Source organism: Ignatzschineria sp. F8392, assembly GCF_002252045.1.
Classification (GTDB): Bacteria; Pseudomonadota; Gammaproteobacteria; order Cardiobacteriales; family Wohlfahrtiimonadaceae; genus Ignatzschineria.
On record NZ_NEFF01000001.1, the window covers coordinates 862,020 to 919,690 of the forward strand.

The 57,671-nt window shown below is 40.6% G+C and carries 48 protein-coding genes, 1 tRNA gene and 1 riboswitch (2 of these 50 cut by a window edge); of the genes, 34 read left to right on the forward strand and 15 right to left on the reverse strand.

Annotation, left to right across the window (positions count from 1 at the left end; genetic code table 11):
- Both B9T19_RS03790 and B9T19_RS03795 read left to right on the forward strand, forming a co-directional pair.
- On the forward strand, positions 1–4,476 hold the 3' portion of the coding sequence (locus tag B9T19_RS03790) for a phage tail protein (protein ID WP_094567239.1). 465 nt of this gene lie to the left of the window's left edge; only the last 4,476 of its 4,941 coding nucleotides appear in the window; its start codon lies off the left edge, out of view; its stop codon occupies positions 4,474–4,476.
- Positions 4,477–4,526: 50 nt separating this feature from the next.
- Positions 4,527–5,732: a carboxypeptidase-like regulatory domain-containing protein gene (locus B9T19_RS03795; RefSeq protein ID WP_094567240.1), complete on the forward strand. Its 1,206-nt coding sequence runs from the start codon at positions 4,527–4,529 to the stop codon at positions 5,730–5,732.
- A 68-nt stretch (positions 5,733–5,800) separates the two neighbouring features.
- On the opposite strand, the gene B9T19_RS03800 is transcribed toward B9T19_RS03795, so the two are convergent.
- The gene (locus tag B9T19_RS03800; RefSeq protein ID WP_094567241.1) at positions 5,801–6,616 is read right to left on the reverse strand and encodes an LPO_1073/Vpar_1526 family protein; all 816 of its coding nucleotides are present in this window, start codon (positions 6,614–6,616) and stop codon (positions 5,801–5,803) included.
- A 236-nt stretch (positions 6,617–6,852) separates the two neighbouring features.
- Positions 6,853–8,103, reverse strand: coding sequence for a site-specific integrase (locus tag B9T19_RS03810; protein WP_094567243.1), 1,251 nt, complete (start codon positions 8,101–8,103; stop codon positions 6,853–6,855).
- Positions 8,104–8,324: 221 nt separating this feature from the next.
- On the opposite strand from B9T19_RS03810, the gene B9T19_RS03815 reads away from it, so the two are divergent.
- The 7 genes from B9T19_RS03815 (at position 8,325) to B9T19_RS03845 (ending at position 14,141) form a co-directional block, all read left to right on the forward strand.
- Positions 8,325–8,401: transfer RNA gene (locus B9T19_RS03815), tRNA-Met, on the forward strand.
- 427 nt (positions 8,402–8,828) lie between these two features.
- Positions 8,829–9,017, forward strand: coding sequence for a hypothetical protein (locus B9T19_RS03820; RefSeq protein ID WP_094567244.1), 189 nt, complete (start codon positions 8,829–8,831; stop codon positions 9,015–9,017).
- 43 nt (positions 9,018–9,060) lie between these two features.
- Positions 9,061–9,555, forward strand: a complete 495-nt coding sequence (locus tag B9T19_RS03825) for a DUF2335 domain-containing protein (RefSeq protein WP_094567245.1) — start codon at positions 9,061–9,063, stop codon at positions 9,553–9,555.
- A gap of 329 nt (positions 9,556–9,884) precedes the next feature.
- Complete coding sequence (locus B9T19_RS03830; protein ID WP_094567246.1) at positions 9,885–10,433, forward strand: lipocalin family protein; 549 nt, start codon at positions 9,885–9,887, stop codon at positions 10,431–10,433.
- A 28-nt stretch (positions 10,434–10,461) separates the two neighbouring features.
- Positions 10,462–11,079 (forward strand): metallophosphoesterase, encoded by a 618-nt coding sequence (locus B9T19_RS03835; RefSeq protein WP_094567247.1) that lies wholly within the window; start codon positions 10,462–10,464, stop codon positions 11,077–11,079.
- Positions 11,080–11,326: 247 nt separating this feature from the next.
- Complete coding sequence (locus B9T19_RS03840; protein WP_158214344.1) at positions 11,327–12,256, forward strand: MetQ/NlpA family ABC transporter substrate-binding protein; 930 nt, start codon at positions 11,327–11,329, stop codon at positions 12,254–12,256.
- A 466-nt stretch (positions 12,257–12,722) separates the two neighbouring features.
- On the forward strand, positions 12,723–14,141 hold the full coding sequence (locus B9T19_RS03845; RefSeq protein WP_094567249.1) for an FAD-dependent oxidoreductase: 1,419 nt from the start codon (positions 12,723–12,725) through the stop codon (positions 14,139–14,141).
- A 239-nt stretch (positions 14,142–14,380) separates the two neighbouring features.
- Here the strand turns inward: B9T19_RS03845 and B9T19_RS03850 are convergent, their stop codons facing one another.
- Together B9T19_RS03850 and B9T19_RS03855 are read right to left on the reverse strand one after the other, a co-directional pair.
- A complete protein-coding gene (locus tag B9T19_RS03850; protein ID WP_094567250.1) occupies positions 14,381–15,565 on the reverse strand; it encodes a hypothetical protein in 1,185 nt (394 codons plus the stop codon).
- Positions 15,566–15,577: 12 nt separating this feature from the next.
- Complete coding sequence (locus tag B9T19_RS03855) at positions 15,578–16,183, reverse strand: class I SAM-dependent methyltransferase (protein ID WP_233146781.1); 606 nt, start codon at positions 16,181–16,183, stop codon at positions 15,578–15,580.
- A 229-nt stretch (positions 16,184–16,412) separates the two neighbouring features.
- Between B9T19_RS03855 and panB the strand changes: the two genes are divergently transcribed.
- The 9 genes from panB (at position 16,413) to B9T19_RS03900 (ending at position 25,283) form a co-directional block, all read left to right on the forward strand.
- The gene (gene panB / locus B9T19_RS03860; protein ID WP_094567251.1) at positions 16,413–17,222 is read left to right on the forward strand and encodes a 3-methyl-2-oxobutanoate hydroxymethyltransferase; all 810 of its coding nucleotides are present in this window, start codon (positions 16,413–16,415) and stop codon (positions 17,220–17,222) included.
- A 55-nt stretch (positions 17,223–17,277) separates the two neighbouring features.
- Positions 17,278–18,126 (forward strand): pantoate--beta-alanine ligase, encoded by an 849-nt coding sequence (gene panC, locus B9T19_RS03865; protein ID WP_094567252.1) that lies wholly within the window; start codon positions 17,278–17,280, stop codon positions 18,124–18,126.
- 184 nt (positions 18,127–18,310) lie between these two features.
- Entirely contained in the window at positions 18,311–19,351 is a 1,041-nt protein-coding gene (pstS, locus tag B9T19_RS03870) for a phosphate ABC transporter substrate-binding protein PstS (RefSeq protein ID WP_094567253.1), read from the forward strand.
- A gap of 237 nt (positions 19,352–19,588) precedes the next feature.
- Positions 19,589–20,524 carry a phosphate ABC transporter permease PstC gene (gene pstC / locus B9T19_RS03875; protein ID WP_094567254.1) on the forward strand — a complete coding sequence of 312 codons (936 nt, stop codon included), beginning with the start codon at positions 19,589–19,591 and terminating at the stop codon, positions 20,522–20,524.
- A gap of 31 nt (positions 20,525–20,555) precedes the next feature.
- The gene (gene pstA / locus B9T19_RS03880; protein ID WP_094567381.1) at positions 20,556–21,449 is read left to right on the forward strand and encodes a phosphate ABC transporter permease PstA; all 894 of its coding nucleotides are present in this window, start codon (positions 20,556–20,558) and stop codon (positions 21,447–21,449) included.
- 408 nt (positions 21,450–21,857) lie between these two features.
- On the forward strand, positions 21,858–22,694 hold the full coding sequence (pstB, locus tag B9T19_RS03885; RefSeq protein WP_094567255.1) for a phosphate ABC transporter ATP-binding protein PstB: 837 nt from the start codon (positions 21,858–21,860) through the stop codon (positions 22,692–22,694).
- Positions 22,695–22,820: 126 nt separating this feature from the next.
- Positions 22,821–23,552, forward strand: a complete 732-nt coding sequence (phoU, locus tag B9T19_RS03890) for a phosphate signaling complex protein PhoU (protein ID WP_094567256.1) — start codon at positions 22,821–22,823, stop codon at positions 23,550–23,552.
- Between the two features lie 548 nt (positions 23,553–24,100).
- Positions 24,101–24,424 carry a hypothetical protein gene (locus B9T19_RS03895; protein ID WP_094567257.1) on the forward strand — a complete coding sequence of 108 codons (324 nt, stop codon included), beginning with the start codon at positions 24,101–24,103 and terminating at the stop codon, positions 24,422–24,424.
- A 155-nt stretch (positions 24,425–24,579) separates the two neighbouring features.
- Positions 24,580–24,624: riboswitch (PreQ1 riboswitch) on the forward strand.
- A 5-nt stretch (positions 24,625–24,629) separates the two neighbouring features.
- Positions 24,630–25,283, forward strand: a complete 654-nt coding sequence (locus B9T19_RS03900; protein WP_094567258.1) for a 7-cyano-7-deazaguanine/7-aminomethyl-7-deazaguanine transporter — start codon at positions 24,630–24,632, stop codon at positions 25,281–25,283.
- Between the two features lie 775 nt (positions 25,284–26,058).
- On the opposite strand, the gene phoR is transcribed toward B9T19_RS03900, so the two are convergent.
- The 4 genes from phoR to glmM all read right to left on the reverse strand — a co-directional run bounded on the left by phoR (position 26,059) and on the right by glmM (position 30,648).
- Positions 26,059–27,375: a phosphate regulon sensor histidine kinase PhoR gene (gene phoR / locus B9T19_RS03905; protein WP_094567259.1), complete on the reverse strand. Its 1,317-nt coding sequence runs from the start codon at positions 27,373–27,375 to the stop codon at positions 26,059–26,061.
- Between the two features lie 239 nt (positions 27,376–27,614).
- Positions 27,615–28,310 (reverse strand): response regulator, encoded by a 696-nt coding sequence (locus tag B9T19_RS03910; RefSeq protein ID WP_094567260.1) that lies wholly within the window; start codon positions 28,308–28,310, stop codon positions 27,615–27,617.
- A gap of 742 nt (positions 28,311–29,052) precedes the next feature.
- Positions 29,053–29,232 (reverse strand): hypothetical protein, encoded by a 180-nt coding sequence (locus tag B9T19_RS10470; protein WP_143436852.1) that lies wholly within the window; start codon positions 29,230–29,232, stop codon positions 29,053–29,055.
- A gap of 102 nt (positions 29,233–29,334) precedes the next feature.
- Entirely contained in the window at positions 29,335–30,648 is a 1,314-nt protein-coding gene (gene glmM, locus B9T19_RS03915) for a phosphoglucosamine mutase (RefSeq protein WP_094567261.1), read from the reverse strand.
- A gap of 255 nt (positions 30,649–30,903) precedes the next feature.
- Here glmM and B9T19_RS03920 point away from each other — a divergent pair, with 255 nt between their 5' ends.
- The 8 genes from B9T19_RS03920 (at position 30,904) to B9T19_RS03955 (ending at position 40,169) form a co-directional block, all read left to right on the forward strand.
- Positions 30,904–31,863 carry an NAD-dependent epimerase/dehydratase family protein gene (locus B9T19_RS03920; RefSeq protein ID WP_094567262.1) on the forward strand — a complete coding sequence of 320 codons (960 nt, stop codon included), beginning with the start codon at positions 30,904–30,906 and terminating at the stop codon, positions 31,861–31,863.
- Positions 31,864–32,111: 248 nt separating this feature from the next.
- Positions 32,112–32,567 (forward strand): dUTP diphosphatase, encoded by a 456-nt coding sequence (gene dut / locus B9T19_RS03925; RefSeq protein WP_094567263.1) that lies wholly within the window; start codon positions 32,112–32,114, stop codon positions 32,565–32,567.
- A 3-nt stretch (positions 32,568–32,570) separates the two neighbouring features.
- Positions 32,571–33,767 (forward strand): CynX/NimT family MFS transporter, encoded by a 1,197-nt coding sequence (locus tag B9T19_RS03930; RefSeq protein ID WP_094567264.1) that lies wholly within the window; start codon positions 32,571–32,573, stop codon positions 33,765–33,767.
- Between the two features lie 307 nt (positions 33,768–34,074).
- Positions 34,075–35,145, forward strand: coding sequence for a 3-isopropylmalate dehydrogenase (gene leuB / locus B9T19_RS03935; protein WP_094567265.1), 1,071 nt, complete (start codon positions 34,075–34,077; stop codon positions 35,143–35,145).
- A 161-nt stretch (positions 35,146–35,306) separates the two neighbouring features.
- The gene (gene asd / locus B9T19_RS03940) at positions 35,307–36,434 is read left to right on the forward strand and encodes an aspartate-semialdehyde dehydrogenase (protein WP_094567266.1); all 1,128 of its coding nucleotides are present in this window, start codon (positions 35,307–35,309) and stop codon (positions 36,432–36,434) included.
- A 210-nt stretch (positions 36,435–36,644) separates the two neighbouring features.
- Positions 36,645–38,384, forward strand: a complete 1,740-nt coding sequence (locus B9T19_RS03945) for a MotA/TolQ/ExbB proton channel family protein (RefSeq protein WP_094567267.1) — start codon at positions 36,645–36,647, stop codon at positions 38,382–38,384.
- A gap of 19 nt (positions 38,385–38,403) precedes the next feature.
- Positions 38,404–39,117 (forward strand): OmpA family protein, encoded by a 714-nt coding sequence (locus B9T19_RS03950; RefSeq protein ID WP_094567268.1) that lies wholly within the window; start codon positions 38,404–38,406, stop codon positions 39,115–39,117.
- Entirely contained in the window at positions 39,117–40,169 is a 1,053-nt protein-coding gene (locus tag B9T19_RS03955) for an HNH endonuclease (RefSeq protein WP_094567269.1), read from the forward strand. The genes B9T19_RS03950 and B9T19_RS03955 overlap by 1 nt, the downstream gene beginning before the upstream one ends.
- An 86-nt stretch (positions 40,170–40,255) precedes the next feature.
- Here the strand turns inward: B9T19_RS03955 and B9T19_RS03960 are convergent, their stop codons facing one another.
- Positions 40,256–42,391 carry a YgiQ family radical SAM protein gene (locus B9T19_RS03960; protein ID WP_094567270.1) on the reverse strand — a complete coding sequence of 712 codons (2,136 nt, stop codon included), beginning with the start codon at positions 42,389–42,391 and terminating at the stop codon, positions 40,256–40,258.
- A 461-nt stretch (positions 42,392–42,852) separates the two neighbouring features.
- Between B9T19_RS03960 and bfr (B9T19_RS03965) the strand changes: the two genes are divergently transcribed.
- Together bfr (B9T19_RS03965) and bfr (B9T19_RS03970) are read left to right on the forward strand one after the other, a co-directional pair.
- A complete protein-coding gene (bfr, locus tag B9T19_RS03965; protein ID WP_094567271.1) occupies positions 42,853–43,320 on the forward strand; it encodes a bacterioferritin in 468 nt (155 codons plus the stop codon).
- A gap of 139 nt (positions 43,321–43,459) precedes the next feature.
- Entirely contained in the window at positions 43,460–43,933 is a 474-nt protein-coding gene (bfr, locus tag B9T19_RS03970; protein ID WP_094567272.1) for a bacterioferritin, read from the forward strand.
- A 525-nt stretch (positions 43,934–44,458) separates the two neighbouring features.
- Here the strand turns inward: bfr (B9T19_RS03970) and B9T19_RS03975 are convergent.
- A complete protein-coding gene (locus B9T19_RS03975; protein WP_275665404.1) occupies positions 44,459–44,671 on the reverse strand; it encodes a bacterioferritin-associated ferredoxin in 213 nt (70 codons plus the stop codon).
- Between the two features lie 485 nt (positions 44,672–45,156).
- Here B9T19_RS03975 and epmA point away from each other — a divergent pair, with 485 nt between their 5' ends.
- On the forward strand, positions 45,157–46,125 hold the full coding sequence (gene epmA / locus B9T19_RS03980; protein ID WP_233146782.1) for an EF-P lysine aminoacylase EpmA: 969 nt from the start codon (positions 45,157–45,159) through the stop codon (positions 46,123–46,125).
- Between the two features lie 386 nt (positions 46,126–46,511).
- Positions 46,512–47,483, forward strand: a complete 972-nt coding sequence (locus tag B9T19_RS03985; RefSeq protein WP_094567274.1) for a hypothetical protein — start codon at positions 46,512–46,514, stop codon at positions 47,481–47,483.
- A gap of 157 nt (positions 47,484–47,640) precedes the next feature.
- On the opposite strand, the gene B9T19_RS03990 is transcribed toward B9T19_RS03985, so the two are convergent.
- Positions 47,641–48,132: an acyl-CoA thioesterase gene (locus tag B9T19_RS03990; protein ID WP_094567275.1), complete on the reverse strand. Its 492-nt coding sequence runs from the start codon at positions 48,130–48,132 to the stop codon at positions 47,641–47,643.
- A 389-nt stretch (positions 48,133–48,521) separates the two neighbouring features.
- Here B9T19_RS03990 and uvrD point away from each other — a divergent pair, with 389 nt between their 5' ends.
- Together uvrD and B9T19_RS04000 are read left to right on the forward strand one after the other, a co-directional pair.
- Positions 48,522–50,723 carry a DNA helicase II gene (gene uvrD, locus B9T19_RS03995; protein WP_094567276.1) on the forward strand — a complete coding sequence of 734 codons (2,202 nt, stop codon included), beginning with the start codon at positions 48,522–48,524 and terminating at the stop codon, positions 50,721–50,723.
- A gap of 545 nt (positions 50,724–51,268) precedes the next feature.
- Complete coding sequence (locus tag B9T19_RS04000; RefSeq protein ID WP_094567277.1) at positions 51,269–52,249, forward strand: MDR family oxidoreductase; 981 nt, start codon at positions 51,269–51,271, stop codon at positions 52,247–52,249.
- Between the two features lie 47 nt (positions 52,250–52,296).
- Here B9T19_RS04000 and B9T19_RS04005 read toward each other — a convergent pair whose 3' ends face one another.
- From B9T19_RS04005 to dfrI, 4 genes are all read right to left on the reverse strand, one after another.
- Positions 52,297–52,812, reverse strand: coding sequence for a flavin reductase (locus tag B9T19_RS04005; RefSeq protein ID WP_094567278.1), 516 nt, complete (start codon positions 52,810–52,812; stop codon positions 52,297–52,299).
- Positions 52,813–52,891: 79 nt separating this feature from the next.
- Positions 52,892–54,139 carry a DUF726 domain-containing protein gene (locus tag B9T19_RS04010; RefSeq protein WP_094567279.1) on the reverse strand — a complete coding sequence of 416 codons (1,248 nt, stop codon included), beginning with the start codon at positions 54,137–54,139 and terminating at the stop codon, positions 52,892–52,894.
- Between the two features lie 43 nt (positions 54,140–54,182).
- Positions 54,183–54,950, reverse strand: a complete 768-nt coding sequence (gene cysZ, locus B9T19_RS04015; RefSeq protein ID WP_094567280.1) for a sulfate transporter CysZ — start codon at positions 54,948–54,950, stop codon at positions 54,183–54,185.
- Between the two features lie 50 nt (positions 54,951–55,000).
- The gene (dfrI, locus tag B9T19_RS04020) at positions 55,001–55,576 is read right to left on the reverse strand and encodes a trimethoprim-resistant dihydrofolate reductase DfrI (RefSeq protein WP_094567281.1); all 576 of its coding nucleotides are present in this window, start codon (positions 55,574–55,576) and stop codon (positions 55,001–55,003) included.
- Between the two features lie 375 nt (positions 55,577–55,951).
- On the opposite strand from dfrI, the gene pssA reads away from it, so the two are divergent.
- Both pssA and B9T19_RS04030 read left to right on the forward strand, forming a co-directional pair.
- A complete protein-coding gene (gene pssA, locus B9T19_RS04025; protein WP_094567282.1) occupies positions 55,952–56,788 on the forward strand; it encodes a CDP-diacylglycerol--serine O-phosphatidyltransferase in 837 nt (278 codons plus the stop codon).
- Positions 56,789–57,010: 222 nt separating this feature from the next.
- On the forward strand, positions 57,011–57,671 hold the 5' portion of the coding sequence (locus B9T19_RS04030) for a uracil-DNA glycosylase (protein WP_094567283.1). The gene runs 449 nt beyond the window's last position; 661 of the gene's 1,110 nt are visible here — the first part of the coding sequence; the start codon lies at positions 57,011–57,013; its stop codon lies off the right edge, out of view.

The following is a 57,671-nucleotide window of genomic DNA, read 5'->3' on the forward strand; positions in this document are numbered from 1 at the left end:
AAAGTCTTTTCGCTTCATGAAAAGGGATCTCATCCCTATTACCAAGACTTTGTCTTTAATGATCTACCGCCGGCACCCTTTTCGATTCATTGTGTGCGTAATACTCCCGATTCAAATAGTGATCTGCTTCGCAATAAAACTTTTTTCTACAGCTATGTTGAGTCTGTTGATGCTAAGTTTCGTTATCCAAAGCTTGCTATTTGCGGTTTAGAGATCGACTCAGAACAATTTGGGAATAATGTGCCGACGCGGACATACGGATTAAAAGGCGCTATCGTTCAGATTCCCTCTAACTATAATCCCGTTACACGTGAATATGATGGTTTATGGGATCGACTCTTTAAACCAGGATACACCAACAATCCTGCTTGGATTCTTTACGACCTATTAACGAATGAAACGGATGGCTTTGGTGATCGTTTGAAAGGCTATCGCATCGATATAGATAAGCTCTATCAGCTTGCAAAATATTGCGACGTTTTGGTCGATGATGGTAATGGCGGAAAAGAACCGCGATTTGTTTGTAATGCCGTAATCCAGGGCAATGATGCATATAAGGTTCTATATGATGTCTGCTCCACGTTTCGAGGGATTCCAGTATTTCATAATGATCGTTTTACCGTCTACTACGATCATAAAGCGGATGTGAGTGCGGTCTATAACAATTCAAACGTGATCGATGGTCTCTTTGACTATTCATTCACATCAAGACAAGATCAGCACAATCAAATTCAAGTGCAATATATCGATAAAGAGGATGGCTATCGCACAAAGATTGACGAAGTTTCCGATGAAGCGCACATTGCGAAATATGGTTTAAACACACTCTCTATTACCGCTTTTGGTGCGACCAGTCGAAGCTATGCATTACGGATGGCCAAGTGGAATCTTGTCACGAATTTGACCGAGAATGAATTTGTCTCATTTAAGGTCGGGCTCGAAGGGATTCGCCATGCGATCTACGACATCATTCAAATTGCCGATAATGACTATGCCGGTACAAGCGTGGGTGGGCGCGTTATCGATATTGATGGCGATACGATTACTCTCGATCGTGATGTGAGTGATGTTGAATCATTTTTCATTATGAATCGAGAAGCGAAATCTGTCTCTTATCGTGTAAAACGGAGGTTAGCGGGTGATTGTTATCAGCTCGATAAAGTTGTTGATGCCGAGGAGTATAGCGCCTTTAATGCAGTCTTAAAGCATGTTGAGCCACGACTATTCCGCTGTATCTCAATTAGTGAAGATGCTGAGGAAGGGGTCTATACGATCGTCGCTGTCAAACATAATCCGCAAAAAGAAGCGATTGTGGATGAAGCTGCAGAGTATATCGAGCCGAACCATTCAATAATCAACACACTACCACAATTGGTGAATGGACATACCTCAAACAATGGCCGAGAGATCATCTTAAAGTGGGATAGCCTAGAAGTTGCCGGCAAGCAGAATGAGTATCGTATCGAGTTGCTTAAAGACCAGGCGCTCTATAAAACCTATCGTACCAAAGAGAATCAGCTTGTATTAACCAATCTCCCTCAAGGCGAATATGTTGCCAAAGTTAGAGCGATCAATAGTGCTGGCCAGTTTTCTGAAGAGCTGATTATTGCTTTTAGCACGACCTATAGGATCGATGGTTTACGTGCGCGTCCGATCGTATTCGGGATTGAACTTCACTGGCAGTTGCCGGCATTGATTACGACAGAAGCCTATACTGAAATCTGGTATTCAGATGTTGATGATCGTACCAAAGCCAGTAAATTGGCTGTCCTTCCATATCCGCAGAGCAATCATACAGTAAGCGGATTAAGCGTTGGTGATGAATTGTTCTTCTGGTTTAGGTTAGTCGATGCTGATGGTAACCAAGGCGAGTTTTCTTACACATTAAAAGGCAGAGCAAGCGATAGCGCAGATGGTATTCTCGGCTATTTCCAAAATCAGATTACAACAAAAGAGATTAGCTCTGAAGCAGTTGATGAGATCATTGAGCAAGCGAAAAAAGAGATCGATTTTGATGATGTTGTTGATCCTGGTGATATTGATAAGATCATTGAGAGAGCGAAAGAAGAGATTAGCTTTAATGATATTGCGACATCTGTAGATATCGATAAGATCATCGATCAATCGCTAACGAATGCGAAAGAGAGTGCCGATGAAATTGTCAAAGAATCAGGTATTGTCAGCAATATCAATCAAAAAGTCGGGAGTGCAGAGCTTGATGCAAAGCTGTTAGAGCTTTCAAAGGTGACGGCAGATCGTGCTATTCATGCAGAAACGCAAACAAATCGTGTCAGTATTGGTGATCATTATGCTGAGATGATTTTACAAAAAATTTCAGAGGTAACTAATAGTAAGCAGTTAGCCAGCCAATATCTGTCGTTAGTTGCGCAAAATGAGATAGCTAAAGCTGAATTCCTGCTTTCTCAAATCGCTCAAGCGACAACAGATAATGCTTTTGCGCGTGAAATTCATTCATTAACAGCTTCTTTTTTAGAGAATGAGGCTAGTATTAAATCACTCAAAGAGACTGTTACGAATGAGTTTGAAGCGACAGCAAAGACGATTGACCAACTGAAAGCAAATGTTGATGAGACCATTCAATCAGAGATCAATAACGTCAATGAGGTGATCGCTGAGAAGGAGGAGGCAACAGTAAAGAGTGTTGAGAAATTACAGACAGATATCAATGATCTTGATCATAACCTTAGTGCTGAAATTGTCTTATCGAAATTATCTCAGGTCACTGGTGATTCGCAATTATCGCAGCAAGTGTTTGCATTAATTGCAGAAAATGAGCGAGCAAAAGCGGAGTTACTACTCTCTCAGTTAGCTCAAACAACAGATACTAAGGCATTGGTTCAAGAAGTATTATCGCTAACGGCAGAATATCTAGAAAATAGAGCAGAGGTTGAAGAATTCAGAAAGGCCACTGCCACTGAGTTTGAGTCAACAGCAAGATCTATTGATAAAATGCATAGTGAATTTTCTAGTGAAGCCAACAAGCTTAATGCAGATCTGATTCTTTCAAAAATGTCACAAGCAACAGGAGATGCTCAACTTGCTCAACAATATCTTTCGCTTCTTGTTCAAAATGAGAAAGCGCAGGCAGAGTTTGTTTTATCTCAATTAGCACAAACTACGAAGACAGAAGCATTAGTGCAGGAGATCTCGGCATTGAGCGCTTCATTTTTAGAAAATAGAGCAAAGATTGAAGAGTTCAGAAAAGCAACTGCCACTGAGTTTGAGTCAACAGCAAGATCTATTGAGAAAATGCATAGTGAATTCTCTAGTGAAGCCAATAAGCTTAATGCAGATCTGATTCTTTCAAAAATGTCACAAGCGACGGGGGATGCCCAGCTTGCTCAACAATATCTTTCGCTTCTTGTTCAAAATGAGAAAGCGCAGGCTGAACTTATTTTATCTCAACTTGCTCAAACGACAGATACTAAGGCGTTAGTACAGGAGATCCGCTCTTTAACTGCTTCATTCCTTGATAGTAGAGCCAGTATCGATAATTTACAGAAAATCATGGTTGAAGAAAATCAATCTCTTGCAAGTGACATTACTAATGTGAAAGCAAGCATAAAAGAGCAAGAATCAAGAATTACTCAAAATGCAGAGGCTATAGTTAATACAGATGGCACTGTTAAATCTCAATACACATTAACAACTGAAGCCATTAAAAATGGTAAGAAAGTTGTGAGCGGGTTTACTAGCGTCAATGACGGTGAGACATCAGAGTTTTTAATCCAAGCCGATAAATTTGCCATCGTAAACTTAAAAAATGGCCAAATCGCTATGCCGTTTATTATTGCGAATGGGAAGCTTGTAATGGACGGCGATATGATCGGCACAGGGACAATTTCCGGCGATAAATTAGTCGTCGGGACATCAATGAAAGCTCCAATTATTAAAGGTGGGCGTATTGAGTCAGGTCATTTTGCCGGGGGATCTATCAATATAGGAAATGGCAATTTTAATGTTGATAGTAAAGGAAATCTCTATGCTAAATCAGGTCGATTTGAGGGTGAAGTATTTGCAAAAAAAATAAAAGGAGGAATTGTAGATCTAGTTCAATTTAATGATATTCGTATCGATAGAGCCCATATAGATGTTAATAGAGGGGCAAGATATTACTTAAAAGCTGAAGATATGGATTATATTTATACCCTCAAACCTTTTTTAGTTCGAGTTTCAAATGGTAACGTATCAGTTTCTGTTATTAGAGATGATGGTAAATTGATCGGAAGGGGGGTTACGACATCAGGTTATTGGACAGCAAGTGAATATTTAATCGATGATTTATCAGAAGTAGATATATATGTAAAAAAAGGAACAACAAGATATGTCGATATAAATTTACGTTATCACGGAGCAAGAGGAAGTTATGCTCATATTAAATCAGTTAACTTTCAGAGAATAATGAGAACAGAGGCTCCGATTAGAGTAGCTCCTATAAGGAACTATGGAATGTAAAAGTTATGCCCCAAAAGGGGTTTTTTTATTGCTTGTAATAAGGGGAAATCATGTTACAAACAGGAACACTTTATAGCCCTTTTAAGGGAGAAAATTCAGTAGAGAAAGAACCAATTGCGAATGTATATATTTACTTTTCTAAAAGTGGGAAGCCTATACTAACAGTAAAAACGAATAATGCCGGTAAGTTTAGCTTTAACTTACCTGTAGGAAGTTATCAGGTCTCTATTTCTCAGGGGGTAGGGTTTCGAGTATTTGATTTGGCCGGTGGCGCGCCTTTCGAATTAACTAAAGACTCAAAACAGAATGCTTTTGAAAGTTGGGTGTTGAATCCTGTCTATCTTCGACCAGAAGAGAACCCATTAGTTGTTTTGATGCGCAATATCGCTCAGAAGGCAAATGAGTCTGCTGAAAAAGCAAAAGATAGCGCAAATGAAGCAAATACAACAGTAAAAAAATTCAAAGGGGATACTGTTGGTAGAGGTAAATTAGTTAGAGAAAGTAACGTTAAATATCAATATTTATCTGCGATTGGAAAATATTTAAATGGAAAATCAGAGCCTATTAAGTTAGAGTCGGGAAGTTTTGGCTTGGGGATAGGTGAGAAGATGCTGAACATAGAGAGCCCAAGTAAAGCTTTAAAAGAAGCATTTGTTAATTATGAGGTTTATGAGAATTATAGTGGTTCAGGTAGCCATCTATTTGCAATTTTTAAAGGGTATAGGTCTCCTGAATTTGGTTGGGCTCAATCGAATGATGGTGGAGAATCTTGGTCAAAAGTTGCAAGAGGGTGGAGCTCATATAACACAACAATAGATAGTAATGGTCATTTAAAAGCAGCATCTCCGATTGTCCGTTTATTCGATGACCGTATAGAGCATAATGATCAATTTAAAGAGGAACCTCAGTTTAGAAAAATCGATACGGGTATTTATCAAATCTTTAATACACTAGGACTGGCCAAAGAAGGGTGGACAGTAGAAATACCTAAAGATAAACATGGGAAGCCGTACTTTCACGTTATTGTTCAAAAAACATATGATGGCGTAATCATCAGTGTCCACGATGAATATGATGTTCGTAGAAAGAAAAAGATCAAAGATATCTTCGGGGAAGAACAAGAGGTGGAAGTTGTTGGAAAAATCCTCGGAGAGGCAAGAGATATCAAACCACATGAGCGGTGGATTGATTTGAGGTTTCATGAGGAGGTTGAAGACCTTGAAGAGCAAGTTGAGCTCGAAAAGCATTTAGAATAATGCTGTATTATTGTAGGGTATAGATAGAAAGACCCCCTCGTTAGAGGGGTATATTCTTTTTGTTTTTTTTATTTAGGCAATGGAATAGAGCCGAAATATGGCTCCAGTAGCTTACTTGCTATAAGAATACCTGGAAATGTTAGTGTTATTTTATGCAAATCCAAATTGTCATATTGATTTAATACATATCTAAGGTTAGGGACATTTTTTCTTAAGTTTACATTAGATAATATTGAAGCATACTTTTCATCTACATATTCTTTTAAGGTATTTCCCCTCATCATATTAATGTGGTTTACAGCTCCAATAGATTCTAGAGTCATTAATCTAGTATCGGTTATATTTTTGCAGTGAATGAGGAAATTTTTTCTTAGCCAAGTAAACGCTTCTTCTAATTCTTTTAACGTTGGATCTTTCAGCGTAAGATTTTTAATAAAATAGTTTAATGCTAGCGCTGAGAGTAAGTCTTTACTTATTTTAGGAATGATTTTAATAGACTCTTCCAATGAGTTATAGAAAAAATCATCATGGCCATCATTCATTCTATCAACGACTAAAGATGCCAATACAGATAGGTCTATTTTTTCACCTTTTTTTGCAGCACCTAGAACAGCATCATTAATAGCTGATTGGACATCGGGCTCAGTTAGAAGTTGAAGATTGATAGAGTCTATTTTTTGAGTAAATTCTTGACGTACCTCTTCTATAAGTAGATTGATATTATCTTGCGCCTTTTCGAATGCTTTCTCTTGAAGATGAGGCATATTTTCATTAAAAAGGAGCTGAAATAATCGTTCAACCTCTGTCATGCTAAGTCCATAGTTTACATCTCTTCCAGCTTGTATAATTTTTGAGTCACTTTTTGCAATTGCTTTTTGATTCATTGAGTTTTCCTATTTTGATATTGCCCCCAGCTTGTACGCTTATGCCATTTTTAACATTTGATTTTTGTATTGTTTTTTTATTGATTATTTTTTTTATCGTAAAAAGACCAATTACTGTAAATATAAAACCGACATAAGTTACTATTTCAATAAGGCTTAGATTTTTAAGAAAGTCCATCTGTTCCCCAATATTGCAATTTATTTATTATCCCTAATGTAATGAAAGTATATTATTTTTACAAATTTTTAGAATTTAATAGGATAATATTATTATCCTTGATCCATTGTAGATTGTCTTCCTTAGTTTTACAGCTGTCTAGGTGATCTGAATACTCTTGAAAAGCCTCTCTCATAGGCATCACTAATTGAGCTTTGTTATAGTTAACCCGAGATGTTTTTCTAGGAGTGTGAGATAAACAAGACTCAATAAGGTTTGCATCTACCGTCATTACTTCATTAAGTAGGGTAGAGAAGAGGTGGCGTAAACCGTGGGCAGTTGTCGGCACTTTATAGTTTTTTAATGAGTTTCTAGGAGCTTCTAAATGCAGGTGACCTGTTTTGGATGTAGGATCAAAAAAAAGATATTCAGTTTTGTCTGTGCCCAATTCTCGTAACTTTTTGATAATTTCAGAACTTTGCCAAGAAAGAGGAACGAGATGTTCTTTTCTATTTTTCATTCGTCCTTTATAAATTGATAGAACTTGATGTTCTTCATCAAATTCCTCCCACAGAGCTTGGCAGGCTTCATTTGCGCGTAGGCCTGTGCGAGCAATAAACTCAACAGCTAAACGAATTAATAGGCTTGCATTTTCATTCTGTAAGTATTGGTGAAGTAGATAGATTTGATCAAGCCTCAAGTGTCTTTGAGCGATGGGCTCTTTTGTTTCAAATGCTGATCGAGGAATCTGTTGGGCAGTATTTTCATGGATATATCCACGAACTACCCAGTCTCGGAACATAAGGTTTAAATTTGATTTTACCTTCCCAAGAGTGGCTAACAACCCTTCTTTTTCTAGATCCCTAAGCGCATCGGCAATCATGAAAGGTTTTATTTCCTCAATGGGAATCTTTCCTAAATGAGGTAGAATATATCTTGTAGTTGCAGAATGCATTGCGTCAACATGTTTTTTATTGAGGTTTTCTTTTTCTCTTTTTAGTCGCCATTCTTCATAAAGGGTTGAGAAAAGCGTATCAGTTTGGACAATATTGGGATCATTTCCTAATTGAATTTCAGTATAAAGCTCTTCTGCTTTTTTGCGAGCATCGGCAATGGAGATAGTAATAGGGCTAGATGGAAGTTGTTTATATAATCCTATTACATACCAGGCTCTTTTTTGGGTGATTGGACTTAAATATCTAAGCTCCCAATACATTGATCCAGAGGGCATAATTCTTATGTACAGTCCTCTAATATAATCACTAATTCTGTAGATACGTTCTTTAGGTTGAATGCGAGAAAGATAAGTATTTGTTAATTTTACTGCCATAATTTCTGATTATATCTTCAATTAAGTTTATACCTTTTTTTATACCTTTAATCGTCGGCTTTCACTAAATGTCATTGTATGTAGTTTAGGTAAATTTGCGAAGTTTCGGGATTATTACAGGCCTGTTAAACACTATTACATTTCTCTCTCAGTAGCCCGATAGAACCTATGTCCACCAAACCAGTGGTTTTAAATAGTAATTTTAAGGCCACAAAAAATTAGGACATGTAGCTCAGTTGGTTAGAGCACAGCACTCATAATGCTGGGGTCAGTGGTTCAACTCCACTCATGTCCACCAACATAAAAAGCCCACTTTTTAGTGGGTTTTTTTATTGTCTAAAATTGTGTTTGACGGGAATTTTGACGGGAATACGGTTAAGTTAGACATAAAATTAATAAATATTCTGTTCTAAATTGATTGGGAAGGATATTACCTAATAATTCGTGGGCTCTTTCTTCATTATAACTTAAGACCGAAATCATTGATAAGGGTTATATGTGACGGATGGTAAGTGGTAGAATTAAGGTGATTGGTGGTAATATTATTATGTTTGGATGGGTAACAAACCATGTAAACTTGGTCAGTAATTCTAAAAGGGATATTTTCTAAATTTGATTATTTGAAGGTTTTCGCTATTTTCATAGAGCTATACTACAATAGATTAAATAATCAAATTTCTTCATTGATTGGAGAGTATTATTAATATTTGCCGGAGAAAATAAGTATGCTATATGAAAAAAAAGGATTTTTACGATCTGTAGCAAGTATATTTATACAAGGCTCTAGCTATTATGACTATAAAAAAATTACTCAGAAATCCTTTAAAGATGCTTCTGCTGAGGATATTTTAGAAATATCTAAAGATTTTGAAAGAGTCACAAAAAAATATATATCTGATAAAAATATAGAGTGATACGTTTTTGATAAATAAACTGTAGTATTACTATAGATTTAGCATGAGAAAAGAAAATCATCAGGAAGCTGAAAATAATAAGGACTCTCAGGCGAATGATTTAATACAAAAGCTTCAAAAGCAAGGTATTTTAGATGATGCTGCGCTGAAAGTCATATATGAAAATCCTGAAGCTGCAAAGGTTATTACTCAGATAGCTGTTCAACATAAACAGGAAAGTTACGATAGCCCATTTCCACACCCTGATCATCTGGAAAGATTTAACGAGCTCTATCCTGATGCTGCTGAAACTGTTTTTAAGGAATTTGAGCGGCAGGGAAAAGATCGTAGAGATATGGAGTCTATTATTGTAGATAGAGGAACAAAGTTTGATCTTAATGCTCAAAAATATGGATTTTTTACATCTATAATTTTAGTGATAGCAGCTTTGTTTGGAATGTATATGGGATGGGATGTTTTATCTTATGGAATTCTCGGCTTTGGTGTAGCTCCTATCGTATCTAGTTACTTTGGTAAATTTTCTAAAAAAGAAAAATAAAATTTAAACTTCGCTCTTAAAATCATTCCCAAGGCATTGTTATGAGGATAAACAGCTACTGTTCTGATTTATAACGTTAGATCAATCCACCAACACGAAAGCCCACTTTTTAGTAGGCTTTTTTATTGTCCAAATCTAAGCTCTTTTTTAGATCGTCAATAGCTGGAAGTGTGAGCTATATATCAGTATTCTTTGCTTCTCATTTATCCCTCCAACTCTTATTGTTTATACCATTAGTTATTTTTGTCATTATTTCTGGCAACAAGGTAAGATACTTTAATCTGGCCATATAGAAAACGTGATCTAATTAAAGAGAGAAGAGGGCTAACATGAGAAAATTATTATTGAGTCTTGTATTGGGGGGATTTGTCACTTTGGGGCAGATGGCATCTGCAAGTGATGTGAAAGCAGTCACTGATTTTGATAGTCAGCGTTATCTTGGGCAGTGGTATGAGATTGCGCGTCTACCTAACTTTTTTCAAGAGAAGTGTGTGGGCGATATTGCAGCTAAATATCATCGTGAAGGGGAGGGGATTGCTGTTGTGAATCGTTGCCGAGTCGCTGATGGCAAGATGGATGTTGCAACGGGTTTTGCGACCTTAGAAAATAGCAGTGGCAGTGAATTGAAAGTCACATTTCTTCCTCGTTATCTTCGCTGGGTTCCTTTTACAAAAGGGGATTATTGGGTGTTAAGAATTGATCCCGATTATCAGATCTCTTTAGTGGGAGATCCTGATCGAAAATATCTCTGGCTCCTCTCGCGTACACCTACTTTGCCGGCAGAGGTTATTAAGGATTATCTCAATAGTGCAAAGGAGATGGGATATCAGTTAGATAATATTATCTATACCCAAAATAGTGTGGGCGACCAGCAATAGATAATAGATGATAGATGGAAAATAATGCATGGGAAAAAAGTTAGAGATATTACACGTGACTGATTTGCACTATCAGAAGAAGCTCTATCGTTGGATTGCTAAAGTAGAGGATCAATTTGATCTAATCTGCTTAACAGGGGATCTTCTCGATGAACGTGCTAATGATTCTGGTAAAAAACAGATTCGATATCTTAAACGATGGCTTGCAGAGCGAAAAACGCCAGTTATTATCTGTAGTGGTAATCATGATTATGTTAAAGGATCGATCGATTGGATGAGAGATCTACCTTATGGAGATGGTGATATTCACGCTATTTTAGGGCTAAAAATAGCCTCAATCCCTGAAGATTGCCGTGATTTTAGCCCATATTATGATTGTGATATCGTTTTGCATCACTATCCGCCTAAAGGAACGTCGACAGCATTTCATCGAAAGAAAGGAAAAGATGTTGGAAGTAAACGATTAGCGCGAGAGCTCCCTCAATTTAGATGTCAGCTACTACTATGTGGGCATGCACATCGTCCGCTTCTACCGATTTTTGTTCGTCATGGCATTAAGATCTATAACTCCGGTGGTGATCATGCGCCTAAACGTCCTCAATATAGTCGTATTACCTACTATCGCTCTAAGAAGAGTTCCGATTAGGTTATGCAGATCCTAAAATCAATTGTTAAGCAATTGATAAGCAAATAGAGCAAGAAGGTAATAAGGTAAGAAGGCAATAGAGTGATAGAGCAATCTAAAAGTTTTAGATTGCTTTTTCTTTATCCGCTTCTCTTTTGGTAAAAAGCATGATACTTTTATTTTGTATATAAATCTTATATGTTTAGTTTTACATATGATCTTTTATTAGTTATGCAAAATTTTAGTGATGCAGAGAAAGGAGAGCAGAATGGAGCGAGAGAGTATAACAAGTGGCACTGGGATAGTGGCTGCCGGCAATATGAGGGGAAAGAGCGCTAATCATCCCTTTGAATCAAGGAGGGGGAAAAACTCTTTTCGCCAAAAATTGGAAAAGAGCGTAAAAGTAGCTGGACTCTTTCTTTTAGGGGGTATTCTAGCCGCCTGTGGTGATTCATCAGATGCAGATCATAAGGTATTGCGAGTTGGAATGCCGCCGAGTGCGCACAATATTTTAGTGGAAAAGGTTGTAAAGCCGGAGTTAGAAGCGAAAGGATATGAGATTGTTTTTCGTAATTTTGGTGCATTACGGGATGCAAATAGCGCTTTAGTTGAAGGGGGAATCGATTTCCATACCGCTCAACATCAGGCTTATCTCGATGTCTATAATCGAGAAACAGGGGCAGATCTTGTCTCTGTTGTGCATACGCCTTCAATCCCTGCATTTATCTATTCTACTCGGCAGAAATCATTAGATACGGTAGAAGAGGGCGCTTCTATTTTAGTGCCGAATGATCCCTCGAATGCGGCACGCTCTTATGCCTTATTGCAGAAGATCGGTTGGATTGAGTTAGATCCTCAAGTTGATTTGGCGATTGTGACGGCTAGAGATATCACCAAAAATAGTAAAAATTTACAATTTACAGAGGTGGATTCTGCCTTAATTCCTCGTCTTCTTGAGGAGATCGATTATGGTGTGATGCCGGGTGGGGTTGCATTATTAGGGGGAATAGGGCCTGAATATGCATTAGCTCATGAGACCTTTCTTCCTGATCTTGAACTGATGGTTACAGTGAGGAAGGAGGATCAAAATGCATCTTGGATTGATGATCTAAAAGCGGCATTTAAATCGGATAAGATGCGCCACTTTATTGAAACTGATCCTGAAATTGCCGGCTGGTTTATCTGGCCTGAAGGTTAGAGGTTCATTTTTTCTTAAATGATCGCGATAAATTAAGCTTAAAATGAGTCATTTTTTAACTAAGTGTGAATATTTGTTGATCAATCTCCCCTTTTATCTTTAAGAAAAAAAGGGGGGTTCTTTTTTATGGGTTTCAGTAGGTAATAGTACTTAATTAAAATGATAGTCACTCTTAAATGTCTCTTTTTTTAAAAAGGTAACATTCAGATTAACTCTTTAGTTGTTTGATAATAGCGACCTTTTTAGAGCTGTTTTTTGTGAAATGTCTAATCTTATAAAAAATATTCTGTTTTTTTGTGAAATATTTTTGGGGATCTAAAAATAGATCTCGCTTCATTGAAAAAAATTATCACTTTAGAATAGTTGCTAAAAATTGATCATGATCAATAAAATTTTCTCATGATAAGATACGCGCTTATTAAACTTTTAGGCGTTTTAACATAATTATTTGAAGTGGAGTTTTTATATGAGTATTTCACGTAGAAAATTTCTTCTAGGTGCTGGTGCTGTCGGCGTTTTAGGGGCGGGTGCAGCTGTAACCCCAATGATTCGTAGAGAAGGGACCTTAATTTCAACAACTTCTCGCGCACCATATGTTGCGGGAACTGAAGGTCCTTTACCGAAAGAGTCGGATGTGGTGATCATCGGTGCGGGTATTCAAGGAATTATGAGTGCGATCAACATGCGTGAGCGTGGTATGAGCGTGACAATTGTTGAGAAGGGTGAAGTTGCAGGGGAACAATCAGGACGTGCTTATAGCCAAATTATTAGCTATAAAACAGCACCAGAGATCTTCCCACTTCATCACTATGGTAAAAAGTTATGGCGTGAGATGAATGAGCGTGTCGGTGCTGATACCTCTTACCGTACTCAAGGTCGTGTAGAAGCCATTATCACACCTGAAGAGTTAGCGACCGTTCAAGAGTGGATTGCCGTTAACTCACAAAATCCAGGATTTGATACACCTTTAAAGACCCGTATCATTCAAGGTAAAGAGTTAGCAGATCGTCTTCCTAATGCACAAACAGCTTGGGAAATTGCAGGTTTTGAAGAAGATGCCGGAAGTGTTGATCCAGAACGCGGTACGACAGTTTTAGCAGAATATGCGAAACGTATCGGCGTGAAGATCTTTACCAACTGTGCAGCGCGCGGTATTGAGACTGAAGGTGGTAAAATTGCGGAAGTTGTGACGGAGAAAGGGGCAATTAAGACCAATCTTGTTGTATTAGCAAATGGTTTCTGGGCGCGTCTCTTTATGGGTAATATGGGTGTTGATCTTCCTACGCTCAATGTCTATCTCTCACAGCAGGTAGTTGAAGGGGCAGAAGGCGCTCCAAGAGGAAACGTCCATCTTCCGAATGGTATCCATTTCCGTGAACAATCAGATGGTACTTATGCTGTCGCTCCTCGTATCTTTACCAGCTCTATTACAAAGGATAGCTTCCTCTTAGGTCCTAAGTTTATGCATCTTTTAGGCGGAGAAGATCTTCCATTAGAGTTTAAATTAGGAAGCGATCTCTACAACTCATTCACTATGAAGACTTCATGGAGCATGGATGAAGTAACACCATTTGAAGAGTATCGTGTTGCATCCGCAACGCCTAATAATGAGCATCTTGATGGCGTATTTGATCGTATGAAGGCAGAGTTCCCACAATTTGCAGACTCTAAAGTGATCGAGCGTTGGGGCGCATGTATTGCACCGACAGCAGATGGCGCTCCGATTATCTCAGAAGTTGAGAAATATCCTGGTCTTGTGATCAATACAGCAACAGGTTGGGGCATGAGTGAAAGCCCAGCGGCAGGTGAGATTACTGCAGACTTGATTATGGGTAGAACACCGATTATCGATCCAACGCCATACAGCATTAAGCGTTTCTCATAATTATTGGTATAGATCTATCGGTATAGATCTGTTCTATCTGCTATAACTTCATCTATTGATCTCTATACATCTATACATCTCAATTAATTGAAATCAGTTGAGGTGAGTTGAGATTGATAGATATTGGCAGAATAATGCAGTTCTATTGAGTTTGCTAAAAATAGTAAACCCAACGGTTTCTCTATCGTTAAGATAGTAAGCCGTTGGGTTTTTTGTCGAAAATCCTCGCTAACGTTCCGCTAGAAACTTGCATTGAGTAGATAAGCATCCCCTCTCCTTGGCGCATGTTTACGAATACGCTCCATCTCTGCTGGGATCTGGATAAATTGATTGGTCATCTCTACAATGCAACGATCGAGCTGATCATTACCGCTACTCTTATAGACGCCGGTTCGTAACGGGTTTTCATAGATAATGAGTGCGACACGATATTGTCGATTCTGCCCCTTAATATAACGATCATAACATTGGGTTGATTTGAGCGAGACATTATACTCAAGTCTCCGAATTTGGCTCTCGGCAGCATTATAGATATTGCGATAAGCCTTAATTTCTGCTCTCTCTGGATTCTCTTCCTCAACTAAGATCTCCTCTTCAAGTGGAATTGGCTCGCTATCGGGAGAGTCGAGATAGTGAACGATCAGAGGTGTCGATTCCGTTTTTTGTATCTCTTCGGTGATCTCTTCAATCTCTACAATTTCATCACTGCCCTCATCATCGCTCTTATCATGAATCTCATCGAGCGCATCATCAATAGCTGCCTCATTCTCCTTAAAGTTTTGCGGATTATATTGCTTTAATAGATCGATAAATTGGGGAGAATAGTAATTAGGCTGATCGCTATCATCTTCAGCCTCATTCCAGTTTTTATCGAGAAATGGTGTATCTTCTAAAAGTGCAATCGCATCATCGACCAGTTTTTGGTAGGGATTCTCTTCTGTTGTGATGATTCGGCGATAATCTCCCTCTTCTCTTGGGGGAAGAATATTGTCGCGCAGATACTCACCATCTTGAGAGATATTGCGTTGATAGGGTAGTGGTTCATCTTCTTCGCCCTCTTTTGTCTCCTCAGCAGAGATCTCAGTTGCTTCGTCATCAGATGAGTCATCTATCTCAGCGCTCTTTTCGTTATTTTCTGGATTTTCTAGATTCTCTTCATCTTTTTGACTCTCTTCCTCTGTTTCCGTGGTCGTCGTTACCTCATCTTCGTTCTCTTCGCTCTCTTCGGTCATCTCAAACATCTCATTTTGAGCCTCCTCAGCTGATGAATCGGGCGTATTAGAGAGAAGAGTGACGGCGATAAGATCCTCTTGCTGATAGAGCTCAATACGACTTTGCTCATCATGGAGCATCAAGTAACCGATGCCGGCATGTAGAATCAGCGCAATCAGTAGGGCGATGATAAAGAGGGTACGATCATTCATAGGTTATTTATTCTACTCTATCGGGTCAGCGGGATTATAGGCTCTCTCTATGAGATAGAGGAAGGGAGGATGATTCTTTTGGTTGATAAATTGTTGCCGAAAGACATGATAGTGTTGCTGATCTAAAGTTGAAAGATATTGAGCTAACTGATCTCGTTCCTCTTTTCCCGCCTCATGTCCATGATAGACAGCGATGACCATCACGCCGTAAGGTTTTAGGAGTGAAAGTCCTATCTCTACACTCTTTAGTGTGGATTTAGCAACCGTTGTGATCGATTTATCCCCGCGTGGAAGATAGCCGAGATTATAGATAATAAAGTCGATCTTCTCCTCGGGAGCGAGATAATTTTTAAAATGGATATGGCTATCGTGAATTAAACTGACTTGAGAGGGATCGATCTTCGCCTCTTTGAGCAGCTCTCGGCTTCGCTCAATTGCTTCTGCTTGAATATCAAAGCTATAGAGATGACCCTTTGCCTCTAGTCGTTGAGCGATCTTAAGGCTATCTTGCCCATTGCCTAAAGTTGCATCAATCACTCTGCTCTCCGGCATTACAAAGCGCTCAATATAGCGATCGATAATGGGATGAATGGAGGTTAAGAATTGGTAACGTTTCATAGAGATAATTATCTACCTGTCACTCTTTGATGAGAGTCTCACTATACTAATTAAAATCGATAACAAATAGGGGTATCATATCATGTTTATGGGTGCTTATTGAGCAGATAAAGCGAGCTAAAAAGATTACCCTTATAAAGGTTTTAAAAATTAGGTTTAAAAACCTGAGTTTATATCTGAGTTGATTGGTGAACGCTTAAACAATTACAAAAGAGAGGAGCGATAAGTGATGGCAAAGAGAAGAATTACAGACCTATTGCAGATGAAAGCTGCATCGGAGAAAATCGCGATGTTAACCTGTTATGAGGCAGGTTTTGCTAAAGAGATGACAAAAGCTGGCGTTGATGCCATCTTAGTGGGCGATTCGTTGGGAATGGTGGTGCAAGGGCATCACTCTACATTGCCGGTGACATTAGAAGAGATGATCTACCATACGGAGAATATTGTTCGTAGCAACCCCACTGCATTTATTGTTGTCGATCTTCCGTTTGGAACTTATGAAGGAAGTTGTGAAGATGCCTTTCGCGCCGCTTCTGCCTTAATGAAAGCAGGTGCAGAGATGGTCAAACTAGAAGGTGGTGCCGGCATGGCTGAGATGACAGCCTTCTTAACAGCAAGAGGAATTCCTGTTTGTGGTCATGTTGGGCTTTTGCCACAATCGGTGCATCTAACGGGCGGTTATCGTGTGCAAGGGCGTGATCTTCAGGTTGCAGCACAATTGATTGAAGATGCTAGAGCTCATCAGAGTGCCGGCGCACAGTTAATGGTGGTAGAGTGTGTTCCAGAAGAGGTTGGAGAGGCGTTAGCGATCGCGCTCGATATTCCTGTCATCGGTATTGGTGCCGGTGCTTTAACCGATGGGCAGGTATTAGTAATGCATGATATGCTCGGTTTAGAAGGGGATGTTACTCCTCGTTTTGTAAAGAACTTTTTAGCGAGTAGTGCTGAAAAGGGAGATTGCTCTATTGTCGGCGCATTTAGAGATTATGTTGCTGAGGTAAAAGCAGGAGAATTCCCAGGGAAAGAGCATCTTTTCTAACGGTTTGAATTTTTTATTATGATAAAAGTCTTCAATAAATTGGGGAGATAAGATAGTGAAAGTTTTAAAAAGTGTGGCAGAAGTACGTCAATGGCGAAAAGCGTATGATGAAGTGGCATTTGTTCCAACAATGGGGAATCTTCATGCTGGACATCTCTCTTTAGTGGCTGAGGCGAAGCGTCACTCAGAGAATGTTATTGTTTCGATCTTTGTGAATCCCTTACAATTTGGTGAGGGCGAAGATCTCGATAGTTATCCGCGAACGATAGAAGCGGATATGGAAAAGTTGGAATCTGCTGGCGTTTCGGCGCTCTTTCTTCCAACAGAAGAGATCTTGTATGGTGAAGATGCGCCCTTTTTAGTAGTACCGCCTAAATCTCTTATCGGCGAACTATGTGGTCGAGATCGTCCTGGTCATTTTGAGGGCGTTGCGACTGTTGTTACTAAGTTTTTTAATATTGTTGCGCCAACTTATGCCTGTTTTGGTAAAAAAGATTATCAGCAATTGAAGGTGATCGAAGCGCTTGTGGCGGCACTGAATTTCGATATTAAGATTATTCCAGTAGCTATTGAGCGAGAAGAGAGCGGCTTAGCGCTCTCAAGTCGAAATGGTTATCTCAGTGATGATGAGCGTGCGCAAGCAGTAAAGATCTCTGAAGTCTTAAAGGTATTAAGAGAGAATCTATTAGCACTTGATCCATCGGCGCGTCCTGAAAATTATCATGCCTATGAGAACGAAGCGCGTACGCTCTTAGAGAGAGAGGGTTTTGTTGTTGATTATCTCTCTATTCGTGAGCAAAAGAGTCTACAATTAGCTAAGCAGGCAGATCAGCATCTTGTTGTTTTAGTTGCGGCGAAATGTGGTAAGACAAGGCTTTTAGATAATATTGAGATTAACTATTAAACTCGACATCATATTGAAATGAAGGAAAGGAGATGAATTACATCTCCTTTTTTCTTTTGTTACATTGTTGTCACATACGCTTTGTATACTGTTTTCAGTCGCGGGAGGAACGTAGTTATGAAACCGACCCCCGTCTCCTTAAATCATAAACTTTTAATTTTGTACACTTAGGAGAGTTTTTATAATGAAAACAGTAAAGAGCAGTATCGCTAAATTGACCGCAGCAGTTGCATTGGGTGTCGCTATCACTACTACAGGTGCTATGGCAAAAGATCCCATCACTGTAACAGGCGCAGGCGCTTCTTTCCCGGCACCTGTCTATGCGAAATGGGCCGCTGAGTATGCGAAAGAGACGGGTAATCGAATTAACTATCAATCGATCGGTTCTTCCGCTGGTGTTAAACAGATCGATGCAGGTACAGTAGATTTTGGGGCAACGGATGCACCTCTATCAGAAGAGCAGTTAGCAGAGAAAGGTTTAATCCAATTCCCAACAGTGATCGGTGGTGTTGTTCTTGCAATCAATGTTGATGGAATCAAAACGAATGAACTCGTATTAGATGGTGAGACATTAGGGGATATCTATCTTGGTAAAATCACGAAGTGGAATGATGAAGCAATTGCAAAATTGAATCCTAATTTACAACTTCCTAATCAAGATATCTCTGTTGTTCGTCGTGCTGATGGTTCAGGAACCTCCTTTATCTTCACCGGTTATCTCGCAAAAGTGAATGAAGCGTGGAAAGATCAGGTAGGAAGTGGTTCAACAGTGAACTGGCCTGTTGGTATCGGCGGTAAGGGGAATGATGGCGTCACTGCCTTTGTTCAACGAATCGAAGGTTCAATCGGTTATGTTGAGTATGCATATGCGAAACAGAATAACTTAAGCTATACAAAATTGATCTCTAAAGATGGTGAGATCGTCAGCCCAGGAATCGATTCCTTCAGCGCCGCTGCAAAAGAGGTGAAGTGGAGTGAGTCATTTGTCCAAGATCTAACGGATAAACCTGGTAAAAATGCATGGCCTTTAGCAGCAACGACCTTTATCCTTCTCCATAAAGAGCAGAATAAGCCAGAAGTTGCAAAAGAGATTGTTAATTTCTTTAACTGGGGTTATGGCAAGCAAGGTCAAGAGATCGTAATCGGTCTAGATTATGCACCCCTTCCTGAAAATGTCGTGAAAATCATCGATACAACCTTAAAAAATGAGCTTATCATCAAGTAGATAGATGAGTAAAAATCAGTATATGCTCTATATATAGATGATAAAGATGGTGAAAATATTAAAAAGTATTCATCTTAAGCGATAATAGAAGACCCAATCGATGAGAAGACGCTTCGGTTGGGTTTTCCATATCCAAAAAATTCAAAAGCTTAAAAGCTTAAAAGTTTAAAAGTTTAAAAGTTTAAAAGCTTAAAAATCTAATAATCGAGTCATCGAGATAGTGAAAGAAGAGATTGAATGAAAAGTATTAAAAAACCACAATCGGCTCTGCCAGATCAGCTTTTTGCTTTCAGCGTTCGTGCTGCGGCGATCTTTGTGCTGATTCTTTTAACCGGGATTATGCTCTCCCTAATTATTGCTTCTATGCCAAGTATTAAGGAGTTTGGACTCAAATTTCTCTGGACAAAGGAGTGGGATGCGCCGATGGATCAATTTGGTGCCTTAGTTCCGATCTACGGCACGATTATTACCTCCATTATTGCATTAGTGATTGCGGTGCCGGTCAGTTTTGGGATCGCTATATTTTTAACAGAGCTAGCACCCCCTTGGTTACGCCGACCGATCGGGGTTGCGGTGGAACTTCTCGCGGCCATTCCCAGTATTGTCTATGGTATGTGGGGACTCTTTGTCTTTGCACCACTCTTTGCAAAATATTTCCAAAAGCCGCTCGAATCTTTTAGTAAGGGGATTCCTTTTCTCGATGAGATCTTTAAAGGCCCCGCTTTTGGTATCGGTATTTTAACAGCCGGCATTATCCTCGCCATTATGATCATTCCCTATATCGCTTCAGTGATGCGCGATGTCTTTGAGCGAACACCTCGTATTATGAAAGAATCAGCTTATGGGTTAGGCGCTACTACTTGGGAAGTGATCTGGAAAGTAATTCTTCCCTATACGAAAAAAGGGGTTTTTGGCGGTGTGATGCTTGGATTAGGACGCGCACTGGGAGAGACAATGGCGGTGACCTTTGTGATCGGTAATACCTATCAATTTGATAGCTTCTCCCTCTTTGCGCCCGGCAATAGTATCACCTCATCATTAGCAAATGAGTTTGCCGAAGCATCGAGCGAGCTTCATACGGCAGCGTTGATGGAGTTAGGTTTACTCCTCTTTATTATTACCTTTATCGTATTAGCGATCTCAAAAATATTTATGAAGCAGGAGCGTGCATAAGATGAATGTAGTCAAGAGCACAGAGAAAAGTATGGGGCAGAATGAGCAGCATCATGAACGACAAGCGGTGCATCTCTCCCGAGTGAAAAAGCAGCAACGACGAAAAGCGGTGAACCAATTTGCGATTGGTCTCTCTCTGGTTGCAATGGCTTTTGGTCTCTTCTGGTTGATCTGGATCTTATGGACCACTGCCACTAAAGGGATGGGGGGAATCTCCTTACAATTTTTTACCGAGATGACGCCACCCCCTAATAGTGAAGGGGGCGGATTGCTCAATGCGATTGTCGGAAGTGGAATCCTAATTTTATGGGCAACAGTGATCGGGACACCATTAGGAATCTTAGCAGGGGTCTATCTTGCCGAATATAATAGTAATGGCAAGCTCGCTTCGGTGATTCGCTTTATTAACGATATTCTACTTTCAGCGCCTTCCATTGTTATTGGACTCTTTGTCTATACCGTTGTTGTCGTGCGGATGGGGCATTACTCTGCTATAGCCGGGATCATTGCATTAGCCTTGATTCAGATTCCGATCGTCATTCGGACAACGGAGAATATGTTACTGCTTGTTCCCCATACATTGCGAGAAGCAGCCTATGCCTTAGGAACCCCTAAGTGGAAGATTATCGTACGAATTACCTTAAAATCCTCTCTTTCAGGCATTATGACAGGGATTCTTTTGGCGGTTGCGCGAATTTCCGGGGAGACAGCACCGCTTCTCTTTACGACCTTATCTAATCAATTCTGGAGTACCGATTTGATGGAGCCGATGGCGAGCTTGCCGGTGACAATCTATAACTTTGCAATGACGCCGGATAGTAATCTCCAAGCATTAGCCTGGGCAGGGGTCTTCTTTATCACGATGGCGATCTTAGCGCTCAATATTATTGTGCGGATCTTCTTTAAATCTAATAATCGTGATTAGTAGACTTAGCGTGTTAATGAATTAACGCATTGACGAGTTAACAGGTAAATAGGTTGAAAGCAGATAGCACGTTGATACCATTTGAAGTTGTTGCCATTTTGAATGCTTATCAGCTACTGATCTGCCGGACACCGCTCCATATCGCGCTTCTTATAGAACCACCTATAAAACCACTTATAAGAAGTGCGGTAGAGGCATCATAAAAGAGTAATAAAGTGAATTTGTTACACTCCTGTTACATAGCAAACTTATAATAGCTCGACCTTTAGCAGATAGGCTGCAATAAAGTGTCTAAAATAGACAACAGCTGGCAACAGAAAGATAGGTAGATAGCGCTTAGAGCGTTGCCCAAGTGCCGAAATTGATGTGAAAGGTCAGTGAATCTCTTAATAGATGTAGGAAGATAGAATGAATTTAGAAGCTAAACAGAATATCGAATCTCACGATGCGTTTGTAGCAGCGGCGGTCAAGCCTGCTGTAAAAGAGGAGCATCCCGCAAAAATTAGCGTTAGAAATTTAAACTTTTATTACCATAAATTTCACGCACTTCACGATATTACACTCGATATTCCCGAAAATCAGGTAACGGCTTTTATCGGCCCATCTGGTTGTGGTAAATCAACACTGCTTCGAACCTTTAATAAGATGTTTGAACTCTATCCCGAGCAGCGCGCTGAAGGGGAGATCTTGATCAATGGGGAGAATATCTTAACCTCCAAGCAGGATGTTGCGCTTTTACGTGCGAATGTGGGCATGGTGTTTCAAAAACCCACTCCTTTTCCAATGTCGATCTATGACAATATCGCCTTTGGCGTCAAACTCTTTGAGAATCTCTCAAGAGCCGATATGGATGCGCGGGTAGAGTGGGCCTTAACAAAAGCGGCACTCTGGTCGGAGACTAAGGATAAGCTGCATGAACATGGCACTAATCTCTCCGGCGGGCAGCAGCAACGCTTGAGTATTGCCCGTGCGATTGCCATTCGTCCTGAAATTCTTCTGATGGATGAGCCCTGTTCTGCGCTTGACCCCATCTCAACAGGGAAGATTGAAGAGTTGATCTTTGAGCTAAAAGAGGATTACACCATCGTGATGGTGACCCACAATATGCAGCAGGCGGCGCGCTGTTCGGATAAGACGGCATTTATGTATCTCGGCGATCTGATCGAATTTGATGATACGGATACGATCTTTACAAAACCGAATCATAAACAGACAGAAGATTATATTACGGGTCGCTACGGTTAATGGTAAAGCATGAATATCAGCATCAATCGTAGAGCGCTAATGATGAGCGTTGAGAACGAGATTTATGTATGGGATTTATATACAGGATTTGAGTAGGAACCTAATATTGAGAAGGGAAGGGGACGCATGAAAAAGTTAGATTTTACGAGCCATATCTCAGCACAATTTAATGCTGAGTTAGAGCGTTCAATGAGTAAAGTTCTGGAGATGGGTGGCCTAACAGAGCGCCAAATTCGAGATTCCATCAAGGCGATGACTCATCGTGATGAGGCATTAGCACGCGCAATTATAGAGCGTGATGAAGTGATCAATGAGTTAGAGGTTGAGATCAATGAGCTCTGTATTATGATTATCGCAAAACGGCAACCAACAGCGAGTGATCTTCGTCTTCTAATTGTAATTATTAAGACAATCGCCGAGCTTGAGCGTATCGCTGATACTGCTCGAAATATTGCTAAAATGGCCTATATTACGCCGGCGCCGGAGCATCTTGATGCGATTACCGTCTCTTTAGAGTCTCTAGCGATTCGGAGCCTTAATTTCTTTGAAAAAGTATTAGATGCCTTTGCCCGTATGGATCTTGAAGCCGTCTTATCGATCTATCCAGAGGATGATAAGATCGATAGTGAATATGAGAATATTATTCGTCAGTTGATGACCTATATGATGGAAGATCCTCGCTCTATCCCTTCTATCTTAAAGGCGATGAATTGTGCGCGTTCTTTAGAGCGAATAGGGGATCGATGCCAAAATATCTGCGAATTTATTATCTACTTTGTCAAAGGAGTAGATATTCGTGTACAGAAGAATGAGCGATTACAGGAGCTTCTCGATCAGCGAGATCGCAAAGCACTTTAACCCTTGCTATAAGGGCTTTGTGATTAAGAACTCGATGGAGGATCAGTTTAAAATATGAACTGATCCTTTTTTATTGTTCGCTTTTACCGCCCTCTTTTACCGTTCACCTATATCGTTATAGGATCTCTGTTTGAATATTGTTCGATCACTATCGAGATCATTTTTATGTCACTATTTCAGTGACAAAGGGAAGCGGTTAGCAAATAATAGGGCATTGATATCTATTATTAATCTACTATTCAAACCTTTATATTTATCCTTATATTTTTCTTATATTTATCTTTTATATTCTTGCTATCTCTTGTCAATTGATCATATCGCTTCAGCTTTGATCATGAGATCTGATGCCGGCAAATCATTTAGGAGTATCGATGTCTCTCTCTTTTCAAACTATTACATCATTTAAAAAATCTCTTTTCCGTACAGGTGCTTTACTCTTAGTAGCAGGGCTTTAACTCTTTTCTCCGATCGCTTCTGCTCAATCAGTCCCCATTGATAACTTTAAAAATTGCCTTATAGAGCGTACTTCTGATGTTGATCGGGTAGAGTTGGCTCAATGGGTCTATTCGGCGATCTCTTCCCATCCTTATTTAGTGGCCTATTCGGCGATTACTCCGGCAGATCGACGCTTGATGAATCAGCGCGTTGCACGTCTTTATGAGCGTCTTGTTACTCAAGATTGTAAAATTGCTTTAGCAATGTTAGTGGTGACAGATCAAGTTGAAGAGGGGATGGAAGTCGGTTTTAGTGCATTAGGAGAGATCGCAATGCTCTCTCTATTAGAGGATGAGAGTGTGCTTGAGAGTATTGAAGAGTATGCTAAATATCTCGATGTTGAGAAATTTGCCGATCTTTTTGAGATCGATAATTGATTGGCTGATCGACTCAGTCTTCATTAAGTCTTCATTAAAGCGCTATGGCGTTGTTAGAAGATACTATTAATGGTGGGTGATTAGAGATTAGATCTCTCCCCACTCTTGCAATTAATAGTTGCTGTTCGGCGTAAATCCGTTAGAATGATCGCCTTTCATTCGTGGTTCGCAATCCTCCCACATAAAAAAACTAAGGAATTAATCGATGATTCAATACAACTTTACGCCAGAGCAGCGGCAGCGTGCGCTCTATATACTCTCCTTTTTTCATATTCTGATTATTGCCTCAAGTAACTACCTCGTGCAGTTACCTTTTACGATTTTCGGCTTTCATACCACTTGGGGAGCATTTACATTTCCCTTTATCTTTTTAACCACCGATTTGACGATACGGATTTTTGGGGCATCATTAGCGCGGAGGATTATCTTTGTTGTGATGATTCCGGCATTGATGATCTCTTATCTTCTCTCTGTTCTCTTCTTTAAAGGTTTATGGGTCGGTTGGGAATCGTTAGCGACCTTCAACCTCTTTGTTGCGCGTATTGCACTTGCGAGTTTCTCAGCATATCTCGTTGGGCAGTTGATCGATATCACTGTTTTTAACTATCTTCGTCAAAATCAGCGTTGGTGGGTTGCACCGAGTGCTGCGGCTGTCGTGGGGAATTTAATCGATACTCTAGTCTTCTTTAGTATTGCGTTTTATCAGAGTGATGATGATTTCATGGCAGAAAATTGGCCAGAAATCGCTATGGTGGATTACTTTTTTAAGATCGTTATCTCAGCAATCTTCTTCCTCCCGCTCTATGGAATATTACTCAACTATCTTTTAAGAAAATTAGCTTCTCTTAAGAGTCAATAGAGAGAGCGTAGAGTAATAGCGTGCCGGCGATGAGAGTCGATCAGATTAACAATCTGCCGGCGCGAGATTCTTGGAAGTATGCAGGAGTGATCTCCGGCAACTCAACAGCTCTCTTTGCCTCAATTAATTTTAATTAATTTCGATTGAACTAGATTAATCATTCTTAAGATGATTCGTTGAAGGGCGGGAGCCGACCATTTCGCTCTTATAACTCCTGCATGCCCGCGGTCAGGCATCTTCGGTGCCCCGTGCCGGCGCGTAATTTCTGGAAGCACGCAATAGTAAGGACCGGCAGCGTTCAGCCTTTTTCATTTCAAGCAATCAATGATTCTTAAGATGATTCGTTGACGGACGGGAGCCGACCATTTCGCTCTTATAACTCCTGCATGCCCGCGGTCAGGCATCTTCGATGCCCGATGCCGGCGTGTAATCTCTGGAAGAACGTGATAGTAAGGACCGGCAGCGTTCAGCCTTTTTCATTTCAAGCAATCAATGATTCTTAAGATGATTCGTTGAAGGGCGGGAGCCGACCATTTCGCTCTTATAACTCCTGCATGCCCGCGGTCAGGCATCTTCGATGCCCCATGCCGGCGCGTAATTTCTGGAAGAAAGCGATAGTAAGGACCGCACCGTTCAGCCTTTTTCATTTCAAAAAATAGCTGATGATAGAAGATCATTATTTGCCGGCGTGCGATTTCTGGAAGTATGCAAGAGTGAAATCCGGCATCTCATCAGCCTTTATTGTTGTAAGACTAACATTGCTGAGAATCGCCTCTTACATTTCTGATACGTGAGCTTTAAGACGAAAAGAGAAGCAGCTTCCTTTCCCAACTTCACTGCTAATCTCTAGCTGACTCTCATGATTATTGAGAGCATGTTTAACAATGGCTAAACCTAAACCACTTCCCCCCGATTGCTCGCGGTTGCGAGAGGAATCGACCCGATAGAAGCGCTCTGTTAATTTGTGAAGATGCATTGGAGGAATTCCTTTTCCTCTATCTGAGAGCTGAAAGAGAATTTCGCCTTGCTCACTACCATTATCTACCTTTGTTAGTAGAAGATGGATCGGCGTTTGGGGAGGATTGTGCTCAATAGCATTATAGAAGAGATTGAGAATCACCTGTTTGAGCTGATCATGACTACCGATCACCTCTAAATTGGGGGTGATTTCGGCGGTGATATAATCTCGAGATTGCGGATGTTGCTGATAGTAATCATTGAGCATCTCCTCTGCTAATTGAGAGAGGGGAACAATTTCAGCACGATCCCATTTTGCACCAGTCTCAAGGCGTGTTAATGCCATCAGTTGAATTACTAAGGAGTGAAGTCTTTCAGCTTGCTCCTCAATACGATCAAGTGCCTTAGCTTCGAAGCTTTCATGCTCTGACTCAGGTAAATTACTCTGCAACATTTCGACATACCCTTTAATCACCGTCAAGGGGACTCGTAATTCATGATTAACATTTGCAAAGAAGGTTTGACGTGTTCGTTCAGCAACCTCTCGATCGGTCACATCTCGAGCAATAATCAGCAGGTTGTTCTCAATATAGGGATAATAGAAGCGACATTCGAGTTCGCGTTGATCGAGCTGTAGAAGAAAGGGCTCTTCATAATTTCCCGCTTTGAAATACTCCACAATTTCAGGCGTTCGAATCAGATTGAAGATCGATTGACGCTCATCTTGCGGCCAGCGTAATTTGAGCATCGCTTCTGCTTGAGGATTACACCAATTTAAACGACCCTCTTTATCACATAAAATTGTGGCATCCGGCATTGCTTCCGCCCCTTTACGAAAGTAACGAATAAAATCGAGGAGTCGGTTTCGCTCTTTTCGCTGCTCAATGCGCATACGATGAAGGCCGTGGAAGATCGGGAGCCAACTACTTTTGCCTTCAGGAGGGTAGAAGTTGTGATCGATCCAGATCCAACGGGAGAGTCGGTAGAGTTGCCGATAGTGCCAAAGCAGGAGCAGAAGTGTTGCGATAAAGAGCCAGAGAAAGAGAGAGCCAAAGAAGAAAGAGAGCACGATCGCCGGGAGATAGAGTAAAAATAACTCTAAGAGAAACTGCTTAGGGGAGAGGTGACCTAACATTATTTAAGGCTCCTAAATCATCTTAACTAAATATCGGTGAGTATGATAAAAGATTGAGAGTATCATCGGTCAATCTCAAGTCCGAAGAGAGGCCGATAAGAGAGATCGATAAGATCATCATAACGGATGGGTAGAGACTTCTACTACTAAAATTTATCAGCATGATCTTGGGCTCGATCGTTCACATCCTCGCATTATCAATTCTTCCTTTATCGCACTCGCTTCCATTTAAAGCGGCACTAAGCGTGAGGCGAGAAGCGATAACCTTCACCACGAACCGTTTGGAGTAATTTATTATGGCCTGTAGGCTCTAATATTTTACGAAGGCGCCCAATAGTGACATCAACGGTACGCTCATCCACATAGCTATCGATCCCCCAGACATGATCGAGAAGCTGATCGCGACTATAGACACGATCAATATGGGTAATAAAGAAGGCTAAGAGACGAAACTCAATAGCACTAAGGTTGATCAATTCGCTATTAATGGTAATTCGTTGCGCATCGAGATCGAGCTCAATACCGGCTACCTCGCGAATTTCATTCTCCTCCTCCACATACTCATCAATTCGGCGAAGGAGGGAGTTGATGCGGGAGAGTAGCTCCTTCATCGCAAAGGGTTTAGGTAGATAATCATCAGCGCCCGAATCGAGTCCAACAACACGATCTTCTAATTCTGCTCGTGCGCTTAACATAATGACAGGAATATGACGATTTTTACGGCTCGCTTTGAGCTCCTTAAGCAGATCGATTCCCGATTTTTGTGGCATCATCCAATCGAGGAGTATTAGGTCAATCTTAGGATTTTGAGTTAAGAGCTCTTTTGCTTCAATACCGTCAAATGCTTGAATAACCTCAAATCCTTGACTTGAGAGAAAGTGTTCAATCATCTCTGATATAGGAATTTCGTCTTCAACGATGAGAATTTTTTTCATATTTACCAATATCTACCACTGTTTACTATTGAAAATTAGTTGTCTACTCAATCGGCTCACTGTTATCACGGTCGAGAGAGCGATCGCTATAGTGTCTCTTTTATTAGCAGATTCTTATTCTAAGGAGCGATTGTGACAACTATGTAACAAAGTGACAGATTGCGCAATGATTTGTCATCTTTATGTCATCTCAATAGGGTAAAAGGTAGAGGGGAGGTCTCGAAATCATTCAGTTTCAGCTGATTTTAAGCAGTAAGAAGATTCTTTGAGCCGCGGGAGCCGACTATTTCGCTCTTATTACTCCTGCATGCCCGCAGGTTGGCATTTCAATGCCGATTGCCGGCGCGTAATCTCTGGAAGAACGCGATAGTGAGGACCGACATCGCTCAGCTTTTTCATTTCAAAAAATGGCTAATGATAGAAGATTATTATTTGCCGGCGCGAGATTTTTGGACGTATGCAGGAGTGAGATCCGGCAACTCATCAGCTTTTGTTGTTTAGTTGATTCAATCCATAAGAGAATTTGTTGAGTGGCGGGAGCCGATCATTTCGTTCTTATTACTCCTGCTTGCCCGCAGGTTGGCATTTTCAATGCCGATTGCCGGCGCGTGGTTTTTGGAAGTGCGCGATAGTGAGGACCGGCATCGTTCAACTTTTTCATTTCCAAAAATAGCTGATGATAGAAGATCATTATTTGCCGGCGCGAGATTTTTGGAAGTGTGCAGGAGTGAGATCCGGTAACTCAACAGCTTCTGTTGTTTAGTTGATTTAATCCATAAGAGAATCTGTTGAGCCGCGGGAGCCGACCATTTCGCTCTGATAACTCCTGCTTGCCCGCAGGTTGACATTTCAATGCCGATTGCCGGCGCGTGGTTTTTGGAAGTGCGCGATAGTGAGGACCGGCATCGTTCAACTTTTTCATTTCCAAAAATAGCTGATGATAGAAGATCATTATTTGCCGGCGCGTAGTTTCTGGAAGTGCGCGATAGTGAAATCCGGCACCTCCAGATCTTTTTTGTCCTATTTAATGATGACTATTACGGATAATATCCGCTAAGTATTGGGTATGCTTCTCGCTAGTTTCCCAAGCATCACTCTCAACCATGACACGGACAACAGGCTCAGTTCCCGAAGGACGAATAAGAATTCGACCTCGACCCGCTAAAGCCTCCTCAACCTCTGCCATCGCCACTTTGAGTGCTTTACTCTCCCAGGCGGCACCCCGTTCGATTTTAACGTTATGCATCACTTGAACAGTTTTTGGAATGCGATCACGAATTTCTGCAAAAGTTGCACCACTCTGTTTCATCAATTGAATCGCTTGCAGTGCCGCAATAATTCCATCGCCGGTTGAGTGTTGATCTAAGCAGAGAATATGACCCGAATTCTCTCCACCGATATTGAGCTCTAATTGGTTGAGAAGCTCTAAAACATAACGATCTCCCACATTAGAGCGATGGAGCGTAATGCCATGCTCTTCAAGCGCCAACTCAAAACCTAAATTGCTCATAATGGTGCCGACAACAGCCGTTTCTTGGCGTTCTGTTGCTAAGAGATAGAGGATATCATCCCCATCAAACGGGCGACCTCTCTCGTCGATAATCAGTAGGCGATCGCCATCACCATCAAATGCAATACCGTAGTCTGCCTTTTCTGCCTTCACAGTTGCAATGATTTTTTCAGGAGCAGTTGAGCCGACAGCATCATTAATATTGGTCCCATTTGGGGTTGTTCCGACCTCAATAACGGTTGCGCCTAATTGACGAAAGAGCTCCGGAACGACCCGATATGTTGCACCATTGGCACAGTCGACAACGATCTTATCCCCTTTAAGTGAAAGCTCTGGCGCACTTGCAAGGCAGAAGTCACGATAGTCTGTTAAGGCATAAGTGATCGTCTCAATAGTGCCGGTCGCACCTGTCTCTGGAGCAGAGAAGGGGGTATCAATTCCCGCTTCGATAGAGAGTTCGACACTATCATCGAGCTTTTCACCCTTCTCATTGAAGAATTTAATACCATTATCGAAGAAGGGATTATGTGATGCAGAGACAACAATGCCGGCAATGGCTTGGTGCTTCATCGTTAAATATGCAACTCCCGGTGTTGGAATCGTGCCAGCGAGCAGAACATTGACACCGGCATAGGTCAAGCCAGAAGCGAGTGCAGCAACAAAGAGATCGCAGGAGATGCGTGTATCTTTACCAATCACAACGCTACGCTTCTCCCCTTGAGAGAGCGCTTTGCCTGCTGCAAATCCAAGTTTGAGGGCAAAGTCGGGGGTTAGTGGAAATTCTCCAACCTTTCCGCGGACGCCATCAGTTCCAAAATATTTTCTCATTGCGCTGACTCCTTTTTAATACCCATTTAAAGTTGGGTAAGTTGAACTATGGAATGTAAAGATAAAATCAAAAATATGGGGGAAATCATAGCAGATTTTTAAGTGTGTGGTCCTTTTTGCAGTGATAAACCTCAGTAAGATCAATTTTTGGGATGATGATAGAGGGCAATTATAGGGGGAATTTAACTCTCAAGTTCTCTATTTATTTTGCTATACTGAGGGAATTAGAGTTTACAATCTATTTCAGGAGCAGAAATGAATCGAAAGAAAGTGAGTATCTTTGGGGGAACAGGCTTTGTCGGCTCTCCACTTGTTGCGGCATTAGCAAAAAATGGTTATCGCGTAACGGTCTTCTCTCGTGATCGTAATGTGCAAAATGATGCCTCATGCCTCTCTTATGTTGAATTTATCGATGGTTGCAAGTTGGAAGATGAAGCGGTGATTCGTCAACATATGGCAGGATCTGATTATGTCATCAATCTTGTTGGCACATGGGATAATAATCGTCGTAGAGCGACGAAAGCACATGTCACTTACCCTACTCGCATCTATGAGATTGCAAACTCCTTAGGGGTGAAGAAGATGATTCATTTTAGTGCGTTAGGTGCAAAAGAGGGGCAGAGCACCTTCTTTACAACAAAAGCTGCCGGAGATAAGGCGCTTCTCGATCTTGCGGCTAAAAATGAGATGAAAGTCGCGATTGTTGCGCCCTCATTAGTTGTCGGATATGAAGATCGTTTTAGCTATAACTTAGCGCGCTGGATTCGTCACTCACCGCTTTTATGGTTACCGATGGCAGAAGCGAAAGTACAACCTGTTTTTATCGATGATCTGATTCAAGCGCTCTTTGCACTTTTAGAGCAAGATCATGAGCAGGTGGAGTTTGAGCTTGCTGGTAAAGAGCAGTATCGCATCAAAGAGATTGCACAAAAGATAGCGAAAGAGATTACGCCAAAACGCCGTACAATTATTGGTATGCCCAATTTTATCGCCGGCATTTTAGCGTTCTTTATCGGCTTTATGCCACGTTTCCCTTATAATCGTAATCAGTTAAAGAGTGCAAAAACAGGCTCTGTAACAACACGAAATGATTTTGAGAAGCTCGATTTAACGCCGGCAAGTTATGAATCGGTTCGTCAAGCAGAGATGCCGACAACGATCTTAGATAAATATTATTATGATCGCCTCAATGCACGCCGTCCTGTAAAGCTCTAACACTCATCACTCTAACGTTTGTTACTCTAACGTTTATTACAAATTATTAGAAGACATTATCAAAGTAAGCTCCTTATATGTGAGGGATTCCTTTTAAGAGATCCATTAGATATAAGAGAGCTTCTTTATTTGTCTATCTTTTATTCATCAGTCAGTTATTGAATCAGCGCTAGTTGAATGAACTAGTTCATTGATTTATTGATTCATTAGTGCATGGCTCATTAGTTCGTTAAAAAGGATTATAAAAGATGTTAAATGTTGAATTTAAAGTTTTAGATCAACGTCTCGGAAGAGATTTTCCACTGCCTAATTATGCAACAGAAGGTTCTGCCGGATTAGATCTTCGTGCAATGATCGATGAGGATCTTGTTATCAAAGCCGGCGAGACATCGTTTGTAAAGACTGGAATAGCCATCTATCTCAAAGATCCTCGCTATGCGGCGATGATTCTTCCTCGTTCAGGTTTAGGGGTAAAACATGGCATTGTTTTGGGGAATTTAGTAGGCTTAATTGATGCCGACTATCAAGGGGAGTTGATGGTTTCGCTCTGGAATCGTAGCGATAAAGATTTTACCTTAACAGTGGGTGAGCGTATGGCGCAGATGGTGATTGTTCCTGTTATGCAGGCAAACTTTGAGCAAGTTGAGGAGTTTGAAGCATCAGAGCGCGGTGAAGGTGGATTTGGACATACAGGACGAAAATAGAAGATGGTAAGAGAGAAGGGCTATCGGGTCCCATTAGCCTGTTTTTGGCTAGTCTTTTTAGCAGCAGCATCGTTACGGGTAACCTTGACATCGTTAGGTCCGGTGATGAGTGATATTTCTGCAAGTTTATCACTCTCTAGTGCGGTGGTTAGCTTCTTAGTGACAATTCCGGTGATCTGTATGGGGATCTTTGCGCTCTTCGCCTCCCCTTTAAGTCATCGGTTTGGTTTGGAACGTGTGATCACCTTTAGTCTCTTCTTAATTGGGATATCAACGATTACCCGTAGCTATTTTCAGAGTACCACTTGGCTCTTTCTCTCCTCTTTTCTAATGGGGATCGGGATCGCTATTGCCGGTCCTCTCCTCTCCGGCTATGTTAAGCATCATTTTAAGCAGCGCAGTAATGTGGGGATGATCTTTTACACACTAGGCATTAGTATCAGTGGTGTTTTAGGAACGATGAGTAGCTCTATCTTAAATCACTACCTCCATTGGGAGTGGGCCTCGACACTGCAGTTTTGGGCGTTACCTGTTCTGCTAGTCTCTGCAATTTGGGCTGCCTTTTATCTCTTTAGAGGAGGTGCGCCGGCCAATCAGCAAGCGCCGAAAGCTAAAATGCCTTGGAATCAACCGCGAGCTTGGATGTTAGTGGCCTGTTTTGGTCTTCAATCGGGACTCTTTTATACCAATGTTGCTTGGCTTCTTCCTTTCTTATTGGAGAAGGGAATCGATCAATTTCATGCCAATACGCTACTTAATCTCTCGATTCTCAATGGAATTATTGGTGGATTTCTCATTCCGATTATTGTGATTCGTTTAGGATTAAGAGCAACAAGTCTCGGCGCAATCGCTGTGACTATTGTTGCCGTGATGATTCTTTTATGGGGCGGTAACAATCTGCTTCTTCTCTATATCACTGTTGGTATTTTAGGTGTTTTAGTAAGTTCTGGATTATTTGCTTTAACGATGCTGCTTCCCTTCAATGAAGTCGATGATGGGAATTCGGTAGCAAGTTGGACGGCGATGATGCTCTTTGGCGGTTACTGCTTTGCGGCTTTTATTCCTACACTTCTCGGATGGCTCTACGATTTAACAGGGACTTACGATACGGTATTTTTAGGATATCTGCTCAATGCCACCTTGTTGGGGATTGTTTTTTATCGTTTCTTTCGTCGGAAAAAACGTGTCGATGCATCATAAAATAGTGATTGGATAAAAATAATCGGTGAAAAGAGTGTAAGGCACTATGATTTTTTAGAGCGATCTCGTATATTGAACTGTGGATGTGATTTGTGGATGTTACTGAACGTCATTAAGCGTCATTAAGCGTCATTAAGCGTCATCAAAGGTAGCGATAGCTATAAAATATGATTAAACACTTATAAAACGTTATTAAAACGTTATTAAAATGTTATTAAAACGTTATCTAATAAATAGACGGTAGGTTGATTGAGCCATATCGTTGTCATCAATAGAAAATGCTTGAGATTTGGAGAAGGTTAGGAAAATGAAAGTATTGATTTTAGCAGGAGATGGAATTGGTCCGGAGATTGTTGGCGAGGCGGAGAAGGTCCTCAATTTTGTGGCAGAAAAGCATCAACTCTCGCTCTCTACTGAACATGCACTGATTGGTGGAATTGCCGTGGATGAGAAAGGCGCCCCTCTTCCTGTTGAGACCTTAGAGCAAGCCAAAGCGGCAGATGCAATTCTGCTCGGCTCAGTGGGAGGTCCTAAATATGATTCACTTCCTCGTAATATTCGTCCTGAGCAGGGATTATTGGCGATCCGTAGGGAATTAAATCTCTTTGCTAATCTTCGTCCGGCACAAGTTTTTAAAGAGTTAGCGCACGCTTCTAGCCTTAAAGATGAGCTCGTTGCAGGGCTTGATATTATGATTGTGCGTGAATTAACAGGTGATATCTATTTCGGTCAGCCTCGCGGTATTGAGGAGCGTAATGGGGAGCGTGTTGGTTTTAATACGATGATCTATTCTGAATCAGAGATTCGCCGTATTGCCCATGTTGCTTTTCAAGCGGCTCAAAAGCGTAATAAGCGCCTCTGTTCTATCGATAAGATGAATGTTTTAGAAGCGACTCAACTTTGGCGTGATGTGGTGACAGAAGTTTCAGCAGAATATCCTGATGTTGAGCTCTCCCATCTTTTAGTGGACAATGCTGCGATGCAGTTAGTGAGAGCACCAAAGCAATTTGATGTGATGTTAACGGGGAATATCTTTGGTGATATTCTCTCTGATGAAGCTTCTATGTTAACTGGCTCGATCGGCATGCTTCCTTCAGCCTCTCTTGATGAGAATAATAAAGGGCTCTATGAGCCGATTCATGGATCAGCACCCGATATTGCCGGCAAAGATATTGCCAATCCTCTCGCGACAATTCTCTCTGTGGCGATGATGTTCCGTTACACATTTGCGAAAAATGAGATTGCCGATGAGATTGAAAGCGCAGTTAAGCAGGTTTTAAGCGAAGGTTATCGTACACGTGATATTGCGCAGCCAGGTGAAGAGGTTGTCGGTTGTGTTGCTATGGGGCAAGCGGTTCTAAAAGCGCTCGGAGCATAATTGATACTGTTTCGATCTTAATAGGCTTTAGCAGATCAGATCTAGCCTGTTAAGATTGAATCGATCATAAAATCATAAAATCATAAAATCAATAAGTCATTAAGTAATGCAGCAATAAAATAACGAAATAACGAAATAATAAGATAAAGGATCAAGATAAGATGAAAAAGTTGGGTCTAATTGGTTGGCGTGGAATGGTCGGCTCTGTTCTGATGGAGCGTATGGAGAAAGAGAATGATTTTGCCGGAATTCACACCACCTTTTTCTCAACCTCAAATGCCGGTGGTCATGCGCCGGTGGTCGCAGGGAGTTATGAATCAGTGTTGGTCGATGCTTTCGATATTGAGGCATTAGCAGCACAAGATATTATCATTAGTTGTCAGGGAGGCGATTATACTTCGTCAGTTTTTAATAAATTGCGTGAAGCGGGCTGGCAAGGCTATTGGATCGATGCTGCATCGACATTGAGAATGGATGAAGATGCGATGATTATTCTTGATCCGGTTAATCGTGAAATTATCGATCAGAGTTTAGAGCGCGGGATTAAAAACTTTATCGGTGGCAACTGCACCGTGAGCTTGATGTTAATGGCACTCGGTTCTCTCTTTAAAGAGGGTTTAGTTGAGTGGGCGACCTCTATGACCTATCAATCAGCCTCAGGTGCCGGCGCACAAAATATGAAGGAGCTATTAGAGCAGATGGGTGCGATCTCTTCTCTTGTCAATAGTGATCTTTATAACCCGGCGAAGAGCATTTTAGAGATTGATCAGATGATCACAGATTCTTTCATGACAGATCAATATCCTAGGAGCCGCTTTGGTGTTCCCTTAGCGGGAAGTTTAATTCCTTGGATCGATAGTGAATTAGAGAATGGTCAGAGTCGTGAAGAGTGGAAAGCGATGGCAGAGAGTAACAAATTACTACAGCTAGAGCGTTCAGTTCCGATTGATGGGACCTGTGTTCGTGTAGGAGCGATGCGTTGCCACTCACAAGGATTGACGGTGAAGCTGACAAAAGATGTTCCTCTCGATGATATCGAAGCGATGATCAAAGAGAGTAATCGCTGGGTTAAAGTCGTTCCTAATCATCGCGATATTACGATGCAGGAGTTAACACCCGCAGCGACCTCCGGTACCATGACAATTCCTGTAGGGCGTCTTCGTAAGATGAATTTAGGTCCGGAATATCTCAATGCTTTCACTGTCGGTGATCAGCTCCTCTGGGGTGCCGCAGAGCCACTTCGTAGAATGCTCAACATCTTATTAGAGAGAGAAGAGTCGCTTAAGTAGAAGCTTTGATATCTATTGCCTTAATAGTAAAGATGAATAGCTGGATTATTTCCAGCTATTTTTTTATGTGGAAAATATTTTAGAAATATAATTTCTTGCAAAGAAAATAAAATATAGTTGAAAGGATTTGGTTTTTAGTTAGTATGTTATGCATTTTAATTATTTTATAAATTTATATAAATAGCCATATATTTCGGGGTTTTCTGGTTCATGTACTTACACTCATTAGAAAGGTACTTATTAGCAGTACCTGCAACCATTATTACAGAATGGTTTATTTATCTTATTGGTTTGATTTTTATTTTAGCTGTAATATTTTCGTTATTAAATTGGTTTACTAGGTTTACCCAATATGCCGCGACACTAATGACTTCTTTGGGAATATTAGGGACTTTTATAGGCATTGTTATAGGACTTCTGGGGTTTGATACTTCTAATATAGATGGTAGCATTCCAGCCTTACTTGAAGGGCTTAAAACAGCCTTTATTACAAGTATTTGTGGATTGATAGGGGCAATAGTTTTTAATTTTCTTGATACTCTATTTTTTCAAAATATAAGCAGAAAGAATGCAAATGATACAGAGAGCCAAGTTACTCCCAATGATATTCATTTAATAATGAAGTCTCAGCATTCGTTATTAGAAAATATTAGTTTATCCCTTACAACTTTAAATAATGGGATTGTAGGAAATGAAGAGGGATCTCTTGTTGGTCAGTTCAAGATGTTAAGAGCGGATATATATCCATTACATCAGCAGCTCCCTGTGTTAACTGATTTGCTTTCTACTTTTAAGTTATTTGTATCTGAGACAAGTCAAAGGCAGGAAAACTTTGAAAAAAATCTTTTTGTTGCACTAAATGATTTTGCAGAAATGTTATCAAAAAGTGCAACAGAGCAGATTATCGAAGCATTAAAAAATGTTATTGAAGATTTTAATAACAACTTAACAGAACAGTTTGGGGAAAATTTTAAGGCATTAGATGAGTCAGTAAAGAAATTAGTTCTTTGGCAAGAAAAATATAAAGAGTATATAGAAATTATCGGTAAACAGTATGAGCAAAGTGTTAATTCATTATTAACTACTCAAGATGCCGTGAGTGGTATTTCTCAAGAGTGTGAAAATATTCCGGCGACAATGGAAAACTTAAAGTTAATACTTGAGTCTAATCAACATCAAATAGAAGAATTACAACGTCATTTAGCAGTGTTTGTAGAAATGAGAGATGCAGCAATATCAGCAGTACCTACAATACAAGATCAAATTGATAATATAGGAACACAATTAAGTAATGCTTCTGAAAATATCGAGGAAAAGATGTTTACAGTTTCAGAAAGGCTATTGGATGGTTCAGCTCAGATGCAGATTGCTTTAGAAGAAGGGGCTTCTCACTTTAGAGATTCTGTTACTACAACTCAACAGTCCTTTAATGAATTAGCAAATACCGTTAAAAATTCTTCTGAGGATTTATCAGAGACATTGAAAGATACATCAGAAGAGCTATCCCAATACTCCCGCGCTACCGTGAATGAAATGAAGGATGCTACTACATCTATGCAGAATGAAGTTGTAGAGTCAGTCAGTATAATTCAAGGTAGAACAGAAGCGATTGGTAATGAAATGACTCATGTTTTAAATGAATTTAAACAAAACTGTGAGTTATTGGTGCAAGAGTCTTTACTTAAGTCATCAGAATTAACAAGAAACTTGAATGAGCATTTAGAACGTTCTAGAAATTCACATGAACAGTATTTGCAAAGTAGTGTCGAGAAGACGGGACAGATTATTAACTCTGAACTAGAAAGTCTAGAAAAAGCGACAGCGAGAGAGATTCAGCGAGCAATACAGGAAATGGGTGATTCTCTTGTAAAAATTACAGGAAGGTTTGTTCAAGATTATGAGCATATGGTTAATGCAATGGATAGAGTTATAACGAATCATACGAGATAGATGATAAAGGCAATCTGAGATGCAAAAAATATTTGGAAAACCTAAGTCTAAGAAATCAATGCAGCATGGAGATCATTGGATCTCTATGTCTGACTTGATGGCAGGATTAATGATGGTGTTTCTACTAATATCTATAGCTTTTATGCAATACATTAAAGTTGAAAGAGATAAAATCAAAGAAGTTGCAGTAATGTATCAAAATAGTCAGGTAGCACTTTATGAAGCTCTTCAAAATGAATTCGAGGATGATTTGTCTATATGGGATGCTGATATTGATAAGCATACTTTAGAGTTTCGTTTTAATTCGCCAGAGGTTTTATTTGATACCGGAAAAATAGATCTTAAGCCTCAATTTAAAGAAATTTTAAATGATTTTTTCCCACGCTATTTAATGGTGATAAGTAACTTTAAGGATAATATCGCTGAAATTAGAATAGAGGGGCATACTAGTTCTGCCTGGGGAACATCAAGTACGGTGGAAGAAGCATATTTTAATAACATGGAGTTATCTCAAGGAAGAACCCGTTCAGTACTACAATATGTTTATTTGTTACCTGAAATAGATAGCAATAGATTTTGGATTAAAGATAAGTTTGCAGCAGTTGGCTACTCCTCGGCGCATTTAGTATTTGATGATTCAGGAAAAGAAGATGAAGAAAAGTCTCGTCGCGTAAGCTTTAAAGTCATGACTAATGCAGAAAATCAAATCAGAAAAATTGTGGCGAATGAGTGATGAAAATAGTTGTAGATTTTAGTCAATTAAAAAAGTTAGCCAATATTATTGGTAAACAAGATGTAAATTTCACTTTAGAGTCAGTGGACACTTTATTTGAACCTATTGATATTGATTTAGGTGAGGGAATTTCAATATCAGCCAATGAAGTTGAGGTTACAGGTGGATTGTTGTCTTATAAAGGTAGGCAAATATTACTTTATATAAAAGATCACTCTTATGGGAATATTTATGAACGGGCTTTAATAGATGGGAAGAATGGAAATAAATTTCATGTTGCGAATTGTAAAACATTAGAGCAGATGATGAGTAGAAAAAGATATCAACGTTATATTGCAACGGCCAATTTAAGTGGTTCTTTTACTATAGGTGCGAATGGAAAGCCTGATGCCCAAGCTAGGCTATATGTTTGCCAAAACTGTTTGACTCTACTTAATTATCAGCAATCAAGACTTGATTCTGCAAAGAAAAAAAGTGTGGCAGAAAACTTTAGTCTTACCGAGTTTTTTGCTACCTATAGTTCCTTCTTTAAATTCATGCCTCACTATAATGAAAAAGTGAAGGTTGGATACAGTGATGACTGGCCTCAAATCTCTAAGACAATTAGAGAATTACATCGATATACTTGTCAAAAATGTAAAGTGAATCTTTTTGAGAAAAAAAACTTATGCCATGTGCATCATATTAATGGGGTTAAAAGTGATAATTCGGTAAATAACTTAGAGGTCTTATGTGCCGATTGTCATCGCAGAGAGCATGATGGGTTACTTTATGTCAAACATAGTGATATGAAAACTATTACAAGACTTCGTAAGGAACAAGGAATTATTAGTTCTAATTTAAGTTGGGATCAAGTTTTAAAGTTTGCAGACCCAGCATTGATAGGGGAGCTAGGTATTTTAAGAAAAAATGGAATGGAAGCTCCGACCTTGGGTATAGAGGAAGATGGGAAATATCTAGATATTGCTTGGCCTAATAAAAAGAGAGCTATAGCATTAGAGCAAGTAAATTTATCTCAATGGCATGTGGATCAACCAGGAGATCATTTATAAAATTGGTTTTAACGATTTTTGATTGTTGAAAAGATTGAAGCATAGGCAGTTATGTAATGCCTATGCTCAGCTTATTATATTTTATATTATCGCTCCCGTTTTCCGCGTCTTCTCGGAATGCCTTGGTAATTAGTGGTGAACTGTTTACCACGTTGATGTTGACGCTGACGGCGCTCTTTATGGCTCTCTGCCGGCACTAAAGCCTCTTTGCCGGAACCGATCAGATCACCTCTTCCCATATAGCGTAGTGCTTGACGCAGCTGAGGCCAATTATTGGGATCATGATAGCGCAGGAAAGCTTTATGAAGTTGCCGGCGTTTGAGGCTCTTTGCCGTTCCTACATGTTCAGAATTACGACGAATCGGCTTGAGAGGATTCCGTTCAGAGTAGTACATTGCCGTTGCCACTGACATCGGTGTCGGCATAAAGGCTTGGACTTGATCTGCTCGTAGATCATGCTTTTTTAACCAGAGTGCTAGGTTGAGCATATCTTCATCACTAGTTCCGGGGTGAGCTGCGATAAAGTAGGGGATCAGATATTGCTCTTTTCCTGCTTCGCGAGAGTATTTTTCAAAGAGTGTTTTAAAATCCTCATACGCTTTCATGGATGGTTTCATCATCTTCGAAAGCGGGCCTTCCTCCGTATGCTCCGGGGCGATTTTAAGATATCCGCCCACATGATGTGTTACCAGCTCTTTAATATATTCTGGCGATTGCGCGGCAAGATCGTAGCGAACGCCGGAAGCGATATGGATACGCTTAATACCCTCAATTTCTCGTGCTTTTTTATAGAGATCGATAAGGGGCTTGTGATCTGTATTGAGATTTTGACAAATACCAGGATAGACACAGGAGAGTTTACGGCAATGCTTCTCAATATTAGGGTCTTTACACGCTAAGCGATACATATTGGCGGTAGGACCACCAAGGTCTGAGATATAGCCTTTAAAGTCGGGGCTGCGATCTCGAATCTCTTTCACCTCTGCTAAGATAGAAGCTTCAGAGCGGCTCTGGATAATGCGTCCTTCATGCTCTGTGATTGAACAAAAGGTACAACCGCCAAAACAGCCCCGCATAATACTAACGGAGTGCTTGATCATCTCCCATGCCGGAATATGGGCATCACCATAGCTAGGATGTGGTGCTCGTTCAAAGGGAAGTGCGTAAACGGCATCCATCTCTTTGGTCGAGAGAGGGATTGGTGGCGGGTTGATCCAAACATCAAGATCCCCATGTTGCTGCACCATCGGGCGCGCATTAAAAGGATTGGTTTCAAGGTGTAAAATACGACTAGCATGAGCATAGAGCGCCGCTGTTTCTGTGACATCTTCAAAGCTAGGTAGACGAATGGTGAGATCGGTTCGGCTAATATTTTCGCTCTTGAGGGTCGATTTTGCTTGATCTTGTGTTGGCGCTTCAAGGGCGACATTGGTTTCGCAATCACGACTTGTGATGGTTCCGTAAGGATTGATATAAGGATCAATCTTACCCACATGATCAAAGTGAGTAGAATCGAGTTCATGGCGCCCAAAATGGTGTTTTCCATGAGGGCGAATAAGGGCAGAGCCACGAATATCGGTAATATCCGTAATCTTTTCACCGGCAGCAAGACGGTGGCTTAGCTCCACAATAGAGCGTTCACCGTTGCCAAAGAGGAGAAGATCAGCTGCGCTATCGACTAAAATAGAGCGACGAATCGTCTCTGACCAATAATCATAATGAGCAACTCGGCGAAGAGAGGCCTCAATTCCACCGATAACAATCGGAATATCGCGATACGCTTCTCTTACCTTTTGACTATAGACAATCACCGCTCGATCAGGGCGTTTACCATTCACATCTCCGGCAGTGTAGGCATCATTTCGGCGAACTTTACGATCTGCCGTATAGTGATTGACCATAGAGTCCATATTACCGGAGTTAACTGCAAAGTAGAGATTCGGCGCTCCTAAGCGCATAAAATCATCGAGCGAGCGCCAATCGGGTTGAGAGATCACTCCGACACGAAAACCTTGCGCTTCTAGCAAGCGGCCTAAGATTGCAGTACCAAAGCTTGGGTGATCGATATAACTATCGCCTGTGACAAAGATAATATCGCAACTATCCCAACCGAGAAGATCCATCTCTTCTCGTGTTGTAGGAAGAAATGGCGCCGTACCAAAACGATGAGCCCAATATTTTCGATAGGAGAAGAGCGGTTTAACGCCGTCATATTGTCGCATAGTAAAACCTATATAAGTAAAGGATTGATACTGACCGGTTATCGCCTGAAAGTGGCGGTAAGAGCGGTCATAGATGGGCTCGATAATACCCTTTTATTGCTTAATATCCAAGAAAATAGGGTAAGTGATAGAGAAATATTGTGTGAAAGTATTGGTTAAATTTTGATCAAAAAGGGCGAGGTGGAGCGATTCTGCTTTAAGAGATATTACTATTTACGAGCGATTTTTATCTCAAACTTTAGCTATCTATCTGTTTTAATAGGGTTTTTTTATTCAAAATTTTGGAGTATCACTCATCGTTATTTGTAAATCATTTCTGTTTGTAACTTATTGATTAAAGAGGTTTCTCTCAATTCGTAATGTGGGAAATAGTTGTTATACTGTTACGTAAGTTAAGTCGTTGCATTGAGTTGTAGCGATCGTCCGATTCAATAATTTCAATAATAAAGAGGGAATATAAAATGAAAGGAAATAGCGACGTTATCGATTACCTAAATGTTCTACTTGCCGGTGAATTAGCAGCAAGAGATCAATATTTCATCCATGCAACTATGTATAACGAATGGGGATATCAGAAGTTATTTGAGCGTATCTTCCATGAGATGGATGATGAAACTGAGCACGCGAAGAAGATCATTGAGCGTATCTTGATGTTAGAAGGTACTCCTAAAATGGTGCCGGACGTGATCCATATCGGCTCGACAGTTGAAGAGATGCTTCAGAGCGATCTCAACCTTGAACTGTCAGTGCGTGAAGCATTGAAGAAAGGTATTGCGCTCTGTGAAGAGAAGCAAGATTATGTTACACGTGAGATGTTAGTTGAGCAGTTGAAAGATACAGAAGAGGATCATGCTCACTGGTTAGAGAAACAACTTCGTCTTATTAAGACTATTGGTCTACCACTCTATCTTCAAAATGAGATCGCTTAAGATCGCTTAAGACCGATTTTAAGGTGATAGCGATCTATTAGGATCTTTTAAGATTGAATCTTAGGGAATTGATTTAACAAACCTAGAGAATCAATCTTTAAAAGATCAATATCTATTTTTAGAAATTGGGGTAAATCATATGAAAGTTGAACGTTCTGTCTTGTTGCAACTCAATAAGGTCTTAGGGCAATACTTAATCTCTATTAACCAATATTTTTTGCATGCACGCATCTTAAAAAATTGGGGCTTTGAAGGATTGGGTCATCCGGTCTATAAGAAATCGATTCAAGATATGAAAGAATCAGATGATCTTATTGAGCGTATTCTTCTGCTTGAAGGGTTACCTAATTTACAAGAGTTAGGAAAATTACTAATCGGAGAGGATGTTCCTGAGATCTTAAAATGTGATCTCGATCGTGAATATCAGAAGCGAGCGGTTTTAGTTGAGGCGATTGCCCACTTAGAAGAGGTGCAAGATTATGTCTCGCGTGAGCTTTTAGAGGGACTTCTCGATGAGAGTGAAGAGTATATCGATTGGCTTGAGACTGAGAGAGAGAATATCGAGGTATTAGGCTTAGAGATCTATCTTCAGCAGTTAATTGAGAAGAAGTAGCGCTCAATTTTATGCACTAGATTTGATGAGATCATTGATAGACGGCTAATCTCATCATCTCATGGCCTTGATCCCTCATTATTATCGATGACTCAATGAGGGATTGAGTTTGGCATCATATGTGACATAAGTTGAGCGGTAATCGATAATTTAATCGTTGACAGAGTTAATCGTTGGTAGAGATCCTCTATTTAGTCTCCATTTCTCCATTCAATAAATAGAAGAGCCTATCAACGATCTAAAATGAAAATATCTAAATAAAGATGGTTTCAAAAATGGTTAAAATGGTTAAGATTATCGCTCAGTTATAATTTATCAATACTCTATCTGCAACGCTCAATTATTATTGATAGTAATGATTGATAGTTGTTATTGAGAGTAGTGATGAGTTTGAGAGTCATAATTAAAAATCTCAGAGGATTTAATCAATTCTCTGAGATTTTTTTTTGTAATTTTTGAAACGCTCTTTTGTAAGTTCTGATAGAGCGAGATGTTTGTTGATTGTATCGACAAATTTCGTGATAACTATCGTAACTCATAAGCCTGGGGGATGGGGTTATGGGTCGATTGAGGAGATGCTTCTCCCGGCAATAGACTTCTAGCAATATCGGCACATGAACCACACCCTGTTGCAACACCTAGCTGCGCTTGGAGTGCTTCAAACGTTGTTACGCCATTTTCGACAGCTTCAACAATTGCTTTATCAGTAATCCCATTGCAAAGACAAATATACATCATTAATTCCTCTTATCGATGATCGCTTTCTACATACTAATAATAATTATTCTTATTTGCAAGTAGTAAATAGTGCGATTTGAGAATAAAATTATTCGAAGAGGGAGCAGTGATGAGTGCAAGGCAGTAAGTGAGGTAGGAGAGTCGTTAAATCACGATAGTTGCAGGAGGTAGTGAGATCGAAATCGTTAAACTAATGTTGGGGCTTTCTTTTGTTATCGATTCTTTTCGAAAGAAAAATGAATAAAATGAGTGAAAAGATCAAAGTTAGAAAAAATATGCACTATATTATGAGGGAAGGTTTTAATGAGATCGTGATAATCGGCATTTTATCGAGGTTTTAATCGGCTATTGTCGACAAAGTGTAATATTGTTAATGTCATATTTATTAATGCAATATTATTAACTTGAAGAGTGCAAGCGTCGATAAAGCTGATAAAGATCTCAATAAGTTAAAGTAGATTTTATGCTAGAAAGGGAGCTAAACATTGAGTAGAGAGATTAAGAGTTTACGAGATAAATTGTGGCAACGGGGTGAGCTGTTTCGTACCATTCGCGATTACTTCTTCTTAGAGGAGGTGGTTGAGGTTGATACCCCGATTATGAGTCAATTTGGCAATCCTGATCCTGCGCTACTTAACTTTAAGTCTTGTTATACCGGGCCTGGAAAGCTTCATCATTGCGAAACTTATCTAATCACTTCTCCTGAATATCATATGAAGCGCCTTTTAGCGGCAGGTTCTGGATCTTGTTACTATTTAGGTAAGGTTTTTCGAGATGGGGAGTTGAGTCATCGCCATAATCCAGAATTTACGATGCTAGAGTGGTATCGAGAAGGATTTGATCTAGAGATCCTCATGGAGGAGGTTTATCGCCTTATTCGTATTTTAAGTGGGAAGGATCTTGAGCGAGAATCTTATAGTTATCAAGCGGCTTTTCAGAAATTTTTAGGGATCGATCCCTTCTCAATGACACTTGAAGCATTAATAGAATTTATTGAATCTAAAGATCTCTCTTTGACTTTTACGCCAAGAGATCGGGATGAAGCGCTTGATCTTATTGTCTCTCATCTCTTAGAGCCACAATTTGATCGAAATAGTGTCACTTTTCTCTATCATTATCCGGCAACTCAAGCTTCACTAGCGAAGATTGTTACAGATGATGATGGAAATCTCGTTGGAAAACGATTTGAAACTTACTGGCAGGGATTAGAACTGGCAAATGGTTATGAGGAATTAACAGAGAGTCAGGAGCAGAGAGCTCGCTTTGAGGCAGAAAATAGTCTGCGCCAACAGATTGGATACGATACTGTTCCGATCGATCAGCTTCTTTTGGAGAGTTTAGATCAGCTACCATTCTGTAGTGGTGTTGCTTTAGGGGTTGATCGTCTACTGATGGCGATCTGGGGCAAGGAAGATATTGCCGATGTGCAAGCCTTCGGTTTTGAGCAATCATAAGGTTATTTGGGTAATTATCTATTGAAATAAATAGGCTGAACGCTGCCGGATCTCACTATCGCGTTTTTCCAGAAATTACGTGCCGGCAGTTGGCAATGACTCGATTACCAGAAATTTTCCCGGCATGGGCGTCATCGATGCTGACCTGCGGGCATGCAGTGGTGAAAAGAGCAAGATAGTTGGCTCCCGCCTTTCAACGAATCCTCTTAAGAATTAATGATTGAAAGTTAATGATCATCAATAGTTATCATGATCAGATATTCTTAATCATAATTGGGTATAATCTTGAGAGGTTATTTTAAAGAGAGGTTGCCGGTTGGAAGATCGAAAACCACTTAAATAGTTGTAGATCTAAAACTTGGGAAACTGAGAGACGAGGTGAGAGGATGGTGGATGCGCCGAAGCCCTTTTGGCAAACATTGCGCTTTATATTGAGTAATCTTATTGTGTTGAGCTACTTTTTAGTGCGCGTCACACCGGAGAGTAGGGTTCTTGATGGGATTGTCTTTACACTCGATACATTTTTAATCCCAATGTTTGTCTTTATTGCTGCCTATTTGACGCAAGATATCTCATTGAAAGAGATTAAAAAGGCGATGATTCCCGCTATTATCACCTGCAGTGGTTTTCAATTGATTAATACGATCCCGGCAATAATTGCTGGGGAGTTTTCGCTTTTGAAGTTTTTTATCGAGCCGCTCGATGGCGTCTGGTTTATTATTGCCGTTCCGCTCTGGCAGGGTTTTAGTAAGATGCATGCAGAATTACGCCATCATCCTGTCATAACGATGATTATCTTCTCCATCATCGGATTTACTGCCTTCTTCTATGGACTACCTTATTCAGGGCTCTTCTCTATTGTTGCTTATTTTCCCATCTTCTTTCTAGGTCGCCGCATCACTCATGAAGCGATTCATCGCTGGCGCTCTGCACCTATCTATTTTCCACTCCTTCTATTAGCGATTGGTTTAGCTTCCGCCTATTTTGGTTTTATCCACTATCCTCATCCTCTCTCATTTAGAACGCTCTACCATCTTCCTCTACAAGAGGCGATTATCTATTATCTACTCTTTATGTCACTTTTAGGCATGTTTGGCATGGTGATTATCTATGGTATCCGTTATCTTGCCTTTTTAGAGAGCGTTGCACCTAAGGCTTTGGGGGTCTATCTGATCCATCCTATTATCTGTGTGATTGTTTTAACTGCGTTAGCACACTCTCAAATTGCTTTAACATTGCCGGTAGCACTCTTTCTGACGCTTGTAACGATAGTTGTTGCAGTCGGTCTTGCCTCGATCTTCCCATTCAATTGGTTATTAGCACCAAAGATTTCTCATGAAGAGTATGAGTCAGCTTAGTAATAGAACATCAATAATAAAATCAATAAGAAAGTCAATCAGAGGCTTAATAAAATAAAACCTAAACAGATCTCTCTGTCTAGGTTTTCAAAAGCATTGCAATAGTGCTAGCTGAGATAATCGATAAGATTGATGAATCTAAGACTCAGTCTAGAAGTTACTCTTCATCTTCCTCTTTGATCTGCGCTTTATCAAATGCTAAGCGAGAGTTGAGGCGAAGCACCGCATTATCAAAACGGCGTTGATCGGTGCGATTACGAATCTCTAATTTTGGTACGGGGGTCGGTGTGCCATTATCATTGATCGCAACCATAGTGAAATAGCAGCTATTTGTGTGGCGTACTTCACGAGTCTTAATGTTTTTGGCTTCAACACGGATACCGATCTCCATAGAAGTGCGCCCAACATAGTTGACGTTTGCATGAAATGTAACAAGCTCTTGAACATAGATGGGTTGTTTAAAGACCACTTTATCGACCGAAAGGGTAACAACATAGGATCCCGCATATTGGCTCGCGCAAGCATAGGCGACTTGGTCGAGGAGCTTAAGAATATTGCCCCCATGAATATTTCCTGAAAAGTTAACCATATCCGGTGTCATTAAGACAGTCATACTGAGTTCACGTGTGGGTGTTTTTGTATCAATCATTTTTCCTATCTCATTTGAAATCAATAAAAGGTATAATTGCTCTCTATTATAGTGGGTCAGCTGAAATCATACAGTATCAATTAGTATCAAACCCACTTATTCTTTTTATAAGAGTGATTACAGAAGTTAATGAGTGTTAGCGAGAATATTGCTAATAAAATTGTTTGAGTCCCTTTGTTATTCTATAAGCAGACTTGTAGCTTTTATTAATAATTTTATTGAAAACCTATCATTAAGGGATCATTAGACTTATCAATATAGTCAGCTTAGTCAGCTAAATCGGCTGAATTAGCTCGATCGGTTTTGATCAGACCCAATCAATTGATATCAACTAACTTTAATCAACTCTACCTTTATTTATATCACGATAAATTATTCCGGCAAGATAAATGAGTTATTTAGAACAATTAAATGAGAGTCAATATGAAGCAGTGACTGCACCGCTTGGGCCTGTTCGCGTATTGGCAGGTGCAGGTTCGGGTAAGACGCGTGTTTTAATCTCTAGAATCGCTTGGCTATTAGAGACTGAGCAGGCAGAACCCTTTGGCATTTTAGCTGTTACCTTTACCAATAAGGCAGCATTTGAGATGCGTACGCGATTAGAGGATACGCTAAAGTTTTCATTAAGGGGGATGTGGATAGGGACCTTTCACTCTCTCTGTCATCGTATTTTACGGCTCCATCATCGCGATGCAGGGCTGATTGAAAACTTTCAAATTCTCGATAGTGATGACCAGGTGCGTCTCTGTCGTCGCGTTATTCGGGCAAGGGGCTTAGATGAGAAGCTCTATCAGCCACGCGTGCTAGCCAATTTTATTAATGGGCATAAAGAGGAGGGGCGTCGAGCGCAACATATCGAGGTCTATAATGATGCTTTTACAAAAAATCTTGTTCAGCTCTATCACGATTACCAGACACTGTGTGAACAGTCGGGGCTCGTTGATTTTTCAGAGATACTTTTAAGAACAGTAGAGCTCCTTCGAACTCATCAAGCAATCTTAAACCACTATCAAGAGCGCTTTAAGTTTGTCTTAGTCGATGAGTTTCAAGATACCAATAGTGTGCAATATGCTTGGTTACAGCTACTCTCCGGCAAGCATCATAATCTCTTTGTTGTAGGGGATGATGATCAGTCAATTTATGGCTGGCGAGGCGCAAAAGTGGAGAATATTCTCCATTTCGATACGCATTTTGAGGGGGTAACAACTGTTCGATTAGAACAGAATTACCGCTCTACTAAGGCGATCTTAGAGGCGGCAAACCATGTTATTGAGAAGAATGATACCCGCTTAGAGAAGCGTCTCTGGACCGATAATGAATCGACACAACCGATCATTCTCTATCGCGGAACCGATGGTTATGATGAGGCGCGCTTTGTTGTAGAGACGATTAAAGAGCGGTTAAAAGAGGGATATCAGAAATCGGATATTGCAATTCTATACCGCTCAAATGCGCAATCTCGACTCTTTGAGGAGCTTTTACTACGTGGACAGATCCCTTATCGAGTCTATGGTGGTCTACGCTTCTTCGATCGTGCGGAGATCAAAGATATTATGGCTTATCTGCGCATGGTGGTAAATCCCAACGATGATGTCTCGCTTGAACGCAGTATGACTACACCGCCAAAAGGAATTGGGCAAGCGACGATTGAGATGATTCGAGAATATGCCGCACAGCAGAGAATCTCTCTTTGGGAGTCGATGCAGCATCTTCTTGAGGGGCAGCAACTGACCACTAGAGCGCATAACGTTCTTCTCGCTTATAGTGAGCAGATTCATGATCTTATGCTAAAAGTAGATGAGATGAAGCTCGATCAATTCTTTGCTTACGCCATTGAGCAGAGTGGATTAAAAGCACAATATAAGAAGGAGCCACTCAATCGAGGAGAAGATCGGATCGATAACCTCAATGAGCTCATTACAGCAGCAGAGTACTTTATGATGAGTGACCAGGTGGAGTTAGCTTTTAGTGATGATCCTGTGGATATTCAATCTTTAACAACAAGAGAGCAACTCGATGCCTTTATGGGGCAGACATCACTCGATTCTAGTGATGCGCAGGCGGAAGAGGGGGAGGATTCGATTCAATTGATGACGCTTCATGCCTCAAAAGGCTTGGAGTTTCCCATCGTCTTTTTAGTGGGGATGGAAGATGGCATGTTCCCCAGTGATGCTTCAATTCAAGAGGCTGATCGTTTAGAAGAGGAGCGCCGATTGGCATATGTTGGCATTACTCGGGCAGAAAAGGTTCTCTACCTTTTAGGAGCAGAGCAGCGGATGATCTATGGTAAGACGCTCCGGATGCCACCTTCCCGTTTTATCCGAGATATCCCCTCTCATCTTGTTGAGATGATCGGTCCAGCGATTGCGATTCGACAAGCATTACCTAGTAGTAAGGCTGGGAAGCGAGAGCAGTTTGAAGATAATATTGATGGATATAAGATTGGTCAATTTGTCTCTCACCCCAAATTTGGTGATGGTGTGATTCAAGGGTTTGAGGGCGTTGGCGCAAGCACCCGAGTGATCGTAGAATTTTCCGAATCAGGGCGTAAGGTTTTAGTTTTAAGCTTTGCTAATTTAAAGATTTTATAAATAATTTATAGAGGTTTTGTAAACGCTTTGTAAGCGCTTTGTAAAAGTTTTACAGCTATTTATTATGAATTTGTAATATTTATGTAAACTATTTCTATACTTTTATTGTCTATTCTTTTTAGAAGAGAGGGAATATGATATAGATCATGTTACTAGAGGTGGAAACTTGCTTTATATCAATAGTGTAAAGTGAAAGCTCAGTTAGACTATTACTCATTCCCTAGTAGTAGGCAATAACAAGTTCAAATCATCAATGCATTTCGTCTATTAAATGTTTATTTGAATGGATATGCCTAATATTTTACTGGTTTTAACGTTACGTTAGAACCAGTTTTTTTTGTCTTAAAAGTGATGTTAATAGAGCGCATTTTATTTACTTTTGTTAAAGATGGGTCTACCCTAAATCAGAATGATTAAGAAATAAAGTACAAGCCACAAGCCACAAGCCATAAGCTACAAGCTACAAATTACAAAGTACAAGACACCTAATGCTAGGTCACCTAGTACTAGGTACCAAGTACAAAGAATAAAATAAGGAGTAAAAGATGTTTCAAGCGCTCTATCTACAAGACACCCCTGACTTTAGTTGTTCTCTCGCATCAATCTCGCTCGATGAGCTCTATCAAGAAGAGGGTGATACCTTAATTGAGGTTGAATATTCAACTTTAAATTACAAAGATGCGTTAGCAATCACCCATCAGGGCAAAATTGCTCGTCGTTTCCCAATGATTCCCGGGATTGATCTTGCAGGCCGTGTTTTAGAGAGCCGGTCAGATGCGGTAAAGGTAGGAGATCAGGTATTTATCAATGGATTAGGTTTAGGTGAGAGTCATTATGGCGGCTTAAGTGAGAGAGCTTATCTTAAGGGAGAACAGCTTTTACATCTGCCCGAAAACTATACCTCTTTTGATGTAATGGCATTTGGGACAGCGGGATATACTGCGGCGCTTTCAGCTGCACGATTATTAGAGTTAGGTTTAACGCCGGAAGGGGGAGAGATTCTTGTTTCAGGCGCAACAGGCGGTGTCGGCATGGTTGCAATAATGCTTCTCTCTCGCTTAGGTTTTGAGACGGTAGCGCTCACTTCGAAAATAGATCAACCGGAGTTTTTTACTCAGATTGGGGCTAAACGAGTTGAAGATGCGCGAAGCTATTATGAGGCAGGGCGCGTACTACAGAAGGGGCAATACCAAGGTGCGATTGATGTTTTAGGCTCGATCCCGCTCGTTAATATCTGTGCGCAGATTCAATATGGTGGTGTTGTTGCCGCTTGCGGTTTAGCGCGTGGAATGGATCTTCCTGGAAGTGTGGCACCTTTTATTCTGCGTGGTGTCACACTTGCCGGTATTGATAGTGTAATGGCACCCCGATCGGCACGACTCAAAGCGTGGAAGCTCTTGAGTGAGAATATTCGTAGCGCAGAGATTCGCTCGCAGGTTGAAGAGATCACTTTGCAAGAGGCGATACCTACCGCTAAGAAGATGATTGCCGGTCAAATTCGGGGGCGGTATGTTGTTAAAATTTAGCGTAGATTTAGCGTAGTATTGATCTGAAATGATAGGTGCAGGATGAGCTATTTATCAATCTGGCGAAATTGGCGATTGAAATAGAGAAGTCCTGCATTCTGGTCATCACTAATTGCCATATAATCGAGTTCAAGGATAAAGAGAGTGTGAGTACCAACTTCATAAGTTGCAGTGACGCGCCCCTCTAAATTAGCTAAAGCTCCCTTAAGCAGAGGCAGATCAGAAGGTCCTTCTGTAAACTCAAAGCGCTCAAAACGCTCTTCCATTGAGACAGGATGCATACCACCAAAATATTCTGCCGCTTCTTGTTGTTCAGCGCTTAAGATATTGACTGCCATACGATTGTGAGCTTTAAAGGCGGCGTTGCTGGCACTATTTTGATTGATAGAGACAAGCATTGTCGGAGGTGTATCAGTGATGGAGACAACCGCTGTTGCCGTTAAGCCACATCGTCCCATTGTGCCATTTGTCGTGATAATGTTAACCCCGGCACCGAGTTGTGCCATGGCATCTCTAAAGCTCTTCTTAATATCTTGATGGTGATCAATCACTATCTCTTTCATTCTATTATTCCCTCCTGTAGTGAACCATTGATTCTAGCGCTTTCTCCAAGGTTTGAAAAGTGGAGAAGCGATCTTCCTGTTATGTGGGGGAATTGAGATCGGTCTTGCTAATAATACGTTGATAGACCTCTGGGTAATGATCCTTCCATGCTGTGTGTGCTTTGATAATATCGCTGCAATCAATATTAATAATTCGCTCACTATCGCTCTCAATAGGGTAGTAACCAATCGGTCTACTCAGTTTGATATTGGCAATTGCGTAAGTGGTATGGAGCGTTGCATCGTGAATAGAGTGGCAATTGTAGATCTTGCCACTAATAGCGGCTGTTAAATCTTCCCACTCTTGAGCATTATTATCGACCGCTCCCCCTAAAAGAATCACATTATTGATCTTAATTTCAGGATGGTATTTGAGAAGCTCAAGTGCATAGAAGATAACACGGCAACCTAAAGAGTGTGCAATTAGGGTGTAAGGCCCCTCTTTACATTGATAGAGGATATTTCCTAAAATCTCCCCGGTATCTGCAGCTTTCTTCATCGAGACATGCCACGGGTTGGTAATGGCGCTATAGGCAAGTTGTGCTAAAAAAAGTTTTTTAGAGAAGATATTCCCCAGTTTTGGGGAGAGAAATGAGCTCGCAATATCTTGGATATTTTTCGAAGCCCATGTTAAGCCATAGATCTCAATATTATCGGGAATAAGCTCAAAAGCACGGCACCAATCTTCAAAAATTTTATCGTGCTCTTTTAGAAACCCATTAATCACAATTGCGCGGTGAGCTCTATTTTGAGATGCTGATCTCTCCTCTTTCCCACTTTTTGGGGATGATTTACTCAATCGAATAATTTCAAAGCGTTCATCATCGGTAAAATATTCACTAAGAAGGTGTTTGCCGATCGTCGCCCCAAAACTGTAGCTTTTATTCTCAAGGGAGAGTAATCGTTTATATTCGGTAATATCTTTAAGTGGGGGATCGAGCGGTGCAAAGCGAATAATCGAACCATCATGTTCTGCGCAGCGCTCATTATCCCAAGAAAAGAGTTTCCCAAAACTCTTCTTATCAGCCCCTTTAGCCATATTGTCGCAAAATCGGCACTGTACGGTGTAATTGCCACATTCAGCACATTGATAGATGCTTCTACGTAAGCGATGAGCCTCTATCAGTTGATGATCTCTCTTATTGAGGCACCATGAGCAGTAACGATTCTCTAACATCTCTGCTATTTCTGCCTCTTCAAGTTCCTTCTCAATTGTCTCTTTCTGCTGCACCTTATAGGTTTTATGATCAATTTTCCGTTTATCTTTCCGGCTTGAATCTCGCTTCATCTCTCATCCCCATTTAACAATTACTTATCCCTAAATCTATCCATTAACAATAATCTGCGCGATATCGGTCGACCCACATTGCTGTTGCTCCACAGACAGCTGCGGGCATAATAAAGAGATTGATAATAGGAATCATCGTTAAGAGTGAGACTAAAGCGCCAAAGGGGAGGTTGAAGAGGCGATCCTTCCCAAGGCGATTCTTCATGTCAGGAAAAGAGATCTTATGGTTATCAAAAGCGTAATCACAATATTGAATCACCATCATCCAAGAAGCAAAAACAAACCAAAGTACCGGCGCGGCGATATTGATAACGGGAATGAAGGAGAGCACTAAGATTAGAAGCGCACGGGGGAGATAGTAACCTAAGCGAACCAATTCTCGATGGATCATTCTCGGTATATCTTTAGCAAAAGCGGCCCATGAGAGATCAGCTGCCGGCACGCCAGATCGCTCTTCTTCTACCTTTTCGGCCAGTAGGCTATTGAAAGGGGAGGCGATAATGTTGGCGATAGTACTAAAAAAATACCCAAAAACGAGTACGATCGAGAAGAGGATAAGTGGCCAGAGGATAAAGTGGAGCCAATGAAGCCAGTTAGGGAGATAATCTAAAATTGCGGCGATCCAACCATCGATCTGGAAGTAGAGCCAGATAAAAGCACCTCCAAGAATAAAGATATTGACAACAATCGGGAGAAAGACAAAACGTTTCAAGCCCGGCTGCATCATGATGGAAAAACCCTCTAAGAAGTAGTGAAGGCCTGTTTTTCTACTTCGATCTCTTCTATTTCGATTGATCTCTTTCTGACTCATCTATATTGCTCCTTTTTGTTGCCTTGTTCCTATTCTTGCTCTTGCTCTTACTATTTTTGGAAGTCCCAAATCTCAAAGGTGTAATCATATCGGTTCTTCTCATCTTTATGATGCTTCTCTTCAAAGATGAGGGTTGCATGGCTAAAATCAAAGGGAGGCATCTGGGTATCCCCTTCGATATTGGCATGTACATGGGTGAGATAGAGTCGATCCATTAGGGGAAGCGCTGCTTTATAGATCTGCGCACCCCCCATAATCATAATCTCTTGGGCGTGATGCGCTCTCTTTAATGCCTCTATCGCTACTGAAAGATCAGGGTAGATTAGGCAGCCAGGGAGCGCATCTTCCTCTAAAGAGCGTGAGATTACTACATTGGTTCTGCCGGGAAGTGGCCGGCCGATCGATTGGTAAGTTTTTCGGCCCATAACAATCGGCTTTCCCATAGTGCTCTTTTTAAAAAATTGCAGATCATTAGGAAGATGCCATGGTAGGGCATTTTTATCACCAATTGTGCCATTATCTGCCATTGCTAAAATAAGGGAGATGATGCACTGGTTTTCTCCTCTTTTCTCTGCTGTTTTTTCTCTATCTGTTGCACGATTATGGTCGTCTCTGTTTTGATTCATTGAATACTCACTTCACTATTTCATTCATTATTTATGAATGTTGGTGTTAATAATTAATGCTGATGTTAATGTTAATGTTGATGTTAAGGTCAATTTCTATCACCTCTTTTCTCTTATTTTCTTCCTATTATAGGGGAATTTCTTTTAAAGTATCCTCTGATTAGATAAGTCGATTCTAAAAAATTGTCCCCATTAAGTCTCAATCAGCTCCTAGTTGAGTAATGAGAGAGATTCGTTCCATCCTTCAACTCTAGCTATTACACTTCTTTGGTTATTTTAAGAAATAGATAATAGACAACTTCCCTGCAACTTACGCTTAATTAAATAGTGAGGGGTGCTATAATATCGTCCTACTTATTTTAGGTGTTGATAAAAATGATTGAACAGAAAGAGAGTAACAAAGCGCCTCATAAAAAGAGCAATGCGATCTATGTATTACCTAACTTGATTACCACTGCTTCGATGCTCTGCGGTTTCTCTGCAATTTTAATGGCATTAGATGCCTATTATGGTGCTCATACGGGAGATTCGCCCCAAACCTTTACGCAAGCAGCTATCTTGGTCTTTATTGCGATGATCTTCGATGGTTTAGATGGTCGCGTTGCCCGAATGACCAATAGCTCTAGTGCATTTGGCGAGCAATATGATTCTTTATCAGATCTGATCTCCTTTGGAATTGCCCCAGCACTGATTATCTATCTTTGGGCATTAAAAGAGAGCCATTTCAATATTATTGGCGGGATCTCTTGGTTTGTCGCCTACATCTATCTTGCATGTGCGGCGCTTCGTTTAGCACGCTTTAATGTGCAGATTGGTAAGGTGGATAAGCGTTTCTTTGTGGGAATGCCAAGCCCAACAGCTGCGGCAATCGTGGTCGGTCTTGTCTGGTTTGGAGAAAATGTGGGTTTAGAGACACCATGGAAAGATTATGCCGCTTTAGTATTGACGCTCTATGCCGGCTTGATGATGGTGACTAATATTAAGTTCTTTAGCTTTAAGGATCTCCGTTTTCAAAATCCCGTTCCTTTCTTCTTTTGGGTCCTACTTGTTTTAGCTTTAGGAATCTTAGCGGTCTGTGTGGTACGCTTCCCAGGGGAGTCGATCTTTATTGTATTACTTCTTTATGGATTATCAGGTCCTGTTTATGGGATCTTCCGTTTTCGTAAGAGAAAGCAACTCAAGAGCCAGCCAAAAGCAGCAAGACAACGTTAGCATTATTAGTCGATTGACCGATTAGTAGATTGGTTGATTGGTCAACTAGGCAACTAGCTAATTAGGCAATTAGATAATGAGACATCACTCTATATTCGGTCTATATATTATCGGTTATCTAGCGCTGTGATTATCTAATGTTGTTTTATAGGTTATTAAAATTTTAATGGGTCAGATGAGGTCGATAGGGCCTCATCTCTTTTTTGATAGGGAGTAGGAGAGATGGATACCAGACAAGCTGAATATCTGAAGCTGTTGGGGATTCAAGCCTGGTGTAAGCAGGAGGATCTCCCTATAATTCAAGCGCATCTTCAGCAGGAAAAAGCACCACAAAGGGGGAATGGCGCCCCATTAGTGAGAGCGCCGAAAGAGGGGCGTATACGCTTACAAGATCAGATGGCTTCTCTCTTTGATGAACGGCCTTCTGGAAAAATGCCTGATCAGCGATCTGTGGCGGGAATGGCAGGGGGGCATCTGGTCGATAAAGTGCCGGCGTCACATTCCGGCGGGGCAGAGCAGCCTCTAATAACTGAATCATTATCGGAGTCATTATCGGAGTCATTATCGCCCCAAGCCTCACAGAGGGAGGGGATGCCGCTACAGGAAACGGTGCAAAATACGACTGATCTCAATGTTTCAAGAGAGCGTATTGCACCACAACAATCTTTTCAGGTAGAGGTTGCACCAAGAGCGCCAGAGAAGATTGCAGTGAGAGGGCCATTTACCTCAACTCCCTATCAATTTCCGGCAGATGCCTCTATTTATTCGCCACAATTTGCCGAGAGTATTCAGCAGTGCCGGGGGTGTGAGTTTTCACAATCCCGACATCAAGCGACATTACCGCGACAATATCCCGATGCGCCCGTCATGGTGATTACAGATA

Coding starts and splice junctions, on each gene's coding strand:
- B9T19_RS03795 (WP_094567240.1), top strand. CDS start 4,527: ATGTTACAAACAGGAACACTTTATAGCCCTTTTAAGGGAGAAAATTCA.
- B9T19_RS03800 (WP_094567241.1), bottom strand. CDS start 6,616: ATGAATCAAAAAGCAATTGCAAAAAGTGACTCAAAAATTATACAAGCT.
- B9T19_RS03810 (WP_094567243.1), bottom strand. CDS start 8,103: ATGGCAGTAAAATTAACAAATACTTATCTTTCTCGCATTCAACCTAAA.
- B9T19_RS03820 (WP_094567244.1), top strand. CDS start 8,829: ATGCTATATGAAAAAAAAGGATTTTTACGATCTGTAGCAAGTATATTT.
- B9T19_RS03825 (WP_094567245.1), top strand. CDS start 9,061: ATGAGAAAAGAAAATCATCAGGAAGCTGAAAATAATAAGGACTCTCAG.
- B9T19_RS03830 (WP_094567246.1), top strand. CDS start 9,885: ATGAGAAAATTATTATTGAGTCTTGTATTGGGGGGATTTGTCACTTTG.
- B9T19_RS03835 (WP_094567247.1), top strand. CDS start 10,462: ATGGGAAAAAAGTTAGAGATATTACACGTGACTGATTTGCACTATCAG.
- B9T19_RS03840 (WP_158214344.1), top strand. CDS start 11,327: ATGGAGCGAGAGAGTATAACAAGTGGCACTGGGATAGTGGCTGCCGGC.
- B9T19_RS03845 (WP_094567249.1), top strand. CDS start 12,723: ATGAGTATTTCACGTAGAAAATTTCTTCTAGGTGCTGGTGCTGTCGGC.
- B9T19_RS03850 (WP_094567250.1), bottom strand. CDS start 15,565: ATGAATGATCGTACCCTCTTTATCATCGCCCTACTGATTGCGCTGATT.
- B9T19_RS03855 (WP_233146781.1), bottom strand. CDS start 16,183: ATGAAACGTTACCAATTCTTAACCTCCATTCATCCCATTATCGATCGC.
- panB (WP_094567251.1), top strand. CDS start 16,413: ATGGCAAAGAGAAGAATTACAGACCTATTGCAGATGAAAGCTGCATCG.
- pstS (WP_094567253.1), top strand. CDS start 18,311: ATGAAAACAGTAAAGAGCAGTATCGCTAAATTGACCGCAGCAGTTGCA.
- pstC (WP_094567254.1), top strand. CDS start 19,589: ATGAAAAGTATTAAAAAACCACAATCGGCTCTGCCAGATCAGCTTTTT.
- pstA (WP_094567381.1), top strand. CDS start 20,556: ATGGGGCAGAATGAGCAGCATCATGAACGACAAGCGGTGCATCTCTCC.
- pstB (WP_094567255.1), top strand. CDS start 21,858: ATGAATTTAGAAGCTAAACAGAATATCGAATCTCACGATGCGTTTGTA.
- phoU (WP_094567256.1), top strand. CDS start 22,821: ATGAAAAAGTTAGATTTTACGAGCCATATCTCAGCACAATTTAATGCT.
- B9T19_RS03900 (WP_094567258.1), top strand. CDS start 24,630: ATGATTCAATACAACTTTACGCCAGAGCAGCGGCAGCGTGCGCTCTAT.
- phoR (WP_094567259.1), bottom strand. CDS start 27,375: ATGTTAGGTCACCTCTCCCCTAAGCAGTTTCTCTTAGAGTTATTTTTA.
- B9T19_RS03910 (WP_094567260.1), bottom strand. CDS start 28,310: ATGAAAAAAATTCTCATCGTTGAAGACGAAATTCCTATATCAGAGATG.
- B9T19_RS10470 (WP_143436852.1), bottom strand. CDS start 29,232: ATGAAAAAGTTGAACGATGCCGGTCCTCACTATCGCGCACTTCCAAAA.
- glmM (WP_094567261.1), bottom strand. CDS start 30,648: ATGAGAAAATATTTTGGAACTGATGGCGTCCGCGGAAAGGTTGGAGAA.
- B9T19_RS03920 (WP_094567262.1), top strand. CDS start 30,904: ATGAATCGAAAGAAAGTGAGTATCTTTGGGGGAACAGGCTTTGTCGGC.
- dut (WP_094567263.1), top strand. CDS start 32,112: ATGTTAAATGTTGAATTTAAAGTTTTAGATCAACGTCTCGGAAGAGAT.
- B9T19_RS03930 (WP_094567264.1), top strand. CDS start 32,571: ATGGTAAGAGAGAAGGGCTATCGGGTCCCATTAGCCTGTTTTTGGCTA.
- leuB (WP_094567265.1), top strand. CDS start 34,075: ATGAAAGTATTGATTTTAGCAGGAGATGGAATTGGTCCGGAGATTGTT.
- asd (WP_094567266.1), top strand. CDS start 35,307: ATGAAAAAGTTGGGTCTAATTGGTTGGCGTGGAATGGTCGGCTCTGTT.
- B9T19_RS03945 (WP_094567267.1), top strand. CDS start 36,645: ATGTACTTACACTCATTAGAAAGGTACTTATTAGCAGTACCTGCAACC.
- B9T19_RS03950 (WP_094567268.1), top strand. CDS start 38,404: ATGCAAAAAATATTTGGAAAACCTAAGTCTAAGAAATCAATGCAGCAT.
- B9T19_RS03955 (WP_094567269.1), top strand. CDS start 39,117: ATGAAAATAGTTGTAGATTTTAGTCAATTAAAAAAGTTAGCCAATATT.
- B9T19_RS03960 (WP_094567270.1), bottom strand. CDS start 42,391: ATGCGACAATATGACGGCGTTAAACCGCTCTTCTCCTATCGAAAATAT.
- bfr (WP_094567271.1), top strand. CDS start 42,853: ATGAAAGGAAATAGCGACGTTATCGATTACCTAAATGTTCTACTTGCC.
- bfr (WP_094567272.1), top strand. CDS start 43,460: ATGAAAGTTGAACGTTCTGTCTTGTTGCAACTCAATAAGGTCTTAGGG.
- B9T19_RS03975 (WP_275665404.1), bottom strand. CDS start 44,671: ATGATGTATATTTGTCTTTGCAATGGGATTACTGATAAAGCAATTGTT.
- B9T19_RS03985 (WP_094567274.1), top strand. CDS start 46,512: ATGGTGGATGCGCCGAAGCCCTTTTGGCAAACATTGCGCTTTATATTG.
- B9T19_RS03990 (WP_094567275.1), bottom strand. CDS start 48,132: ATGATTGATACAAAAACACCCACACGTGAACTCAGTATGACTGTCTTA.
- uvrD (WP_094567276.1), top strand. CDS start 48,522: ATGAGTTATTTAGAACAATTAAATGAGAGTCAATATGAAGCAGTGACT.
- B9T19_RS04000 (WP_094567277.1), top strand. CDS start 51,269: ATGTTTCAAGCGCTCTATCTACAAGACACCCCTGACTTTAGTTGTTCT.
- B9T19_RS04005 (WP_094567278.1), bottom strand. CDS start 52,812: ATGAAAGAGATAGTGATTGATCACCATCAAGATATTAAGAAGAGCTTT.
- B9T19_RS04010 (WP_094567279.1), bottom strand. CDS start 54,139: ATGAAGCGAGATTCAAGCCGGAAAGATAAACGGAAAATTGATCATAAA.
- cysZ (WP_094567280.1), bottom strand. CDS start 54,950: ATGAGTCAGAAAGAGATCAATCGAAATAGAAGAGATCGAAGTAGAAAA.
- dfrI (WP_094567281.1), bottom strand. CDS start 55,576: ATGAATCAAAACAGAGACGACCATAATCGTGCAACAGATAGAGAAAAA.
- pssA (WP_094567282.1), top strand. CDS start 55,952: ATGATTGAACAGAAAGAGAGTAACAAAGCGCCTCATAAAAAGAGCAAT.